Genomic DNA, 42,780 nt, shown 5'->3' with positions numbered 1-42,780 from the left:
CCTCATGGATATTGAAATGCCGGGCATAGATGGCATAACAGCCACCGGCTATATTACAAAAAAATGGCCCGATTTAAAAATTCTGATACAAACAGTATTTGAAGATGACGATAAGATTTTTAAAGCCATCTGTGCCGGGGCGTCGGGTTATATTCTCAAATCCACTTCACCGGCACGGCTTGTAGAGTCTGTTCAGGAAGTTTATAATGGAGGCTCGCCCATGAGCCCTTACATAGCCAGCCGGGTATTAAAACTCTTTCAACAGTTTGCCCCAACGGAGCAGCAGGAGGGTAAAGACTGCAGCCTGACCAGCCGGGAAAAAGAAATTCTTTTATTGATGGTGGAAGGAAACCAGCAGCAACATATTGCGGATAAAATTTTTATTTCTTATGAAACGGTACGTACTCATATAAAGCGTATCTACAAAAAACTCCATGTGGCTTCTGCCTCCGAAGCCGTAGCTAAAGCCATTCGGCAGCGTATTATTTGATTACCACATTCCTTCTTTACAACTCCAAAAATTCACCCACGGGGGTGACAGTTACCCTCATCCGGTTTTCGCAATTTCACACTATTGAAAAAGTGTAAACTTATTTTTTAACGATAAAATAGTAAGTGTATGAAAAAGCAATTTTATGTTTCTGCAGGTTTGTTTGTTGCCGTATTGCTTACAACAACAGGTGTTTCATTTGTACCTGCAAAAAATAATGACAGGGTTTACAGCGAACGGGATATTACCACAGCAGAGTATCAATTTGCACTTTCTATTTTTGAACGGGAATTTCCTCCTAAAGACATGATAACCCTCACCAACAGCACCGGCTTTGGCGGAAGACCTTATGTAAGACCTTCCATAAACGGCGGTGTGCAGATGAACCTTGGCAGCATCTACACCAACCCCCTTGCTACACAGGCCAGCAGAGAACTTTTTGCACATGAACTAACCCATGCCTGGCAGTTAGAACATTATGGAAAAGTGTGGTTTCTTACGCAGGCAATAACAAACCAGGTAGTTGACGGAGCTCCTTATGACTATGTATGTGATGCTGCTAAAACCCTCGGCGATTACAATGCAGAGCAACAAGGCGAAATTGTAAAAGACTATTACAAAAAAAACACCTGTGCCACTGCTGTGGCCCGGCCATTAAGAAGTGCCACCTGGAAATTACTAACCGGCAGCGATGCGGTGGATATGGCCGTTAGTAATGGCGGTACATACTACATGGTAAATACTGCCGGACTCATTTACACATATAATACAGCAATTAACGACTGGAACAGAATTTCAGGAAGTGCCGGAAAGACAATAGCCGCCAATGCCGGAAAAGTTTGTTTGGTAAACAGTGCCGGTAAAATATATGAACTGTCTGGATCAGCCTGGAAGCAAATGCCCGGTAGTGATGGAAGAGATGTAGCCATTGATGGCGATGGAACGATATGGATGGTGAATACCGCCGGTAAAATTTATAAATATAATGGTAGCAAATGGAACCAGATGCCGGGCAGCGACGCCACAAGAATTGCTGCTGGCGGTACACAGGTATGGATGGTAAATACTGCGGGTAGATTATATCAATTTACCGGCACAGGATGGAAAGAGATTTTGGGAAAGATAGCATTAGACATAACGGTGTCTAACGATGGTAAAGTTTTTTTAACCAATGCGGGGGGTAAAATTTTTCAGCAAAACGGCCTTGCATGGACAGAGCTTGATGGAAGTGATGGAAGAAAGGTTTCTGCTAATAACAACAAACTGGTATTGGTAAACTCAAAAGGCAGGATGTATTTCAGAGCTTATTGACCAAAGTTTTAAATGAAAACAAACACAGCTTTAGTATTTCAAAACAAAAAAATTAATTGCACCTCATTTTAATAAAATAGTGAAATGAAAAAAATCTTTCTTTTAGTTATTACCTGCACACTGTTGCTTATGCCTTTCACCTTCTCCCAAAACGTAGGCATCGGTACTGCTACACCCAACGAAAAACTTCATGTTGCAGGTAATGTAAAAGCCGATACTATAAAACCCAATGCTATAAAGCTTACACCTAATGCTGGCATTGGAAAAATTTTAACCAGCGATGCCGCAGGTAATGCAAACTGGCAAACCAATGTTATGGCCGGAAGTGCAGGGTTTGGTCCCTGGGGTGATTGTAGTACAAATGCTATAAGCGAATACAACCCGGTAGCAGATACTGCCGGCGCAAGCGCTGATTATTTTGGAAACAGTATATCAGTTTCCGGCAACTATGCAGTTGTGGGGGCATATGGGGATGATGTTGGAGCAAATGCCGACCAGGGTTCTGCCAGTTTTTACCAATTCAATGGAGTTAACTGGATACTGGTTCAAAAAATAACCGATGCAGCCGGGGCAGTCAATGACAATTTCGGCAAAAGCGTATCTGTATCCGGCACTTTTGCTATTATCGGTGCTTACCTAGATGATGTTGGGGCAAATGCCGATCAGGGTTCGGCAAGCATTTATCAATTCAATGGAACTAACTGGGTGCTGATGCAAAAAATAACCGATGCAACCGGTGCTGCCGGAGATCATTTTGGAACTTCAGTTTGCATCTCAGGTAACTATGCTATTGTTGGGGCAGATCAGGATGATATCGGTGCTAATCTTGAACAAGGTTCTGTTAGCATTTACCAATTTAATGGAACAAATTGGGTGCTGATGCAAAAAATAAACGACGCCACCGGAGCAGCCGCTGATTTATTTGGATGCAGTGTGTCTATTTCCGGCAACTATGTAATTGCAGGGGCATATAGTGATGATGTAGGTGCAAATTCAAGTCAAGGTTCCGTTAGTATTTACCAATTTAATGGAACTAACTGGGTACTAATGCAAAAAATAACAGATGCTAGTGGGGCACCCAATGATTTTTTTGGATTCAGTGTCTCTATTTCGGGCAATTATGCCATTGTTGGGGCATTTACTGATGACGTAGGTGCCAATGTAAATCAGGGTTCGGCCAGCATTTACAAGTTTAATGGAACTGGCTGGCAGTCCATGCAAAAGATAACTGAGGTTACAGGAACAGGAAGTGAAAATTTTGGTTATAGTGTATCTATTTCGGGTGACTATGCCATAGTAGGTGCCAGGCTCGATGCAATCGGTGGCAATAGCATTCAGGGTTCAGCTACTATTTTTCAAAGAGTGGGTATGGGATGGGGCAGGCTTCAATTTGTAACAGACCCACTTGGCAATGCAAACGATGGTTTGGGTACTGCAACGGCTATAGATGCCATTAGCAAGCGATTTTTAATTAGTGCCACAGGTTATCCGGAATCAACCGGCATCGGCAAGGTTGTTTTTGGAAAAATAAACTAACTGAAATGAAAAAAATATTCATCCTTCTTGGGCCTTGCATCCTGTGCCACATTCCTTTCACATTTTCGCAAAACGTAGGCATCGGAACCATCACACCTGCATTTAAGTTAGATGTAAAAAACGGCAGCATCAATACTGATTCGGTTTACCGCATCGGTGGTAAAAGGGTATTGTCAACAAATCTTCAAAATACATTTGCTGGTATTGGCATAGCCAATTTATCAACGGGAGACTATAATACGGCTGTTGGAAACGAAGCTCTTTATTCCAATACAACCGGAGAGAGGAACACGGCTCTGGGCTTGTGGGCATTATACAGCAACACGTCAGGATATTACAATACCGGAGTTGGAAAATCTGCACTTCATTTAAATTCAAACGGCGATGCTAACGCGGCTTATGGCTACGAAGCTCTTTATTACAATACCGCTTCATTTAACACGGCGGTCGGTTATCATGCAATGCTTTTTAATAGTGGTGGCTATCAAAATACAGCCAATGGTTACGAAGCCCTTACTCGTAATACCACCGGTTATTTTAATACCTCGATTGGGTCACAATCATTGCTTTTCAATACAACAGGAACCCGAAATAGCGCTACCGGCACTAAGGCTCTTTATTCCAATTCCTTAGGTCATTACAATACTGCCAACGGGTATGGAGCACTTTATGGAAATACCCAGGGAACTTACAATACTGCCCATGGCTATCAGGCACTTTATTCAAACAACTTTGGTGATTTCAACACGGCATGTGGCACCGAGACACTTTATTCCAACACAGCCGACAGAAATACAGCCCTAGGTTATAACACACTTTATACGAATACGATAGGTTTTCAAAATACAGGTGTTGGTTATTATACTCTGGTTAATAATATCACAGGCGATAACAATACCATGATTGGAAGTTTTAGTGATGTAAGTTCTGGTGATCTATCTAACGCTACTGCTCTTGGTTACTCTACAAAGGTTGACGCCAGCAATAAAGTGCGGATAGGTAATGCTTCTGTGACTTCCATCGGCGGTCAGGTAGGTTGGTCAACTTTTTCTGATGGACGCTACAAACAAAATATACAGGAAGATGTTCCGGGCATCGCCTTTATTAGTAAGCTTCGCCCTGTTACTTATACTGTTGACGTAAAAAACCTTGATGAAAATTATTACAAACTAAAGCCAGTTATGGCTGCTGCCAACACTCCGTACCGGCATACCGGTTTTATTGCACAGGAAGTGGAACAAAGTGCAACAGCACTTGGTTTTAATTTTAGTGGTGTAGATAAACCGCAACAACCGGATAAATTGTACGGTTTGCGGTATGCGGAGTTTGTGGTGCCGCTGGTGAAAGCGGTTCAGGAACTTTCAAAAGAGAATGATGAATTGAGAAAACTAAGTGCAGAGCAAAAGAAACAAAATGAAGAACTGTTGAAACGTATTGAAAAACTTGAATTGTTTATAGCTATTAAAAAATAGAGATATGAAAAAAATATTTTTTTTAATTGTGCTTTGTGCCTTCTTCTTTATGTCTTTCACCTTTTCCCAAAACGTAGGTATTGGCACTGCCACACCCAATGCATCTGCACAACTTGATATTTCCAGCACAACAAAAGGAGTACTCATACCCCAAATATCGCTAGATAGTTTGAAAGATGTGACAAGTGTACTCAACCCGGCAAATGGCTTGATTATCTACAATACAACACAACCTGGTGCTAAGAATGATGTAGTTCGTGGTTATTATTATTACAGTACAGTTTCTGGAACATGGATAAGGTTAGCTGATAATTTTAATGATAACAATTGGCAAAATGGAGGTTTACTTGGTGTTCAGTTACGCAATAAAACCAATGGAGTTGAAATGATGGATAATTTTGGGGGTTCAAGTATTAATTACAATCCTAAACTAAAAATTTTAAGGGCAGTAGATTCTGCAACACTGAATTCCAAAAATAATATTCCTGTACTGGTACTTTCCGGCGTTACTAAAAAAACAATTGCCGGATGGGGAAACAGGCAAAAAACAAGCTTAATATTTGAAAATAGTTACCTGCTTGCTGATGGTACCACATCTGGTACAAGTTCAGTCGGTATTTCTGCTTATACAGAGAATACCACTGCTATTGCTAACAGTTTAACAAATGGGCTTGGATTTTATACATTTTCTCCACCACATAATACTGCAGCACTTGATACACCTACACTGAGTATGTACAGGCGTAATGTAGGTATTGGTACCTATGTAACAGATATTAATAGTGTTGCTGATGGCAGGTTGCAGGTATCCGGTTTTGGCAATGGAGACCAGCTATCCTTGCGTCATCCGGCAAATGCAATCTTCAAATGGGGATTCTATGTAAGTTCTATAGATTCCTCACTTAATTTTTATTATAACGGCTCGTTGCGGTCTAATATAGACAGGGTTACTGGTGTTTATACGGCGCTATCTGACAGAAGTAAGAAAAAAAATATCAAGCCAATGATGTCTGTACTGGAAGCAGTGATGAAGGTGCCTCCTTATAGTTTTAATTATTCAGACAGTAAAGATACAGACAGGAGTATGTTTGGATTTATGGCACAGGATATTCAACCCTTTTTTCCGGAACTTGTATATAAACGGTATGACCGGGATATTACAAAACCAGTTCTTACTATGGATTATAGCGGTTTGGGTGTTATTGCTATAAAAGCAATTCAGGAACAGCAAGTAATTATACAGATGCAACAGCAGGAGATTAAAGAAATAAAAAAAGAAATTGATTTACTGAAAGAACAAAATATAATGCTGATAAAATTATTGAATAAGAAAAATTGAGTGTAAAAAAACTTCTCCTTTTCACCTTGTATTATATTCCCGGAGATTTAAGGGTTTTAAAAAATACATTTTTAAAAATTAAAACTTATAATACTCTTTCATCCTCGTCATCAGCATGTCTTTTTTTCTACGGGATACTTCCACTTCATGATTATTGGAAAGGATAATTGTTCCCCCTTCGCCACGTACATATTCTTTTACATGCTCCAGGTTTACCATAAATGATTTATGGGTGCGGATAAAATTGCTGTCTTCGAGCAGTTCTTCATATTCGTGAATGGGTTTACTTGCACAAATAGTTGGCCGGTTGGTAAAATGAAAATTGGTGTAATTACTGCTGGCTTCGCAATAAATAATATCCTGTATCTGCACTACCTGAAAACCTTTAACCGAAGGAATGCATAATTTCATTTTTTGTGAGCCGCCTTTGTGCTGCATGTTGTGCAAAAAAGTTTCAATGTTTTGCCCGGCAGATTTTTCATCCAATTTTTTCTGAACTCTTACCACCGCCTCCTTTAATAATTCATCATCAACCGGCTTTAATAAATAATCAACAGCGCTAAACTTAAAAGCCTGAGTCATATAATTACTGTGTGCAGTTACAAATATTATTTCAAAATTTATAGCGGGCAGGTTATGCAGCAGATCAAAACCGTTTGTTTCCGGCATGGCGATATCTAAAAAAACCAATTGCGGCTGAAGGTTTGTTATGGCATCAGTTGCTGCCGCCGCACTGCTGCAGGTTGCAATAATTTCTACTGTGTCGCAATGTAACTCCAGTAATTTTTGTAAAGAGCTAAGCCCTCTTGGTTCATCATCCACCAAAATTGTTTTTATTGTAGTCATGGTTCGTTTATTTCAATTGGTAAATGGAGTGTAACTAAAGTGCCGGTTTCTTTTTGGCCTGCAATATCTTTTTTATCCTGTATGGCAACACTGCTTTGCAGTTTGTATTTTTCGTTTAACAGAAAAATACGGTTTTTAATATTTTCAATACCAACCGAATTATGCAAATTGCCGTTGCCCGAACTTTGCCAAACAGATGTTTTTTTATTTTCTAAAGATTGATTAATGCCAATGCCGTTATCATCAATGGTGCATACCAATTGATGATTTTGCTTTACAAAATTAACATTGATATGAATGTTTTTGTTTTGGCTGGTTACACCATGCCAAATGGCATTTTCAATAAAAGGTTGAATGAGCATGGGCGGTAGGATAGTTTCATCTGCATCTAAATCTTTAGCAACTGTTAAAGTGCAGGTAAAATTGGCATTGCGTATTTGTTCCATTTCCACATAGCGGCTAAGATAATCCATAGTATTGCGAAGAGAAATAAAAGGCTGGCCTGATTGATCTAAGGTAACTCTTATCAGGTGAGCAAACTTACTGAGAAAATGAGACGCCTCTTTATTCTCATTGCTTAAAATCATTTCCCGTATACTGTTGAGGCTGTTAAAAATAAAATGAGGATTCATTTGTGCCCTCAGTGCCATCATTTCTGTTTCAGTTATTTTTTGTTTTAATGTAGCTTCCCGGCGTATAACCCCAATTCTTCTTCTTACAAAAGAAGTAATAAAACCAGTTAGCAGCGAAAGGGCAACTATCCTGAACCACCAGGTTTTCCACCAGGGAGGATGAATAGTGATATTCACTGTTGTAATTCCTTTGCTCCACTTGCCATCGCTATTTGCCGAGCGGAGTTCGAAAAAATATTCCCCGGGCGGCAAGCTGGTATAACTCACAAAATTTCTGTTGCCACAATTTGTCCAGTTATCGGTAAGCCCTTTTAACCGGTAAGCAAACTGGTTATTATTTTGATTGGAAAAATTAGTTACTGCAAAATAGAGTGTAATAAAATTCTGATTGTATTTAAGAGAAATATTGCTGATACGGGAAGGTGAAGTTTTCGATTGCAGGGGAACATCGTTAACCTGTATTGCAGTAATGAGTGGCACAGGGCTAAAATCATTTTCTTTTAATGCAGCAGGGTTAAACTTTGTAATGCCACCTACGCCACCAAACAAAAGCGAACCATCGCTTTGCTTATAAACACAGGCAGTATTATATTCTAAAAAAGATAGGCCATTACCCATATTATAATGTTGAACGGAATATTGATTTTGTGGATTTATTTTATAGATACCCGTATTGGTGCTTACCCAAAAAAAACCCTGGTTATCTTTTTCTATTGCATAGCATACATTAGAAAAACCGGCTGTATTTAAGATAAGCTGTTTAATCACTTCATTCTTTTTAAAATCATACAACAAAATTCCGTTATCGGTAGCCAGCCAAAACAATTGTCCATCAGCTAACAGGTGCCTTACATAAATGGCGTATTTTTTAACCGGGTCAATAATTTCAAAAGTAGATTTAAGGTAATTATATTTACCCAACCCCGCACCTACAGTACATATCCATACCGTATTGTTTTCATCTTCGTACATGTACCTGCCAAGGTAGGCAGTTGGCCAGGTAATGCTGGCAGGAAGAGAAACCCAGCGTTTGTCTTTTAATGAAAAAAATACAGGACCGTTTTCTCCGGTTATCAAAAGGCTGTCGGCTTTTTTAAGTTTTATTATACCATAGAGTTTTTTTGTTGTTAGCAGATCTTTGTTTTCTTTATAGTTGATTTGTTTTCTTTTTCTGTCCAGTTGCATTAATCCTCCCCAGCTTGCTATCCACAAATTGTTTTTATCATCTTCCGTAATATCATAAATGGTATTACTTACTATCCCAATTTTTGATGATGCTGAGTAAGTATGAAATTTGTTGGCTGCAATATCCCATTCTGCTATTCCCTGGTTTTGTGTGCCAATATAATATGCACCATCCATGCATTTGTACATATCAAAAATCATATTGTCGGGGAGTGAGGCAGGTTTTGATGGTTCGTTACTTATACTGGTAAACTGGTATTTCAACGGATCGTATTTTGCAACACCACTTCCGCTAAGACCACACCAAATAATTCCCTGCCTGTCTTTAAATAATGACAATACAAAATTTTTGCCCGGCGAACGTCCGTCATACCGGTCATGAGTAGCTGTTTGTACAGTTGCGGTTTTCTCATCGTATTGTACAATGCCATTACCCCTTGTGCCTATCCATAACTTATCGGTTGCATCTGTTATAAAACACCCGACACCATCAGTTTGTATTTTAAAAGGAGCGATGTTGCTGGTTTGTTCAACAGGACCGTTAATTACAAAGCATCCCTGTGTAAGTGTACCTATCCATAAGGCGCCCTGATACGAAAATAAATCCCTTATTTCAGGAAAAAAGTATTGAGGATGCAGTAACTGTGTTTTATAACTGGCCCCCTCAGGAAGTAAAGAATAGAGATTGTTTAAAAGCCCAACAATTATTTTTCCATTATGCTCCACTAAACTGCTTACCCTGGTTTTATTGGTGCTATCATCAAAAAAAGAAGTTATTGATTGTAACGCAGTGTTAAGGTGTATAAGACCGTTATTATATGTTATAAACCAGTATTCATTTTTTTCGAAGGAGATAATTTTTTTCACCGGCACTTTTTCAAGGCTGGCGCCAAAAGTAAAATGATCTGCTATGCTCACCAGCGAATCGATAGCAGGATCATAAAGGCAGGTGCCCTGCAAAGTGCCTACCCATAATAATTTTTTTTGTGTGTCAAAAAAAAGGGAGGAAATATAATTGGAAGGAAGTTTTTTACCGATGTTGTTTTGAGGTAAAAATATTTTGAACTGCTTTCCGTCATACCTGTTCAGCCCATCCTGTGTACCAAACCACATAAACCCATCATCATCCTGTGCAATGGCATAACAACTGTTTTGAGATAGACCCTGTTCGGAAGAATAATTTTCAAATAAAAGCGGCTGACTGTTTACGGACATTGAAAAAGCCAATGAAATAAATACTATAATCCAAAAGTTTTTATTGAAAAAATAAGTACACATAATTAATACTTCAACGCAATTAGCAAAGTTAATACTGTAAAATACTACTGTTAAACTACACATAAATTCACCAACAATGTTGTGATAACTGATGCTGCATTATTGGTTATGATAAAAGTAGTAAGAGTTTAATTAAAAAAAACGCCGTAAACACAATCAAAACCGCCATTATTGAAAAGCCATTACCCACCTTCCTGTCATTTAATAATTTTATAGAGTTCTTTTCTGTACAACAAAATTTTATTTAGGGATGATATTCTTTGCTTATTTAAATAAAAGTGTACTTGGTCCTCAGGTTAAATAATTTCTATCCGGCAAATAAAAAATTTAATTCATTTTAAAACTGTGTATGATGAAAAAAATATGCTTACTTTTTTACTATTTATTTTTTTTCCAATGTTTTTTGTATTCTCAAAACATTGGCATAGGTACACTAACACCCACCCGTGCAAAATTGGAAGTGCATGGCGCAGTTGATGCTACTACAGCCATATTCGGCGGCGAAAGCAGTGGAGTATCCATACAACGCAACTGGCCGGGCATCGGGTTCAATACATATTGGAACAATGGCAACCGGTACCTGATAAATGGTTTTGCGGCCAAACAGTATCTTGATCCCAGCAGTGGGAATATGTATGTCGATATGTTTTCAAACGGAGCCGCAGGCGGGCTTCCACCCATTACGGCTCGTGCACTTACACTTTCATCAATTGGAAATGTGGGCATTAAAGGGGCCGGTACCAATGCCGAATTACAATTGCCCAACACGATAAGTAACCGCAAATTAGTTTTTTGGGAATCGGCAAACAACGACCACCAGTATTTTGGTTTAGGTATTGAACCGGGCACTATGCGTTATTCGGTTGCCGGCACTGATAATGTACACCGTTTTTACGCAGGCACTTCAGGGGGGTCATCGCAATTGCTCATGAGTATTTGGGGAAATAAAAACCTGATCATTGGTACACAAAATGGCGGAAGTAAAGTTGGCATTAACAGCATAAGCCCTTTATATCCGCTGGAAATTGTACAGACAGGCGGCAGGGGACTCGCCATCATTGATCCCAATACTTACAATTATTTTGGTTTGAATACCAACCTGTTTGGTTCAACCAACAATCTATATATTTTATACAACGATGCCGGTGTTGCATTCATAAAATCTGATGGCAGCTATCACAGCGGCAGCGACGAACGCCTGAAAGAAAACATCACGCCCATGCCCGAAACGCTTTCAAAACTCCTGCAGCTAAGGCCGAAAAGCTATACCATGAAATACAATAACCCTGATAAAAAATCAAGCCTTGGATTAATTGGCCAGGAGTTAAATAATTATTTCCCCGAATTTGTTTCAATAACTGATGGTGCCAGTTTTGGGCACAAAGAAATAGAGGAACTCTATGCCGTAAACTATAGTGGCTTATCGGTAATTTCCATCAAAGCCATACAGGAGCAGCAGCAGCAAATAATTGATTTACAAAAAAGAATGCAATTGCTGGAAGATCAAAATAAAATGCTGATTCAGTTATTAAAAAACAAAAAATGATTGTATGAAAAAGTTATTGCTTCTTCCGCTTATCCACTGCTTTTTTTTACCCGTACCTGCACAACCTACTTTTAATGTAGGCATCGGCACAGTAAACCCTACCCGTGCAAAATTAGAAGTGCATGGCGCTGAAGGTGCAACCAGCGGCATATTTGGAGGAGAAAGTAGTGGTATAAGTCTGCAACGCAACTGGCCCGGCATCGGTTTTAATGAATATTTTTCTACAAGCAGCAAGTACATGACCAATGGTTATGGCGCCAAAATTTTGTTTGATCCAACTGTTGGATACATGGCTGTAGATATGTTTGGGAATGGCAGTGCTAATGCCAATACATTTGGCACAAGGGCATTAACAATAGGCAATAATGGAAATATAGGTATTAAAATAGGTGCAACCAACGCTTCGCTCTGTGTATTAAAAGCAGGCAACTTTGAGGGCGCTGCAATATTTGGAGGAACTACTTATAACTCACATTTTAATTATGCTGCCGCAGAAGATACTTACATAAGGGCAGGAAGAAATAATGGCAAAGTAATTTTAAATGATATTCCCGGAGGTCATATAATTATTGGCAACGGGAGCAGCAAAATTGGGGTTAATAATGGCAGCGGTGTTCCTTATTACACACTCGAAATTCGTCAGGCAGATAACAGGGGTTTAGGGCTTATTAATCCAAATGGTTTTAATACCTGGGAATTACTAAACAACGTGGTTGAATTAAGATTTCAATATAACGGTAATACAAGTTCTTATATTCAACCCAATGGTAATTATGTTCAGGTTTCTGATACAAGGCTCAAAAAAAATGTGGAGAAAATACCCTCGGTATTTGACAAAATAATGCAGTTAAAGCCGGTAATATATGAAATGAATAATAGTAATCCCGGGCAGGAAAAAAGTATTGGTTTTATAGCACAGGAGGTAAAAAAATTATTTCCCGAATTGATACATACCAGTAAAGGAAAAAGTAACGGATATGGCGAAATTAATGACCTGCTCCTTATGAACTACAGTGGCTTTGGAGTACTGGCCATTAAGGGTATTCAGGAGCAACAGCAACAACTAATTGAAATGAAAAAGGAAATTGACTTGCTGAAAGAACAAAACAAATTACTGATGCAATTATTAAAAAAGTAAAGACATCAAATGTGCAGACAGAAAATTTTTTTATCTAAAAAAGCGCAAATTGTTTACACCGGTTTTATAGTACAGGATGTAGAAAAAGCAGCAAAAGAAATTGATTATAATTTTAGTGGGGTAGATGCTGCTAAAGTCGATAAAGACCTTTATGGTTTGAGGTATAAAGCGTTTGTAGAGTCATTAGTAAAAGTGGCGCAGGAGCTTTCAAAACAAAATGATGATCTGCTGAAACGTATTGAAAAATTGGAAATCCTTCTTACACAAAAAAATAATTCAGCATGAAAAAGAAAATTTTACTTTATTATTTTGTAGCTGCGATTGCTGTTTTTATTTTTTCAAAAAACTCTTTCTCACAAAACGTAGGCATTGGCACCACTGCACCAAACGCCAAAGCAGCATTGGAAATAAAATCAACAGATAAGGGTGTTTTATTTCCACGGCTTACAACCGCTCAGCGTAATGCTATTACCAATCCACCGGATGGCTTGCATATATATAATAAAGACGAACGGTGCCTAAATTATTATGACTCTTTATATCAGATATGGAATTGCTATTGTGCAGATTGCCAGGCTGTGATCATCAATATCACGGATGATATATGCAATGTTGATTTTTATAATCAATTTGCTAAGTACAATCCTGCCAAAAAATATATCATCAACCTGAACACCGATGTTTATATCTATGGTTGCAACCCCGGTGATACAGCTTTATCGTTTAGGAATATGCCAAATGGCACATCCATCATAATCAATAATAATTATGGATTTATAATTGGTGCCGGAGGCAAAGGCGGTAAGGGACAAATGGAGCCGGGCAGTGGGAGTTGCAGTATCTTCTTTCTCCCTGCAGAACCAGGTCAGGCAGGGGGAGCAGCTATAGTAACGAAGGCAGGAGTAATGGTTACAGTAAATAATTACGGACAAATTGCAGGCGGTGGTGGAGGTGGTGGAGGAAGTAATAAAGGAGCAACTTCAGGGTATGGTGGAGGTGGAGGTGGTGGAGCAGGACTTGCTTTTGCTCCTGGTGGAACGGGTGGTGGACTTTTTAGTCAGACATGCGGCACATTCGGATGCGGCCCATGTTTGCCGAATTATCTTAGTCAAGCTGGAGCCAGCAGTACTAATATCACTCCTGGTAATGGTGGGTTAGGATATAACGGTGGTCCCTCAGGCGGTAATGGCGGAAACCGTGGACAGTCAGGACAAAATGGAAATGTTGCTGCTGGTGGTGCAGCTGGCAAAGCGATTGGCGGCGGTAGCGGAAACATTATTATAAATATTGGCGGTGGACAAAGCTTTGGTATTGTAGATTAATTTTTTTTATGAAAAAATATTTCAGACTTTTTTATTTTTTATTTCTTATTCCCATTCTGTATGTGCCGGAGAATTCCTTTTCTCAAAACGTAGGCATTGGCACTACCACACCTGCAGAAAAACTTGATGTAAATGGAAATATTAATGTTACCGGAACTATTAAAACTAATGGTGTAGATGGTGCCGCCAATCAGGTGTTGATGAAGAATAGTAGTGGTGTTTTGGCATGGGGTAATATGGTTGAGTATAAAAATTATACAACTTTTTTGTTTACTACATCTGGGGCTAATCAATCGTGGATAGTACCTGCTGGTGTAACAAAAATTAGTGTACAAGCTTGGGGAGGAGGGGGCAAGGCCCATAGTGTGTGCTGTATTAATATAGCCGGAGCTGGTGGCGGTGGCGGTGGATATATTGAGGGCTACTTAGCAGTGGTACCTGGTACAACTGTTAATATTGCAGTTGGTTCAGGTGCAAATAGTACTATAAATTTTGCACAGTTCAGTACCATAACATACAACAGCCAAACCTTATCTGCATGGCCAGCTTCCAATGCTTCGGCCAATTCAGGAAATGAAATTTTGCCCGGAATTGGAGGAACATTTTCAAGTAATATTCCTAATTATATAGGAATGACCGGGGAGAATGGAAAACCTAGTATTGTAAGGTTTGATCAGGTATCAACTTCAGAATTTACAAGGGCTATTTATCATGGAGATGGTGGTAATGCTCCAAATACCCTTTATACTGCTGGAAAGGGCGGATTCTCCTCAACAGGTACCATTAGTTATTCACTTTCGATTGGTAGCAAAGGGACTGTGCCTGGCGGTGGCGGTGGTGCCGGTAACTATACTAGTGATAACGCAGGTGGAAACGGAATGGTAATCATACGTTATTAAAGAGCTCTGTTGAATAACAGAGAAACAATAAAAAACGGAAACATGAAAATTAAACTACAACCCAACAAAAAAAATTGATACCTGGGCTATTTATATAAGCCTCCAGAAGTTGGTAGTACTGTTGTTCATAAAGAATTAATATACCATTAAGAATTTGATGCATCTGTCACAATAAAAACTGTATTTGGAAAAGCAAATTAACTGTTATGAAAAAAGTATTTATCAACTTTTCTTTTTTAATGGCCTTTGCCTCTTTGTCATTTTCTCAAAATATCGGTATTGGCACCACCACACCCAACGCATCTGCACAATTAGATATCAGCAGCACTACAAAAGGTCTGCTAATACCAAGAATGACATTGGCGCAGCGGATAGCAATAGCAACACCTGCAACAGGTTTATTAGTTTATCAATCAGATATTGCCGACAGCTGTTTTTATTGGTACGATGGATTGGCCTGGATAAAATTGCAAAGTGCAAAAAGCGGATGGAACCTTACAGGTAATGCAGGTGCAGATCCATCTCTGCATTTTATTGGCACTACTGATAACCGGGTATTAAATTTTAAAGTAAATAATATTAAATCGGGAATAATAGATCATGTTAATTATAACGCTGCATTTGGTTTCTCAGGCCTGTTAAACAATTCATCAGGCACACATAATACAGCAATTGGTTTTGGATCGATGTTGAGTAATACTATTGGCAATTATAATACATCAATGGGGGCATTTAGTTTTTATAACAATGTATCCGGCATCAGGAACACAGCCATTGGTACGTCTGCACTTTTTTCTAATACTGCTAATGATAATACTGCGGTGGGTTATGAGTCGATGAATCAATCTTCATCAGCAACAGCAACAAATAATACAGCAGTTGGCTCCAATGCTTTAAGACAAAATATTTCTGGCACTTCCAATACAGCAATTGGCGATTCAGCAGGGTTTACTTCAACTGCTGGCAGTTATACCGTGTCGGTTGGTAAAAATGCAGGGAAAAATAATACAGGTTCATGGACAACTATTATTGGTATAGATGCAGGTAAAGTAAACACAGCTTCAGGAAATCTGTTTACCGGTTCAGCATCCGGAATGAAAAATACATCCGGATCTGGTAATACTTTTGTTGGCGATAATGCCGGCAGAGAGAACATAACGGCAAGCGGTAACTCCTTTTTTGGCTCCTTTGCCGGCTCGTTAAGTACAGGTGCCAATAATGCTGCATTCGGACAAATTGCTTTGGCATCCAATACCTCTGGCGCAGGTAATGCTGCTTTTGGTACTTGGGCATTAAACAGAAATACTACCGCAAGTGCAAACACTGCAGTGGGGTCAAGTGCCTTATTTTTTAATACAAGCGGGTCAAGCAATGCCGCCACAGGATTTCATTCGTTGTTTAATAATAATACCGGCAGTTTCAATACAGCATCAGGCTACGAAGCGTTGGAAGGGAACCTAACGGGAAATAACAATACGGCTATAGGTTACCGTACATTGTATGAAAATACGTCGGGCTACAGTAATATTGCTATCGGAACATCGGCATTAAGATTGAATACAGATCGTAGTAATTTGGTAGCTATCGGCGATTCTACATTATTTAATAACAGCACAGGTTTTGAAAATACTGCCGTTGGCTCAAAAGCACTTTATAGCAATACAACAGGAGCCTTTCAGGTAGCTGTTGGGGATTCAGCATTATACAGCAACACCGGCAATTTTCACAATTTCAATACTGCTGTAGGGTCGCAGGCTGGGGCTTTTAATGCCTCTTCATCTGGTGCAATATATATCGGTTTTCGTTCCGGCTGGCATTCGTCTGGCGGAACCAGCAATATTTTTATGGGCTCTTACAGTGGAGAAAACAGCACCGGATCTTATAATGTTAGTGTGGGAAATCAAACCTGCAGAAATACCATTGGCGATTTTAATGTAGCATTTGGTAATTCAGCATTGGAGTCAACTACTTTTGGTTCAAACAATACAGCATTTGGCCAGTCTGCCCTCTTTAATAATGTATCCGGAAGTTTTAATACTGCAGTTGGTTACACAGCAAATGTTTCCAGCGGAGCACTCACTAACGCTTCGGCAATTGGTTCAGGTGCAATAGTAGATGCCAGTAATAAAGTTAGGGTGGGTAATACATCTGTTGGTTCTATCGGCGGGCAGGTAGGATGGACAACTTTTTCTGACGGACGTTACAAGCAACAAATAAAAGATGATGTACCAGGCATTGCTTTTATAGCCAAATTAAAACCGGTAAGTTATACAGTTGATATAAATAGCCTTAACAATAATTATTATAAAATAAAAAAAGATGGTGCAATATCATTTTTAAATACAGAGAGGCAAACAGGTTTTATTGCACAGGATGTGGAGAAGGCAGCACAAGAATTAAATTATTCATTTAGTGGCGTTGATAAACCAGCAGTTGAAAACGGATTATACGGGTTGCGCTATGCAGAGTTTGTTGTACCGTTAGTAAAAGCGGTACAGGAGCAGCAGGAACTAATACAGGACTTGTTGAAAAAACAGGAAATACAAAACAAAAAAATTGCTGCACTGGAAGAGCAGTATGAAAAGCTCTTAAAACAACTTACCCCGAAAGAGTAAAATTGTTTTAATATTTCTAAAGGTAAAGAGAAAAGATCCTTCCGGTATTTTATGAAATTTTCAAAAATGAATTATAAAAATCTTAAATGATTTATTTTATGCTTAAAAAAATACTCTCCCTGTTATTTTTAATACCCATTTTTTTACTAAGTAATGCACAGGTTGGCGTAGGTACTTTAAGCCCTGCTAGTTCGGCGCAACTCGATGTAAGTTCTAGCAGCAAAGGGTTTTTACCACCAAGAATGATATTGGCACAGCGTGATGCTATAACCGGCCCTGTTAGCGGACTGCAAATATGGTGCAGCAACTGTGGAAATGAAGGAGAAATGCAGGTGTATAACGGAACAAGGTGGACTAATATGATTGGGGGAATCGCTGCATCACTACCCATACCCGGTGTTACTATCTGTGGTGAGGTATGGATGACTAAAAGTTTAGACGTTGCCTTTTACAGGAACGGCGACCCTATTCCAAAAGTAACAGACCCTGCCTCATGGGCTTCGTTAACCACGGGGGCATATTGCTATTACAATAATGACAGTGCCGCTTATGCTGCTATTTATGGAAAATTGTATAACTGGTATGCCGTTAATGATTCCAGGGGATTAGCACCTGCAGGATGGCATGTACCCAACCAGGCCGATCTTTTAGCGTTAGAGTCTTGTGCAGGAGGGGCATCTAATGCTGGCGGTGCTCTTAAAGCTACTGGAACTTCACTTTGGACGAGTCCAAATTCCGGTGCAAATAATAGCACTGGTTTTACAGCACTTCCTGCCGGCTCCCGTAATAATTCGGGCATTTTTTTTGATGTAGCCCTATTTTCATATTTTTGGAATGCTAAAGAAGAAACATCCACAACTGGCAGGGTAAATTATTTGAGTTATAATAATGCCACTAATGTTACAGGGGCGCTAAATAAGAAATTTGGCTTTTCTGTTCGATGTATTAAAGATTGATTTTTTATTGCTTGGCTTTAAAACTCCAGGTAATTAAAAACTCTGCTACCACTTCGCCCTGTGCATTGGTGCCGGTACTTTTGGCAATTACAGTTTTTCCTTCGCCATGAAAAATTGCGGCCTCAACAGTTTGTTTTATAATTAAGCCATCATTACAGATAAAGGTTGTTTTACCAATAGCTTTTTTTATAAAGTTGCCGCTGATATTTACTACCAGCATACTTACTGCGGGGTTTCTTTTGTGAACATGTGCAAGACCTAAAACACCGGTACTCATTTCGGCAGCCATGCTAAGGCAGGCGAAGTAGGTGCTTTTAAATGGATTTTGGCTAAACCATTTATACGGCACTGTTACCACACATTTATTTTCATCGGCAAATTGTACACGTACGCCACTAAAAAAAGCACTGGGTAATTTGCTGAATAAAAACAAGCCGAATTTAAAACGGTTGTTAATCAGTTCAAGAAATTTATTAACAGAAGCCATTAATTTTAGATTTTAGATTGCCGATTTTAGATTTTTGTGAATCAGTTAAAACATTTTATACACTTGAAATATTTTGTCAATAGTAAAGTATTGATTTTAGATTTTGTAAAATAAAAAATGTAATCATAAATCCGAAATCCAAGATCAGAAATCATAAATTTTTTTAATCGCCGTATATTTTAGGATTCAATACATTCGGGCTCCACATTTCTAAAAAAGCCTGCACTTTATTATTGTTTAATTTTACTTAATTACTTCTACAACAGCAATTACTGCATTAGGTGTTCCATTAGCTGCTTTTAAATTTATAGTACCACCAGCACCAGTTGCAAAAAGAATATTGGAAACTGCATTTTGTTGTAAGGCTTCTGCAACCTTTGCTGCATAATTGGTTTGTGTACTTTTTGAGATAGCATTATTAACCGCATACCAGTCGATAGCCTGTTTAGTAACCACAGCTGCAAATACATCTTTAGTGCCCACATTATCCGGTACTAAACTTTTACCACGGGGAAATAAGCGGTAACCGGTAATGCCGCAATAAGGAGAGAAGGATGTTTTGGTTGCATCATCTTTATTGGGATAAGGAAATAATGTATAACTGCTGCCATCAGTTTCCTGTCCAAAAATATAAATGTTGCACTCGGTGGAATTTTTTATTTCCATTTTAAATTTTGTACCTGCTGCAATTTTGTTTACCGTTTCAAAAACATTAGCTGTTTTTAATTTTAAAGGAATGTATTGCTTGTCATCATTTTTAACCAAACCAATATTACATTCAAAAGCAACATTTACAGCAGCGCCACGTTTTGGCATCGCATCAATTCCATAAGCCTCTCTTACAAATTCTTTAAAGTCGGCATAGCGCACCCATCCTATACCGTTATTGCCCCACTCAGGCCCCCAGCTGTTCATAATTTGAAAAGCCTGTTTCCGGTCATCGTAACCAATCACACACATAGCATGCCCGCCAAAACCCATCTGGCTGCGGTCTTCATCCGTTGGTGCCCATACTTCTTTTCCCATCATCCCCTGCATAAAAGTTCCGCCAACCATCATTCCAATTACAACAGGGGCATCTTTTGCCAAATGTTCTTTTACAGCCCTTACATTAATTCCCTGCACACTTTCGCCGTCTGTTAGCCTTGTAAAACCATGCATACGGTTTTGTGCTGCATTGTTTACCATGGATGAACTGGGTTGCCTGGTGCAATCCTGCTCATCATAAGGAAAAGTATTAAACGGAACCACACCTTTTGCAGTCATAAATTCCATGGCGTTTTGTATGTATGCACCCTGGCATCCTTCCAATCCTATTTGGTTATATACAAATGCCGGGCTGTAGGCGGTGTTGTTTCCGCTTTGCCCGGTTGATGCTGCTTCTACAATTGTTCTTGCAGCATACACACTGCTCCAAGCAACACAACTCCCTTGCTTACCCTGATTTTGGCGGTCGGGTGCAAAACGCAGCAATGAAACACTTTCCGGCAAAGGATTTTTTGTATTATCATCTGCCAGCGCTTCATAAACATTTGCTTTTTTAAATTGCTCGGGACTAAAATTATAGCCGCTTTGCGAAAAAAGATTTTGTATAATATTTGACCCCCCGCCCGAACTGTTTCTAAAAAAGAAAAAGTAAGCTGCCGCCGCTGCAATTAATAAAAATATAATTTTTTTACCACCCCCGCCACCGCCTCTGAATAAGCCCAAAATCAGTGGTAAAAAATTCAATAAACCACCCCCACCTCCGCCACCGCTGCTTCTTCCACCAGATGTACTGCTTTCATTAAAATCCTGTTGATCCTGCGGATCATCTTCCATACGTATTGGCATATCATTTAATTTAGGGCTTAAAAGTAAGGAGAAATTTGATACTGATTTTAGTTATAGCCCAAATCGCCAAAATCTTTTTTAAATACTTATAAGATGATTATGGTTTAGCAGGAATCAGTGATTTTCCTTTTCCAAAATTTCAAACTGCCTGCTCACACTTATTCCATTTTCATCCACCAAAGTAATAATATGTTTTCCCGGCGAGGGGTTTAAACCCATCTGATGAAAGTTTTGTGTGGTACCGATAAAGTTATCATCAAGGCTCCAGAAAATTTTTGCACTGCTGCGACGATGAGCTGCAGTAAAAACAGTTTTACCTTTTTGTCCGCTTACTTCTAAAGGCACATAAATTTTTGCATCGGCCTGCGGATAAATGATCTCCATAACTTTTCCTGTTTCTGCAAATTCGCAACCGGCTTTAAAGGGCGGTAATGTTTTATAGTCTGCATTTTTTTGTTTGTAATAATATTCCATTGCAGGGGTGAGGATGAACCAGCTTTTGTGCTGCATTAGTGAAGGGCTTTCACATTGTTCCGTTACCCTGTAATTTCCTGCAGCATCTAAATGAATGATTTTATGGTACACACATTGCGGAACTTTTGTTCCGTTAGGCGGCATAAATAAAGTATCCACATTGTGGCAATCAATATTTGCACGGTAACCACTTTGCCTGCACACAGGCACAAAAGAAAAATTGTATTGTGGTTTTACGAACCAGCTAACGTTGGGCAGCAGCCGAAAAATATCGAACAAAATGGGCGCTGCGGTTTGAATGCCAATTAATCCTGGCCTGCCTTCGCCATCGGTATTGCCCACCCAAACAGCTACAACATTTTTTGGATTTATACCAATGGCCCAGCCATCTCTAAAGCCAAAACTCGTTCCCGTTTTCCACGCAATTTTTTGTGATGAAGTAAACTGCTGCCATAAACCTTCTTCGCCGGGCCGCATAACTTCCTGCATGGCTTGAAAGGTGAAATAGATGGAGGTAGCATCTAATGGAATATTGGATGGCAAATGTTGAATATCAAATGTTTTTTGATTTGAAATATAATTTGGCGGATGAAAATCATTCGGGTCAAACTTGCCATGGTTTTTTGTTTGATGATTTAAAGTACGTGCCATGCTTGCATAAACCCCTGCAATATCCCACGCCGTAACTTCGCAACCACCAAGAATTAAGCTTAAGCCGTAAGTATCTGCACTTCGGTTTAAAGTAGTGATACCACATTGCTGCAATGTCTCGTAAAAACGCTGGTATTTATATTGCTGTAATAATTTTATAGCGGGAATATTTAGACTTCTTGCCAAAGCTTTGTTTGCAGGTACGGCACCATCATAATCCAAATCAAAATTTTGCGGTGCATAGCTGCCAATTTGTGTGGGAATATCCGGCACGATGGAGCTGGGCAAAATTAATCCATCACTTAGCATTGCAGCATAGAGTATCGGCTTTAATGCACTGCCAGGGCTGCGTGGCGCAGCAATAACATCCACATCACTTTCCATTTCTTTATTGAAAGGATCGTAAATATTTCCCACGTATGCTAATGTATTTCCTGTTTCAACATCCAGCACAATAGCACAGGCATTGTTTATGCCATTACCTCTTAAAACAGATTGATGCTGTTGAATAATTGTCGCCACATTTTTTTGTAATGCACCCTCTATTGTTGTTTTTATTTTTGTTTCAGCAAGTTTTTCTTTTTTAAAGCGTTGTAATAAATGCGATGCAAATTGTGGTAACGGTAAGGGTTGGCCGGGTAATGATTCCACCTTGGCTAAATCGCAACTGCTTTGATTGATTTTTCCGGCATTTACCATTTTATCCAACAGCATGTTTCTTTTTTTCAATAACACCTCCCTGTTTTTTCCGGGGTGCACTAATGAAGGTGCATTGGGTAATACTGCCAGCGTTGCCATTTCGCCCCAGCTTAATTTTTCAGCGCTTCGTCCGTAATAACGCCATGCTGCTGCATCCAGCCCAACTACATTGCTGCCGAATGGCGCATTGCTGGCGTACAATGCAATAATTTCATTTTTGGAATACGAGATTTCTAAGCGTACGGCCAGTATGCTTTCTTTTAATTTATTCCAGATGCTGCGTTTATCATTTTTTTTTGAAAGCCTTATCACCTGCATGCTTAATGTGCTGCCGCCCTGCACCACGCCTTTGTTTTTAATATTTTTTACAACTGCTCTGCCAATAGATACAGGGTCTACACCGGGGTGTTTAAAAAAACGTTTGTCTTCGAAGGTGGTGATGCAATCAATAAATTTTTGTGGTACATGCTTATTGTAAGGAAAACGCCACTGGCCATCGGCTGCAATAGTGGCGTTTAGTAAGTTGCCGTTTGCATCTTCAATAACATAACTGGTGGGGGCATTAAATAATTTTTTGGGGAGAGAAAAATAAAACCAGATTAATAAACCAACTATCAACAGAAATTTTATTTTAGTTGATGTACGGAGTGATTTTAATTTGAGGCCTATGTTAAATAATTGTATCAATTTTTTATTTGTTACTTTTCTTTCGTCCCTACGGGACTTTGTTTCATTTTAATTTGCATTTCTACCAACTTTGTATCCCTACGGGATTAATACAAGAGCTGTTATTTTTCTACAGAATTAAGTAATCGAAAGTGGTTTTCAATTGGTATAGCTTGTTATAATTTGAAAGTATGGGTTGATAGAAATGATGCCTTTGTATTTTTCAATGCCATAGGCATACTACGTTGGTAGTAACGATAAGTCGAAGTTTCCATAAGTCCCGTAGGGACGAAAGATAACTTTCTCATCTAATGCTTATTCAATTTCATGAAAAATATATCTCTCATCGTATTCCACTTCAAACAAATCTAAAAATTCTTTGTACTCCTGTAAAAATGTTTTTTTCTGATGGTGTGTTTTTTGATTCTTAACATACTCCATCAATTTAGGTAACGAAGATTTGTTGTAAGAAAATGCTCCGTAACTTTCCTGCCATTGAAACTTTCCTGCAACAAATTTGTTATCGTTAATCCATTTGGAGGAGCTGCCTTTAATATCCTGCATTAAATCTGATAAAGATTGCAACGGCCTCATGCCAATTACAATATGCAAATGATCGGGCATGCCATTAATGATTATCATTTTATGGTTATTCGTTTGTACAATACCAGTTATGTATTGGTACAATCTTTCTGCCCACGAATCCTGGATTAATGAAATTCTGTTTTGCACAGCGAAAATTAAATGCAGGTGAATTTGGGTGTAGGTGTTTGGCATCGCTAAATATTTCTATTGTTAATTTATCTTGTGTCCTTATGGCACTTTTCAAACTCCGTATTTTTTCTACCAACCTTTCGTGCCTACGACACATAAAAACAAGTACCACTCTTTTTTGCAAAACGCAATTAATGTTCAATAAAGATTTACTGTTGAAGAGTGCCCTTCGTTTCAGGATAAACTTTGCCAATGAAGTTAAATAGAATTACTTAAGTTCGGTACAAAAAAGACCTCACTACAAACTCTATCTGAAGGAGAGGAAACTCGGAGATGGCAGCTTTATACTTGTACCATCTCCGAGTTGGTCTCCTCCATTTCCCTCCCCTTTGGGGAGGATAGGAGGGGCTGTTATTGCGTCACCACTTCCACCCACTTTCCATTTACACCTGCAGAAATTTTATTATCATACATCGCTTCACTGAATGTACCCGGTAAAAAATATCTTCCCAAATAAGAAGCATTCAATTGCACATAATACGTCAATGTTTCGTTGGCATTAATGTTGAAATAAGTGTACACACGGTCATCACAAATATCCTGGTACGTGGAATAGGAAGATTTGAATGCACCTTCGCCACCAAGCATTCGGGCATTTAAAATTTCCCAGCCACTCGGGAAAATTTGTGATAATGCCATTTGAGCATAGTTGCCTCTGCCACCGGGATTTTTAATAATAACTTTGGCTATAAAATCGCTTCCTTGTGTAAGTTTATTAACGTCTATGGCTTTTCCATCTTGTGATACATAACTCACACTCATATTTAACAAAGCAGGATTATTGTTAACTTTTAAACTATCACCTGCTAATGGTTGACCTTTTGTTATCATTCTTACATACAATGTATTGTTGCCTTTGTTGGTGATAACTACATTGCTGGCATTTTGATTTTTAAAAACTACAGGTAACTGACGGATATAGGTAGCCGTATTAATATCAGTTTGTTTACCATCAATATTTGCTGCAGCAATTATTTTTGCACCACTTGCATTTTTACCACAGAACTTTGCAATGGCTATAAGGCTGTAAGCGGTGGTTTGTGTGCTGTACCAATAATCCTGCGATAATTTTGCAGCAATTAAATCTACTAACTGCCTGGCTTTTTCTTTTTTATTCAACAATGTTAAGGTTTCTAAAACCATCGCTTCATCTCTGGTATCGGAACCATACGTAAAACCGGGATTCGTCCTTACATCAAACGTGGTGGGTAAGCCGCTTATTAAATCTAAAGCGGTATTGGTTTGTCCGGCTAATTGATAGGCCGCTGCCAAACGCCATTTTGCTTCCGAAGATAAGTATTTGAATTCCTTCAAACGATTCATGGCGCCAAGCTCTGGCACTTTTGCCAACGCTAATGTATATAAGCGATAAGATTGTGTAAGATCACCGCCATAAAAATTAGTAGTGCTGGCTACCCAACTATTGGCTTTGCCACGCTGGTAATTTTTCCATTGCTGCAGCATGTAATCGCTTACTAAAAATCCATTGGCTTGTGCTTCCACTAAAAAATGACCGGCATAATTACTGCCCCATTCATCACTCTCATTGCCGCCGGGCCAGTAACTAAACCCGCCGTCTGGCCGCTGAAAATTTTGCAGCTTTCCTATACCCGCTTTTACATTTTTATCAACCTGTGCTTTTTTGTAATCGTCTAAATCAGTTAATTGATTTAAAACTAACTGCGGAAAAACTGCAGACGTAGTTTGCTCAATACAGCCATGCGGATAGTCAATCAAATAATCTAAACGTTTTTGCAAATTCATTGATGGCATACTGGAAATTTCGATAGTGGCCGTACTGGTTGCTGCTATACCAATAGGTGCAGCAGTTGTTTTCCATTGTTGACCTGGTGCTAAAGTAATTTCACTAATGCTGGTTACGGGAGGATTAGGGTTTCTGATATCGAGTTCTATTTCATAGTTAGCATTTTCATTGCCTGATGTTGCCACAATTTTTACTTTGCCAATGCCCACATTTGGTTTTACCCTTACATCGTAATAAGCCATCTGTTCCCCGGGTTCGGTAAAGCTTATTGTTTGTGCAGTGCTGCCCACTACTTCTAAAAATGAATTGGATTGCAATGAAAGGGTGACTTTTTTAATATTATTCTCCAGTGCAAAAATTGTAACGGGTAATTTAATTGTTTCACCAGGACCTAACACTCTTGGCATAGTTGCTAAGAGCATCAATGGTTTTTTTACAGCTACAGCTTTTTCTGCAAAGCCATAACTGCCATCGTGAGCCGCTACTACCATTGCTCTTACCGAACCAATGTAGGAGGGCAATGTAAAAGATTGTTTTTGTGTTTGCCCGCTGCTTAAATGAAATGGGCCTAAATATTTTACCACAGCTTTAAAACGGTTGGCAGTTTTTTGTTTGCCAATGGCAGCATCACCATCGCCACCAATGGTTAAAATTCTTTCTAAATCGCCACCCCATGCGCCAATAACATAATCAAACATATCAAAACTTTTTACACCCAATGCTTCTCTTGCATAAAAGGCTGCATGCGGATCAGGAGTTTTAAATCTTGTTAAGTCTAATAAACCTTCATCAACAATGGCCACACAATAGGTCATTTCTTTTCCGCTTTGTTCACTTACTGTAAAAGAAACATTTTGTTCCGGACGAATGCTGTTAGGAATATTGAGTACTGGTTTTAAAACGGTGCTTTTATCTTCTACAAAAATGGGAATAGAACCATACATTCTTATAGGCAGATCATTAATAGTTTGCGAATGCGGTTGTAATAAACTTACAGTAGCATAAACATTTGGTGCCATTGTTTTATCAGCTTTAAAGGTAACAATGGTTTGTCCCTGTTTGGTTTCTTCCCAAAAAGATTTTATTACTTTGCTGCCATTTTCTACACTTACTAAAACCCTGCCGCCTCTGCTGCTGGGTATTGTTAAAGCAACTTCATCACCCACATTGTATTTTTCTTTGTTGGCAAAAAACGATAACATGGAGGCTGCAGTTTGATCATCATTACCACTCCGGCTTTGCCATCCCGGTTCATCAATGTAAAAAATTGAGCCGCTGGTATGGCCGCTTGTTTTATCTTTTACTAAAATTAAATAACGTCCCCATTCATTTTCTGAAGTATTAAAAGACCACTGTCCACGGCCGTTAGTTAATGATATGCTGTCTTTTTTTATTAATTTATTATAACTGTCTTGCGTAAAATTGCTGAGGTTGTCGCCATTATTATCCCACCACCAGCGCCATTGAATGCGGTAAAATTCTACTTCTACCTTATTATTACCGTTAAATAAATTTCCTTTACTATCTGCATTTACAATTTGAACGGTATGTTTTTTTCCTGCCAGTAAATAATCAAAAGGTTTTTCTCCATCAGGTAATTTTAAACCCACATAACTTTTGTACGGACTGTAAGGAATGGTCATGTTATCAATACTGAAAGTGCCGCCGGGCTCAAAAACTTTTACTACAAGGTTTGCAGTAAGCATACCGGGTGCAGTTTCATCAATTTCAAAATTGGGTTGCAATGCGGCATTGCCTTCAGCATCTAATGTACCTTCGTAAATAGTTTTTTGTTGAGTAGAATAATTAGTGGTGGGGTTATCAAAATCAAACCCTGCAAATTTGGGGAACGATGTTGTTTTTGCAAACAGTGAGGCATCAATTTTTGCCTTTAAGTTTTTACCTACTGCACCAAATAACCATTTTGCATTGATGGTACCAGCTGCATTTTCGCCTTCTCCCAGCATGGCATCTTTACCAAAATCTACATTTATTTTTAAGCGGTTAGGCATTACAGTTTCTACCTTAATTCTTTTTTCAAAAGTAGCCCCGCCTACTTTTATTTTTGCCAGCCAGTTACCAGTTGGCGATGCTGCATCGGTATTAGTTTTGAACAAATAAAATCCATCATCCGCATTATTTTGTACCGTATGTTTATATAATTGACCAGTGGGAGTGTAGAGGCTGAACTCCACCGGATGCTCTTTCGGTAATTTTTGTGCTTTATCTTCTACAATAAAATTAATGTACATGGTATCGCCTGGGCGCCACACACCACGTTCGCCAAAGATGAAACCTTTAATGCCATTCTTCACTTCTTCTCCGCTAACATCAAAGCGGCTGAGCGCTAAAGAATTTCCATCATCTAATTTTAAATAGCCTCTTTCATTTCCTTTTTTTGCAATGAGTAAATAAGGTTTGCGTTTTAAATCAATTACTGCAAACCCATCATTATTACTTTTTGTGGTACTGATGATAGTATGCTGGTAATCCATAATTTCAAGGTCAACATTGTTCATGGGTTCAGTGGTAAGAATATTACTTACTGCAATGGTGATGCTGTTATCGTTGCCACGTTTTGCAGTAAGGCCAATGTTGCTGGCTAAAATATTTCTTGTTGCCCAGCGGTCTTTATTGTAATAAGATTTACTGTTAGGGTCATCACGTCTTTCCCAATTATACCCATAAGGATAATAAGTGTCGTAACGGTCCCAAAATGCATCATCTTCATCTATACCATTTCTGCTGTATTCATTATAACCCTCGTCATAGCCTTCTTCTTCCTCTTCGTTTTTATTTTTTGCAGTATCAGTCGATTGATACAAAGAATATTCCGGCCTGAAGCCAATGGTTACACGATAAATGGCGCCCTGCTCTGTTTTTAAAAACTTATCAATATCTAAAGAAAAATGCTGGTGCTTGTGCAGGTCTAAAGTTTTATCATTATCCAAACGTAAGGTTTTTTGTACGATGGGTTTGGCTACACGGCGCAATTCGCTGTTGCCGCCCAAATCGTTTTCCTGTAAAAACTGCGGTACATTATTTTCAAAAATTTTAATGATGCTGATGTCCACTGCATTTAAATTGATAGATTCAAATGGTAATACCAGCCTGCCACTGTTGGGTAAAATATTTCCTTTACCATGTATAGTTACATTGGGCAACCTGTTTTCGAAATTAATATTGCTGGTAAAGGCTTTGTCGAGCACATCGCTCCAGGTATTTTTAATACCGGTATTTATATTTACGGTGTAGTTACCATCTAATTTATTTCCAAAAACTTTTACTTCGCTCCCGTTAATGGTGTAAGAAACATCTGCATGCCCGCTGATGTTAATAAGCCCTGTAAGGTCTTGCCCTACTGCAATGGCATCGCTGAATTGTACCGACGCATATTGTTGTGCTTCGTTAATTGCTGCAACATTCAACACTTTAAAATCGCCTAGCGACGGCACGGCAACAGTATTTTCTCCTTTTACATCCATGTTCATCGGGCTGCCGTTCCATTGTAAATTTATATTACTCACCGAATTACTGCGATCAATATTATCTAGAATAAAATGGTGCGTTTTTGTGGCATCGTTATGCTGCCAGTTTAATTTTAGTCCCTTACCATTTTGTGTGGCGGATAATAATTTTTCAACTTCGCTGCCTTTTTCTATATCTGCAGTTTCAATGGTGCCATTCAAACTCATTTTGTTTTTTATACCATTGCTTCGCAAGCCATCATTGGTAACTTTAAATGAAGGCTTTATGGTTTGCATGCTGAAACCAAAGCTGGCATATTTGTCGGGCACTTTGGTTACTTTGCCCAACTTGAATTTTACCGAATACAGTTGATTTGTTTTCAACCAGCCTTCGGGTTTAAACTCGATTGTCCTTGCATCTAACCAAAATGCTTTTCCTTTTACTGCAGGAGAAAAATCGAAGAGATCATCTTTTACTGCCTCGCCAACTGCATGTGTGGTGTTGGCTTCAGTTGCCAGCTGAATGCGTACGGCGGTTGTTTTAGAAATGATGCCGGTGGTGTAAGCATCGATGTACTGGCTGAATGCAGGATCTACATCAATCCATTTTTCTTTTTTGTTACAAGATGAAAATAAAGACAGGATTACTGTGATGCACAGCATGGTTCCAAAAAAAGTTGCACTGAACTTTTTAGAACTTTGAACACGGTCGGGGACCATATAAGTTTTGAATTTTTTTGTTCAGCAAAACCAGGACGGCTTTACTGTTTTTGTTTTGACTACGTAAATGTGATAAGAAATTTTGAATTGTGCAAGAGTGGGGAGAAATATTTTTAGTTAAAAGATTTGTAAAAGCCAAACTGGCGATACAATTTATTTACCTCTGGGATTAAAAAATGATTAATCAATCTTAATCACTTCAACATTATATGTACCATTAGTTAGTGAAGAAGAAGTTTGCTGTGTGTAGGATTTACCAGCCGTGGTAATAATTTTGGCGTGAATTTCCAGGTTAGAAGGGAAATCGATTTTATTTTCGTTACGTATTACTTTATCAAGCTTTAATGTATAAGAGCAGTTATCCTGCCAGGTAATTTTAAAACGAACCACTGCTTTTAATGTTTCACTCGATTCGGTTTGGTAACCACCTCTTCGTTCGGCAATGGTTACTACTCCGGCCCTGGTATCTGCAATCCTGAATTTGCCTTCTTTAAATTTAAAGCAATCTGTTGACTGAGCAACGGCTGTAATAAAAGATCCCATTACAAAAACAAGTATGATAATTTTTTTTTGCATTCTTTACATTACCTGGTTTCTTAAAATATCATCAAACATATCTCTCCTTCTTATCAATGTTGCATTACCATCTTTTACTAAAACTTCTGCAGGTTTGTAACGGCTGTTAAAATTAGAAGACATTTCGAAACCATAAGCGCCGGCATTTTTAAAAACTAACAGATCACCCTCTCTTATTTCGGCCACTTTTCTATCCCAGGCAAAAGTATCGGTTTCGCAAATGTTGCCGGTAATGGTATATTGTTTTGCTGTTGCTGTTGGGTTGCTGATATTTTCTATTTGATGATAAGCATCGTAAAACATGGGGCGAATTAAATGATTGAAACCACTGTTTACCCCTGCAAAAACAGTGTTAGGCGTTTCTTTAATCACATTTACTTCGGTAATTAAATAACCGGAAGCACTTACTAAAAACTTGCCCGGCTCAAACCAAACCTGCAATGGATTACCATTGGGGTTAGGATGGTTATCGAATGCTTCTTTAACTTTTTTTGCTAACAAAGTCATATCCGTTTCTCCATCACCATCACGGTAAGGCACTTTAAAGCCGCCGCCCAAATCCACCGATTTTAATTCCTTAAAATGCGGAATGATATCAAACAGCACTTCAATACCTTTTACAAAAACATCCACATCCTTTATGTCGCTGCCGGTGTGAATGTGTAAATTTTGAATATGCAAATTGTATGCAGCTACTACATCAAGAATTTTATTGAGTTGATCAGCAGGTATCCCAAACTTACTTTTGTCGTGCCCTGTTGATATTTTTATATTGCCACCTGCCATAATGTTGGGCCGCAAACGAATGCCAACCGGATAACTATGGCCATATTTTTTTCCAAACTTTTCTAAATTACTCAGGCTGTCTATATTAATATGTACACCTAAGCTTTGTGCTTCTTCTATTTCACTAAAATGAATGCCATTGCTGGTGTATAAAATATTGTTGGTTTTAAAACCTGCCAGTAAGGCCAGTTTTGCTTCGTTAATACTGCTGCAGTCAACATTGCAGCCAATACTTTTAATGTGTTTTAAAATATTGATATTGGTTAATGCTTTGCAGGCATAAAAAAACTTAGTGTCGGTTTGTGCAAAAGCATCGGTAAGCTTTTTATATTGGGCTGTAATATTATTGGCATTATAAACATAGAGTGGTGTGCCAAATTCCTTTGCGGTGGAAATTAATTGTTCTGTAGATAATTGTTGTGACATGCTGCGAAAATACGAAGGAACGTTGAACACTGATGGTATCAACCTGAATGTTTCTGACAAAATGGAAATTTTAGATGTGAGATTTTAGTATTTTTAAGGATATAGTAAAATGAAAAATTTAGTATTACTAATATTGATTCTCACATTGGTTTCCTGCAATAATGAAATTTACTTTGAGAAAGCTTATTATGAGAAGATAAGCGGAATTAAATTTCCTGAAAAGTATAGGGTGATTGAGACTTATGATAATGGTGAATTCGTAACAACAACTTCATTTAAAATTGACAGCGCTGTTTTAAAGAGATTTAGTGAAAAAAATCGCTTTGATACTGTAAGGGATCCCTTCTATTTATTTTTCATTGGGGAGAAATCTTTAAAAAAGCAAAAACCTGATTTAAAAAATAAGGATGAGCTTCTTTATATTTCCGGTTATTCTAAAACAAATACCTGGCTTTATATTATTGATTTTAAAAAGGAAATGCTTTGGGCAGAAATTCAATACCCGGATTGGGGAGGAACCAGCCCGAGCGAATAGCAAATCATTAAAATTTAAAAACACTGCAAATAAAAAAAGACATGAAAAAATCATGTCTTTTTATTCAATTTATTTCAATTAATTTTTATCCTTCATTACCCTTAGCATCAGCTTCTGGTGCATCTTCAATTATTTCACCAGCTTCTGTAACCACTAAAATTGCTTCTTCCTCAGTTGCTGTTTGCTCAATATTAATTTCTTCTTCTCCTTGGGAAGCAACAAAATTTTCATGCTCTATTTGTTCTGCCTGTGCTTCAATTACATTGGTAGCATTTACCAGCTCTTCCATCATCACTTCACTGATCTTTGGTAAATCATCGGCGCTGTTAATGCCAAAATAATCCATAAAAGATTTGGACGTGGAATAAATTAGTGGCTGGCCAACAGCATCTTCTTTTCTGCCGGATATTACTACTAAATCTTTTTCTAATAATTTTTGTACAGCATAATCGCAGTTTACACCACGTATAGCTTCCATTTCGCTTTTAGTAACCGGTTGCTTGTATGCAATTATGGCGAGTGTTTCTAAAGCAGCAGTAGAAAGGCGTTTTAAAAATTTATCGCCATTTAGTAAGGCAACAGTTTTATAATATTCTTTTTTGGTAAGAAATTGCAGGCCACCGCCAATTTCCCTTAATTCAAAAGCATAAAATTCTGAATTGTATTTTTCTCTGATGCCTTCAATAGCAGCATCAATTTGTTCAATGCTTGCCCTGTCTTCAATAAAGCCTAAAGCAGTATTCACCAATTCCACCAATTCAATTTTGGTTAATGGTTTATCGCTTGCAAAAACCAGTGCTTCTATGTGTGGTATAATTTGAGAAAGCTCCATGTTGATTTATGATTTCGGATTTCCGATTTCGGATTTGAAAGACAGCTTTACATCAGCAATCATACATCCTAAATCATACATCCTTTTTTTATCCGTTTAATGCTGCTGCACCACTTACAATTTCTGTAAGCTCTGTTGTAATAGCAGCCTGCCTTGCTCTGTTGTAACTTATCTTTAATGATTTTAATAATTCGTTGGCGTTATCACTTGCCTTATCCATCGCCGTCATTCTTGCGCCATGTTCGCTGGCGTTGGCATCAAGCACAGCTTTGTATAACTGGGTGTTTAAAATTTTTGGCATCAGCTCTTCAATCAACACTTCTTTACTCGGCTCAAAAATAAAATCGGCATTTTTTTGCCCGGCTGTTTTAGCTACTTTTTGTACCGGTAAAAATTGCTCGGCAATAAAACGCTGGGTGGCAGCATTTTTAAATTCGCTGAAAATTAATTCCACCGCATCTACGTCGTTTTTTGCAAAAGTTTCCATGGCGTATTTTGCTGCAGCCTGCACTTTATCAAAACTTAAACCGGTAAAAATATCCCAGTATTTATCTACAACTTTAAAACCACTTTTATTAAAATGTTCGTAGCCTTTTTTACCAATGGGCAATACCTGCACATTTCCTTTTGCCTGCTGGGCAGCATATTTATCTTTAATAACCTGTTTGGCTAATTTAATAAGGTTGCTGTTGTAGCCACCGCACAAGCCCCTGTCGCTGGTAACAACAATTATCATTACTTTTTCAATTTGCCTTTCTACCGCCAGTTCCATTTTTACATCCCCATCGCTGTTACTTACAATATTGCTCAGCATTTCCTGTAATTTGTGTGCATAAGGCCGCATTTGTGTAATGGCATCCTGTGCCCGGCGCAGTTTTGCAGCGCTTACCATTTTCATGGCTTTGGTAATTTGCTGAGTGCTTTGCACACTTTTAATTCTGTTACGTACTTCTTTTAACGCACCTGACATATTGAAATAATTAGAAAATTAATACCTTGTTTTCGGGTGGCAAAGGTAGGGCAAAAGCTGTAAAAACAAACACCTTAAACAGAAACAAAAAAGCCCGGTTAATCGGGCTTTTTGTGGTTCGGTAAGAACTATTTAATGTTTTGCTGTATTTGGGGGTTAATCACCCGGACATTGGAATTTGGATTTTTTGGATATTTAATTTTAACTCAGTAAATATAAATTCAATTGTACGGGTTATTGTTTTAAAAAGGGTTTTATCTTAATTGCATTAGCTTTTATTTTTCTAAACTGCCTGCCTGAATTCGCTGGGTAAACAGCTGAATTCTTTTTTGAAGGCCGCTGAAAAATTACTCATGTTTTGATAACCAAGCATTACACCAATCTGCGAAATGCTGTGTTTCCGGGAGTTGAGCAATTCCTTAGCCTTGTGCATTCGGTTTTTTTGATAGTACTGGTATATGGCCATACCATAAGCCTTTTTAAACAACTTCTTTAATTTGCTTTCGCTCATATAGGCAGCTTTGGCCAATGTTTCTATTGATGGAAATTCTGTGGCATATTGTTTTGTGATCAAATTTTCCACATTTACCAAAGCATGAAAATCTTTGGGGTTGGCAAACTCGGGCATACTTTTAAGGCCACGGCTGCACAAATTACTTAAAAACTCTTCAGTTAATTTTAGCACACGGCTTTTTATAAATAATTCGGGTAAATAAGTTTGCTCAGTGTCATTAAAAAGGGCCAATAAAATTTTGCGCTGTTTGGCGGTAATAAAATCCACCATATCTGTTTGCTGCTTTAAAACTTCTATTTTTTCGACAGTAAGTTCTTTAACGTTATTTTTTAACCACTCTTCGCTCAGTTGTATGGATAAACCTTTTATCGAGGTCCCTTTTTTTAAAATCAGGCTTTGGCTGGTAAAACTATTGGTTAGCAAAGCAACGCTGTGAAAGTTATCTTTATTCTCAATAACTTTTACCTGCTCCCCGGTTTTGCATTCTATTTTTTCAGTAAAAGTTGCCTCTAAAAAATGAATCATTATTTGAAATTCAGCAGAAGGCATTCTCCTGTATTCCAGGTCGGTATTAAGTGTGTAATTTACAATACGGTAAGATAAGCCGGGCTCCAGTATTTTGGCTCTGGCATAACCGTTAGCAAAACTTTCATCAAATTCTATACGGGTTTCTGAATTTTTTGCACCAACATAACTTCCAAATTTTTTAATCCATTCTTCATAGTCTTCCTGGTGATAATTGAAAACCAATGTGTTGTTTTGAATTTCGGAAAAATTCATAGTAAATAAGTTTGTAATTAAAACCATTAAGATGAATTACTTAAAAAAATGGTTGCAAGCTTCAATACTAATATACATAAAAACATAAAAAAGGTTTGAATTTTATTGTTTTGATAATATAATTCAAACCTTTAAAGAAAAACTTATAAAAACTAAATTCCAATTATTATTAGCAAAGCTGCAGGTTATTTTTATCAGCCGCAGGCTGCAACCTGGTAAAGCTGTGCTGCGCTATTGTTACCTTAAACTATATTGCCGGAATTATTGAGAAGGAAATTAAAGTGCATAATTTTTAGCGCAACCTTTATAAAGAATAAACGATGGATACCCCTGCACCGCTTCCTGCAATTTTTAATTTGCTTATAATATTATTAAGCTGCTTACCATGATTATGATGAACAGCATACATCACCACATCAAATAGAAATAAGAATACTCCATTTACCATTACAGCATTTCCAAACCCTTTTAATTTTGATGGATTGATTTTACTCTTGCTTTTTTCTTTAAGATAAGCCCCGGCCGTAATGTAAGCCACATCAAGCCCGGTATTAAATAAAAATATCTTTTCTGTTTTATGCTGATGCTGTAAAACTGCTGCCAAATCTAAATTACCTTTTTTACTTTTTGCCGCACCCCAGTAACCCAGCCCTGCAAGTGCAAGGTTAACACTATTCCACATTATATTCATTTGATGAAAGTAACGGGCATCAGTGTTATTGGTATGTAAAGAAAACGAACTGGTAATAATATTGGCAGTAGCCCAACCTCCTAAAACAAGCATACTTTTTTTAGTAATGGCAGTGCTTTTCTTTTCAAACAAAACTAAGCTGTCCTGTTGTGCATAACAGAAAAAAACGGCGCTAACCAATGCGGCTGATAATAACACTTTCTTCATAACAGGCTTTTATAAATTTAACATACGAATAAAAATTGTTTTTGGCTGTTGAGCATAATAATCTGTTATTACCTACAGCAAGCCCATTACATCTAAACTTCTAACTGCTAAAACCCCAACTATTTGCTACCTTTGCCACCCCGATAAATTGGGCAAATGCTGTCAATTTGGCTTTAAATTTATTTCAGCACCATATTTGACAACACTTGATCTTTACAATTAATTATACCAACCAACAATAATAAAGTTTATGTTAGGCATTATATCAAAATTATTTGGCGGCAACAAGAGCGAAAAGGATGTAAAAAAAATTACCCCACAGGTAGAAAAAATCAACCATTTTTTTACACAATACCAATCTTTAAGTAACGATGCTTTGCGCAATAAAACGGCGGAGTTTAAGCAGCGCATTGCTGCACATCTTACTGTAATTGATAAAGAAATTACTGATAAAAAACAGGCTGCCGAAGATTTACCCGTTGCCGAAATAAACAACAGGGATATTATTTATAAAGCAATTGATGAATTAAAAAAGACAAGGGATAAACAGATTGAAGAAATTTTGCAGGAATTATTGCCCGAAGCTTTTGCAACGGTAAAAGAAACCAGCAGGCGTTTTAAAGAAAACGAAACTATTGAAAGCACTGCTACAGAATTAGACAGAACACTTGCAGTAAAAAAAGAACACATCACCATTGAAGGCGATAAAGCTATTTACAGTAATACCTGGATTGCAGGTGGCGGATCTGTTACCTGGAACATGGTGCATTACGACGTACAGTTAATTGGTGGTGCGGTTTTGCACTCCGGCAAAATTGCCGAAATGGCAACGGGGGAAGGTAAAACCCTGGTAAGTACTTTACCGGCATACTTAAATGCATTGTGCGGCGAAGGTGTACATATAGTTACCGTAAACGATTATTTGGCAAGAAGAGATAGCGAATGGAACGGACCCATTTTTGAATGGCTGGGTTTACGTGTTGATTGTATTGATAAACATGAACCCAATACCGATGCCCGCCGCAATGCTTATAATGCCGATATTACTTATGGCACAAACAACGAATTTGGTTTTGATTATTTAAGGGATAACATGGTGCACACACCTGATGAAATGGTGCAGCGCAAACATCATTTTGCAATGGTGGATGAGGTGGATAGTGTATTAATTGATGATGCCCGTACGCCATTAATTATCAGCGGGCCGGTTGGCCACAGCGATAACACCCAGCAGTTTTTCGATTTAAAACCAAGAATAGAAAAATTGCTGGATGCACAGCGCAAAGCAGTCAATCAATATTTAATTGAAGCAAAGAAAAAAATTGCTGATGGTAACGACGATCCTAAAGATGGCGGCCTTGCATTAATGAGGGCACACCGTGGGTTACCAAAAAATGGTGCGTTAATAAAATTTTTAAGTGAGCCGGGCATAAGAGTAAAATTGCAGAAGAGCGAAAATTATTATCTCGCCGATCAGCAAAAAGAAATGCCCAAAGTAGATGCGGAATTATTTTTTAATATAGATGAAAAAAATAACCAGGTTGATCTTACTGATAAAGGCATTCAATTAATTACACGGGCAGGCGAAGACCCTAACTTTTTTATTGTGCCCGATATTTCTACCAAGCTGGCCGATATTGAAAAAGGAAGTTTAGGTGCAGAAGAAAAATTACATGAAAAAGAAATACTGCTGAATGATTATTCTTTAAAGGTTGACAGGATACATACCGTACAGCAATTATTAAAAGCCTATACTTTATTTGATAAAGATGTAGAGTATGTAATTATTGACGAAGCGGTAAAAATTGTAGATGAACAAACGGGCCGTATTATGGAAGGCCGCCGCTACAGCGATGGATTGCACCAGGCGTTAGAAGCAAAAGAAAATGTAAAGATTGAAGCTACTACGCAAACCTATGCAACAGTTACTTTGCAAAATTATTTTAGGATGTACCACAAGTTGTGCGGTATGACGGGTACTGCCGAAACAGAAGCTGCAGAGTTTTGGAGTATTTATAAATTAGATGTAGTTAACATTCCTACCAACGTAAAAGCAATACGTAAAGATGAACAGGATTTGGTGTACAAAACCAAACGTGAAAAATACAAAGCGGTAATTGATGCCATTGAAAAATTACGTACCGAAGGAAGACCATGTTTGGTGGGTACAACATCGGTTGAGGTAAGTGAATTGCTGGCGAGGATGCTGAAGCAAAAAAATATTCCGCATAATGTATTAAATGCCAAACAGCATGCTAAAGAAGCGCAGGTAATTACCGAAGCTGGGTTAGCCGGTGCTGTTACTATTGCTACTAACATGGCTGGTAGAGGTACCGATATTAAATTAGGCCCCGGTGTTAAAGATGCAGGAGGGTTGGCAATTTTAGGAACTGAGCGCCACGAAAGTCGCCGTGTGGACAGGCAGTTACGTGGCCGTGCCGGAAGACAGGGCGATCCCGGAAGCTCACAATTTTTTGTATCCTTAGAAGATGATTTGATGCGTATGTTCGGCAGCGAAAGAATTGCAGGATTGATGGACAGAATGGGTTACAAAGAAGGTGAAGTGATTCAGCACAGCATGATCAGCAAATCAATTGAAAGAGCACAAAAGAAAGTAGAGGAAAATAACTTTGGCATAAGAAAACGTTTATTAGAATATGATGATGTAATGAACAAGCAGCGTAATGTTGTTTACGGTAAACGTAACCATGCATTGTTTGGCGAACGTTTGGCTTTGGATTTGGATAATGCATTTTATTCTGTTGCAGATGGTTTAATTAATTCTTTTAAAGAGGGTAACGATCATGATGGATTAAAATTAGCCGCAATTGTAAACTTTGGAATAGATACAGCAATTACTGCCGATGAATTAAACAGTGATGCTGCCAATACATTAACGGAGCGTTTGTATAATGAAGCGATAGAGCAATACCGACGCAAAACGGATGCAATGATCTTGCAGACATTGCCCATAATAAAAAACATACGCAAAGAGCAGGGTAACCATATTGAGAATGTTGCTGTACCATTTACTGATGGCAAAAAAGGCATTCAGGCTTTAGCCAATTTAGATAAATATATTGCCACCGAAGGCCGTGAATTAAATGATGCTTTAGAACGCAGCATTACTTTAGCATTGATAGATGATGCATGGAAAGAACATTTAAGAGCAATGGATGATTTACGCCACAGCGTACAAACTGCAGGCTACGAACAAAAAGATCCTTTAGTGATTTATAAAATTGAAGCTTTTAGTGCCTTTAAACAAATGGATGATGAAGTGAATAAAAATATTGTAAGCTTTCTCAGCCATTGCGGCATACCAATGGAGCAAACCAATGCCGGGCAAATTAAAGAAGGCAGGGAAAAGAAAACCGACCTTAGTAAAATGAGTGCTAACAAGGCCCTGGTAGATGCAGCCGGCGAAGATTATGCGGCAAACGAAAAAGATTATTTTGATCCATCTGAAGGCATAAAGCAAGCACCCGTAAAGGTAGAAAAAATGCCGGGCCGTAATGAGCAATGCCCGTGCGGTAGTGGAAAAAAGTATAAAAACTGCCACGGTAAGGAGGCTTAATTTTTTCAAAAAAATAATTTTAAAAAAGTGTCACGAAAAGTTGTGACACTTTTTTTATTTCGCAAACCTTTGCATTGTCATCAAACTATCATTTAAAATTTCAACTCCTTCTTTCTTAAATTAATTTTATTAGTTTTACAACCTGCTTATAACCCCTTTAGTAACCAAAACATGTTAATTATGAGAAAGCTATTGTTATCAACCAGCTTAATCTTTTGCAGTTACCTGCTTTTTGCCCAACAAAATTTTACTGTTAAAGTAACCGACTCAAAAACCGGTAACCCGGTAACCAATGCCTCAGTTGTTGTAAAAGCCACCAACAAAGGTGCTTCCACCAACAACGAAGGCGTATTTACCATACAGGCTAAACCAAACGATGTACTGGAAATAACCTGCATAGGCTACCAGCCACAGTTAGTAACACTTACAGCTGCTTCCTCAATTGAAGTTTCCTTAGAACCTTCGTCGATTGATTTGGGAGATATAGTTGTAGTAGGTACACGTGGTGCTGCAAGGGCAAAAACAGAAACCGCTGTACCCATCGATGTTATTAAAATAAACCAGGTAGGATTACCTACAGCCAAAATGGATCTGACTTCTGTTTTAAATATGAGTGCACCCTCTTTTAATTATAATAAACAAAGTGGTGCCGATGGTGCCGATCATGTTGACCTGGGAACATTACGTGGCCTCGGCCCCGATCAAACTTTAGTTTTAATAAATGGAAAACGCCGTCATACTACAGCCTTCGTTGCTTTGTTTGGTACAAGAGGCCGAGGCGCTTCGGGTACGGATTTAAATGCGTTTCCTCAAAGTGCAGTAGATAGAATTGAAATATTACGTGACGGAGCATCTGCACAATATGGCAGTGATGCTATGGCTGGTGTAATGAATATTGTTTTAAGTAAAAATGTGAATCATTGGATTATTAATACAGGCTGGAGCGGTTATCACGATACAAAATTTAATGCATCAAAATTTAATGCAGGCAATCAATATTATTCCGGTAATAAAATAGATGGAGGAACATTTACTTTGTCAGCCAACAACGGTTTAACCATGGGCAAAAATGGCGGCTTTATAAATTTTTCTTTTGACTACAGAAGCCAGGGAAAAACTTACAGGCAGGTGGATACTACCAATTGGCAAACTGATAAAAATGCTATTCCTTATATAAATGGTGGACGCAGGGCTTTTGGCGACGGATCAATTAAAACTTACGGTGCGATTTATAATATGGAGTTACCCATTAAGGATAGTAAAACAACTTTCTATTCTTATGGCAGCGTTAACAGCAAAGAATCTGATGCATTTGCCTATACCAGGAACATGAGTGCAAGGCCAACACGTTTTCCTGTTGATGCTGGCGGCACACCTATTTACGTTCCCGAAATTATGCGTATTACCAACGATGGTGAAACTTATTACAATCCTCATATTGGTACAAATATTAACGATGCTTCAATTGCTTTGGGTTTTAAAGGTGTAACGGCAAAAAATTGGAATTGGGATGCAAGCCTTGTTAATGGCAAAAATGATTTTCAATATTTTGGGGATAAAACATTTAATGCTTCTTTAATTGGTAACACTACTAAAACTTTTTTTAATGATGGTGGATTCAGGTTCCGGCAGGCAACATTAAATGTTGATTTAAGTAAGAATTTTAAAAATGTAGCACAGGGTTTAAATTTTGGTTATGGGTTTGAATACCGTAACGAAAAGTACAGTATCAACAAAGGCGAGGAAGCATCTTATGCTAACTACGATCCTAACCAGGTGCAGGCATCAGGCTCTCAGGGTTTTCCCGGTTTTAGTCCCGATGATGTAATTAAAGCAACACGTTACAATTTTAGTGCTTACGCCGATGCTGAATTGAACGTTACTGATAAATGGTTAATAGACGGTGCCGTAAGAGGCGAAAGTTATTCAGATTTTGGGTCGGTAGCAACTTTTAAATTAGCTACCCGTTATAAAGTTTCGGATAATTTTAATTTAAGAGGATCGGCAAGTACAGGATTCAGGGCACCATCTTTACAACAAATAAATTTCAGTAATACACTTACTTCATTCAGCGGCGGCCAGTTAGTACAGTCACGTATTGCCCGTAATGGCGATGTGGTAACTAAAGCAGCTGGTATTCCTGATTTAAAAGAAGAAACATCAGTTAATGGCAGCCTCGGCTTTGCATGGAAAGCTGCACCAGGCTTAACTTTTACTGTTGATGGTTATATGGTTAAGGTAAAAGACAGAGTAGTGCTTTCTGGTTTATTTAGTGCTGATGATGCAACATTGCCTGCAGAATTTACCAGTTTATTAAAAGGGTTGAATGTATCTACCGCACAGTTTTTTACCAATGCTGTAAATACCACTAATTATGGAATAGATGTGGTGCTGGACTATTCAAAAAAATGGGGTAACAAAAGTTTTAAAGGATTGTTAGCAGGGAATTTTCAAAAAATAAATTTAGATGAAATACATGTGCCTGCTGCATTAAGTGGCACTGTATTAAATCAAAAAACTTTTTACAGCGACAGAGAAATTGCATTTTTAAAAGCATCTGCCCCAGGCGCAAAATTTAATTTAAGTTTAAATTATACATGCGGTAAATTAGGTGCCGGTACTAACCTTACTTATTACGGAGGCATAAAACTTTTAGGTTTTGGAGATGCTACACCTGAAAATCCAAACTACGCCGGTATTAATCCGCAGGTTCCATCTGATGCTACCGGAGATTTAGTTCCAGAAATTTTTGATTACAAAGGTAAGTTTGTAACAGATATTTTTG

Annotated in this window: 28 protein-coding genes; 15 read left to right on the top strand and 13 right to left on the bottom strand. The window is 38.3% G+C overall.

Annotation, left to right across the window (positions count from 1 at the left end):
- The 5 genes from ACY651_RS00540 to ACY651_RS00520 form a co-directional block, all read left to right on the top strand.
- Positions 1-490, top strand: a 490-nt coding sequence (locus ACY651_RS00540; RefSeq protein ID WP_462248613.1) for a LuxR C-terminal-related transcriptional regulator, incomplete at its 5' end; no start/stop codon positions are given.
- 129 nt (positions 491-619) lie between these two features.
- The gene (locus ACY651_RS00535; RefSeq protein WP_462248611.1) at positions 620-1,801 is read left to right on the top strand and encodes a tectonin domain-containing protein; all 1,182 of its coding nucleotides are present in this window, start codon (positions 620-622) and stop codon (positions 1,799-1,801) included.
- Positions 1,802-1,885: 84 nt separating this feature from the next.
- Positions 1,886-3,337 (top strand): FG-GAP repeat protein, encoded by a 1,452-nt coding sequence (locus ACY651_RS00530; RefSeq protein ID WP_462248609.1) that lies wholly within the window; start codon positions 1,886-1,888, stop codon positions 3,335-3,337.
- A 5-nt stretch (positions 3,338-3,342) separates the two neighbouring features.
- On the top strand, positions 3,343-4,809 hold the full coding sequence (locus tag ACY651_RS00525) for a tail fiber domain-containing protein (RefSeq protein ID WP_462248607.1): 1,467 nt from the start codon (positions 3,343-3,345) through the stop codon (positions 4,807-4,809).
- Positions 4,810-4,813: 4 nt separating this feature from the next.
- Positions 4,814-6,148, top strand: coding sequence for a tail fiber domain-containing protein (locus tag ACY651_RS00520; RefSeq protein ID WP_462248605.1), 1,335 nt, complete (start codon positions 4,814-4,816; stop codon positions 6,146-6,148).
- 78 nt (positions 6,149-6,226) lie between these two features.
- Here ACY651_RS00520 and ACY651_RS00515 read toward each other — a convergent pair whose 3' ends face one another.
- Together ACY651_RS00515 and ACY651_RS00510 are read right to left on the bottom strand one after the other, a co-directional pair.
- Positions 6,227-6,994 carry a LytR/AlgR family response regulator transcription factor gene (locus ACY651_RS00515; RefSeq protein ID WP_462248603.1) on the bottom strand — a complete coding sequence of 256 codons (768 nt, stop codon included), beginning with the start codon at positions 6,992-6,994 and terminating at the stop codon, positions 6,227-6,229.
- Entirely contained in the window at positions 6,991-10,026 is a 3,036-nt protein-coding gene (locus ACY651_RS00510) for a ligand-binding sensor domain-containing protein (RefSeq protein ID WP_462248601.1), read from the bottom strand. The genes ACY651_RS00515 and ACY651_RS00510 overlap by 4 nt, the downstream gene beginning before the upstream one ends.
- A gap of 466 nt (positions 10,027-10,492) precedes the next feature.
- Between ACY651_RS00510 and ACY651_RS00505 the strand changes: the two genes are divergently transcribed.
- The 7 genes from ACY651_RS00505 to ACY651_RS00475 all read left to right on the top strand — a co-directional run bounded on the left by ACY651_RS00505 (position 10,493) and on the right by ACY651_RS00475 (position 18,565).
- Complete coding sequence (locus tag ACY651_RS00505; protein WP_462248599.1) at positions 10,493-11,635, top strand: tail fiber domain-containing protein; 1,143 nt, start codon at positions 10,493-10,495, stop codon at positions 11,633-11,635.
- Between the two features lie 4 nt (positions 11,636-11,639).
- Entirely contained in the window at positions 11,640-12,773 is a 1,134-nt protein-coding gene (locus tag ACY651_RS00500; RefSeq protein WP_462248597.1) for a tail fiber domain-containing protein, read from the top strand.
- Positions 12,774-12,782: 9 nt separating this feature from the next.
- On the top strand, positions 12,783-13,058 hold the full coding sequence (locus ACY651_RS00495) for a hypothetical protein (RefSeq protein WP_462248595.1): 276 nt from the start codon (positions 12,783-12,785) through the stop codon (positions 13,056-13,058).
- The gene (locus tag ACY651_RS00490; RefSeq protein WP_462248593.1) at positions 13,055-14,095 is read left to right on the top strand and encodes a hypothetical protein; all 1,041 of its coding nucleotides are present in this window, start codon (positions 13,055-13,057) and stop codon (positions 14,093-14,095) included. Before ACY651_RS00495 ends, ACY651_RS00490 begins: the two co-directional genes overlap by 4 nt.
- Before the next feature lie 8 nt (positions 14,096-14,103).
- Positions 14,104-14,994, top strand: a complete 891-nt coding sequence (locus ACY651_RS00485) for a glycine-rich domain-containing protein (RefSeq protein WP_462248591.1) — start codon at positions 14,104-14,106, stop codon at positions 14,992-14,994.
- Positions 14,995-15,200: 206 nt separating this feature from the next.
- Positions 15,201-17,609 (top strand): tail fiber domain-containing protein, encoded by a 2,409-nt coding sequence (locus ACY651_RS00480; protein ID WP_462248589.1) that lies wholly within the window; start codon positions 15,201-15,203, stop codon positions 17,607-17,609.
- An 86-nt stretch (positions 17,610-17,695) separates the two neighbouring features.
- Complete coding sequence (locus ACY651_RS00475) at positions 17,696-18,565, top strand: fibrobacter succinogenes major paralogous domain-containing protein (protein WP_462248587.1); 870 nt, start codon at positions 17,696-17,698, stop codon at positions 18,563-18,565.
- Positions 18,566-18,569: 4 nt separating this feature from the next.
- Here ACY651_RS00475 and ACY651_RS00470 read toward each other — a convergent pair whose 3' ends face one another.
- From ACY651_RS00470 to lysA, 7 genes are all read right to left on the bottom strand, one after another.
- Positions 18,570-19,052, bottom strand: a complete 483-nt coding sequence (locus ACY651_RS00470) for a PaaI family thioesterase (protein ID WP_462248585.1) — start codon at positions 19,050-19,052, stop codon at positions 18,570-18,572.
- Between the two features lie 243 nt (positions 19,053-19,295).
- Positions 19,296-20,885, bottom strand: coding sequence for a C1 family peptidase (locus tag ACY651_RS00465; protein ID WP_462248583.1), 1,590 nt, complete (start codon positions 20,883-20,885; stop codon positions 19,296-19,298).
- A 114-nt stretch (positions 20,886-20,999) separates the two neighbouring features.
- Positions 21,000-23,396: a penicillin-binding protein 1C gene (gene pbpC / locus ACY651_RS00460; protein ID WP_462248581.1), complete on the bottom strand. Its 2,397-nt coding sequence runs from the start codon at positions 23,394-23,396 to the stop codon at positions 21,000-21,002.
- A 294-nt stretch (positions 23,397-23,690) separates the two neighbouring features.
- Entirely contained in the window at positions 23,691-24,152 is a 462-nt protein-coding gene (gene tnpA, locus ACY651_RS00455) for an IS200/IS605 family transposase (protein WP_462248578.1), read from the bottom strand.
- A gap of 348 nt (positions 24,153-24,500) precedes the next feature.
- A complete protein-coding gene (locus tag ACY651_RS00450; protein ID WP_462248575.1) occupies positions 24,501-30,044 on the bottom strand; it encodes an alpha-2-macroglobulin family protein in 5,544 nt (1,847 codons plus the stop codon).
- 237 nt (positions 30,045-30,281) lie between these two features.
- Positions 30,282-30,677 (bottom strand): hypothetical protein, encoded by a 396-nt coding sequence (locus ACY651_RS00445; RefSeq protein WP_462248572.1) that lies wholly within the window; start codon positions 30,675-30,677, stop codon positions 30,282-30,284.
- A gap of 3 nt (positions 30,678-30,680) precedes the next feature.
- Positions 30,681-31,889, bottom strand: coding sequence for a diaminopimelate decarboxylase (gene lysA, locus ACY651_RS00440; protein WP_462248570.1), 1,209 nt, complete (start codon positions 31,887-31,889; stop codon positions 30,681-30,683).
- A gap of 109 nt (positions 31,890-31,998) precedes the next feature.
- On the opposite strand from lysA, the gene ACY651_RS00435 reads away from it, so the two are divergent.
- Positions 31,999-32,424 carry a hypothetical protein gene (locus ACY651_RS00435; RefSeq protein ID WP_462248567.1) on the top strand — a complete coding sequence of 142 codons (426 nt, stop codon included), beginning with the start codon at positions 31,999-32,001 and terminating at the stop codon, positions 32,422-32,424.
- Between the two features lie 85 nt (positions 32,425-32,509).
- Here the strand turns inward: ACY651_RS00435 and scpB are convergent, their stop codons facing one another.
- The 4 genes from scpB to ACY651_RS00415 all read right to left on the bottom strand — a co-directional run bounded on the left by scpB (position 32,510) and on the right by ACY651_RS00415 (position 36,418).
- Positions 32,510-33,256 carry an SMC-Scp complex subunit ScpB gene (scpB, locus tag ACY651_RS00430; RefSeq protein WP_462248565.1) on the bottom strand — a complete coding sequence of 249 codons (747 nt, stop codon included), beginning with the start codon at positions 33,254-33,256 and terminating at the stop codon, positions 32,510-32,512.
- An 88-nt stretch (positions 33,257-33,344) separates the two neighbouring features.
- A complete protein-coding gene (gene atpG, locus ACY651_RS00425) occupies positions 33,345-34,226 on the bottom strand; it encodes an ATP synthase F1 subunit gamma (protein WP_462248562.1) in 882 nt (293 codons plus the stop codon).
- Positions 34,227-34,509: 283 nt separating this feature from the next.
- Positions 34,510-35,520 (bottom strand): helix-turn-helix domain-containing protein, encoded by a 1,011-nt coding sequence (locus ACY651_RS00420; RefSeq protein ID WP_462248559.1) that lies wholly within the window; start codon positions 35,518-35,520, stop codon positions 34,510-34,512.
- A 304-nt stretch (positions 35,521-35,824) separates the two neighbouring features.
- Positions 35,825-36,418 (bottom strand): DUF6992 family protein, encoded by a 594-nt coding sequence (locus tag ACY651_RS00415; protein ID WP_462248557.1) that lies wholly within the window; start codon positions 36,416-36,418, stop codon positions 35,825-35,827.
- Positions 36,419-36,668: 250 nt separating this feature from the next.
- Between ACY651_RS00415 and secA the strand changes: the two genes are divergently transcribed.
- Positions 36,669-39,995: a preprotein translocase subunit SecA gene (secA, locus tag ACY651_RS00410; RefSeq protein WP_462248555.1), complete on the top strand. Its 3,327-nt coding sequence runs from the start codon at positions 36,669-36,671 to the stop codon at positions 39,993-39,995.
- Positions 39,996-40,175: 180 nt separating this feature from the next.
- Positions 40,176-42,780: TonB-dependent receptor (locus ACY651_RS00405; RefSeq protein WP_462248553.1), on the top strand; the 2,605-nt coding region annotated here is incomplete at its 3' end.

It is taken from the genome of Ferruginibacter sp., assembly GCF_031391665.1.
Lineage (GTDB): Bacteria > Bacteroidota > Bacteroidia > Chitinophagales > Chitinophagaceae > Ferruginibacter.
This window is presented reverse-complemented; position numbering and strand designations above follow the sequence as displayed.

What these genes read in the sequence shown, in the direction of transcription:
- ACY651_RS00535 (WP_462248611.1), top strand. Translation starts at nt 620, where the DNA reads ATGAAAAAGCAATTTTATGTTTCTGCAGGTTTGTTTGTTGCCGTATTG.
- ACY651_RS00530 (WP_462248609.1), top strand. Translation starts at nt 1,886, where the DNA reads ATGAAAAAAATCTTTCTTTTAGTTATTACCTGCACACTGTTGCTTATG.
- ACY651_RS00525 (WP_462248607.1), top strand. Translation starts at nt 3,343, where the DNA reads ATGAAAAAAATATTCATCCTTCTTGGGCCTTGCATCCTGTGCCACATT.
- ACY651_RS00520 (WP_462248605.1), top strand. Translation starts at nt 4,814, where the DNA reads ATGAAAAAAATATTTTTTTTAATTGTGCTTTGTGCCTTCTTCTTTATG.
- ACY651_RS00515 (WP_462248603.1), bottom strand. Translation starts at nt 6,994, where the DNA reads ATGACTACAATAAAAACAATTTTGGTGGATGATGAACCAAGAGGGCTT.
- ACY651_RS00510 (WP_462248601.1), bottom strand. Translation starts at nt 10,026, where the DNA reads ATGTCCGTAAACAGTCAGCCGCTTTTATTTGAAAATTATTCTTCCGAA.
- ACY651_RS00500 (WP_462248597.1), top strand. Translation starts at nt 11,640, where the DNA reads ATGAAAAAGTTATTGCTTCTTCCGCTTATCCACTGCTTTTTTTTACCC.
- ACY651_RS00495 (WP_462248595.1), top strand. Translation starts at nt 12,783, where the DNA reads ATGTGCAGACAGAAAATTTTTTTATCTAAAAAAGCGCAAATTGTTTAC.
- ACY651_RS00490 (WP_462248593.1), top strand. Translation starts at nt 13,055, where the DNA reads ATGAAAAAGAAAATTTTACTTTATTATTTTGTAGCTGCGATTGCTGTT.
- ACY651_RS00485 (WP_462248591.1), top strand. Translation starts at nt 14,104, where the DNA reads ATGAAAAAATATTTCAGACTTTTTTATTTTTTATTTCTTATTCCCATT.
- ACY651_RS00480 (WP_462248589.1), top strand. Translation starts at nt 15,201, where the DNA reads ATGAAAAAAGTATTTATCAACTTTTCTTTTTTAATGGCCTTTGCCTCT.
- ACY651_RS00475 (WP_462248587.1), top strand. Translation starts at nt 17,696, where the DNA reads ATGATTTATTTTATGCTTAAAAAAATACTCTCCCTGTTATTTTTAATA.
- ACY651_RS00470 (WP_462248585.1), bottom strand. Translation starts at nt 19,052, where the DNA reads ATGGCTTCTGTTAATAAATTTCTTGAACTGATTAACAACCGTTTTAAA.
- ACY651_RS00465 (WP_462248583.1), bottom strand. Translation starts at nt 20,885, where the DNA reads ATGCCAATACGTATGGAAGATGATCCGCAGGATCAACAGGATTTTAAT.
- tnpA (WP_462248578.1), bottom strand. Translation starts at nt 24,152, where the DNA reads ATGCCAAACACCTACACCCAAATTCACCTGCATTTAATTTTCGCTGTG.
- ACY651_RS00450 (WP_462248575.1), bottom strand. Translation starts at nt 30,044, where the DNA reads ATGCTGTGCATCACAGTAATCCTGTCTTTATTTTCATCTTGTAACAAA.
- ACY651_RS00445 (WP_462248572.1), bottom strand. Translation starts at nt 30,677, where the DNA reads ATGCAAAAAAAAATTATCATACTTGTTTTTGTAATGGGATCTTTTATT.
- lysA (WP_462248570.1), bottom strand. Translation starts at nt 31,889, where the DNA reads ATGTCACAACAATTATCTACAGAACAATTAATTTCCACCGCAAAGGAA.
- ACY651_RS00435 (WP_462248567.1), top strand. Translation starts at nt 31,999, where the DNA reads ATGAAAAATTTAGTATTACTAATATTGATTCTCACATTGGTTTCCTGC.
- scpB (WP_462248565.1), bottom strand. Translation starts at nt 33,256, where the DNA reads ATGGAGCTTTCTCAAATTATACCACACATAGAAGCACTGGTTTTTGCA.
- atpG (WP_462248562.1), bottom strand. Translation starts at nt 34,226, where the DNA reads ATGTCAGGTGCGTTAAAAGAAGTACGTAACAGAATTAAAAGTGTGCAA.
- ACY651_RS00420 (WP_462248559.1), bottom strand. Translation starts at nt 35,520, where the DNA reads ATGAATTTTTCCGAAATTCAAAACAACACATTGGTTTTCAATTATCAC.
- ACY651_RS00415 (WP_462248557.1), bottom strand. Translation starts at nt 36,418, where the DNA reads ATGAAGAAAGTGTTATTATCAGCCGCATTGGTTAGCGCCGTTTTTTTC.
- secA (WP_462248555.1), top strand. Translation starts at nt 36,669, where the DNA reads ATGTTAGGCATTATATCAAAATTATTTGGCGGCAACAAGAGCGAAAAG.